Raw genomic sequence first — 54,568 nt, 5'->3', positions numbered from 1 at the left:
CACCAGCAGGGGGGCAAGGGCCACGCTGGACGCCACGATGCCCTTCATCCCCATGCCCGCCTCGGTGAGGCCGAGGTGCAGGGGGTAGTCACACTGAGAGACGAGCTGGCGGTACACCTGCCACAGCTCGGGGGCGGAGCTGACCTTGACGGAGATGATGATCCTGTCGTGCGGGAGGCCCAGCCCCTCGGCGTAGGCGGCGCTTTCCAAGGCCGAGACGACCATCGCGTCGATCATCACGTCGGTGCCGCTCTTGGGGCTGCCTCGCCGGGCGTTCTCGTCCATCAGGCGGGCGAGAACCTGCTGATCCAGGGAACCCCAGTTCACCCCGATACGGACGGGCTTGCCGAACTCCTTCGCCACCTCGATCATCGTGGCGAAGTTGGCGTCGTGGTGCTGCCCGGCGCCGACGTTGCCGGGGTTGATGCGGTACTTGGCGAGGAGGCGGGCCGTCTCGGGGAACTCGGCGAGGAGGATGTGGCCGTTGTAGTGGAAGTCGCCCACGATGGGCACGTCGATTCCGAGGTCATGCAGCCGGGCGACGATCTCGGGGACGGCGGCGGCGGCCTCGCGGGTGTTGACGGTCACGCGGACGATCTCGGACCCGGCGCGGGCGAGCTGGGCGACCTGGATCGCGGTGGCCTCGGCGTTCGCGGTGTCGGTGTTCGTCATGGACTGCACGACGATGGGGTGGGCGCCTCCCACGGGCACGTTCCCCACCCAGGCGGTGACGGTCTGGCGGCGGGCGGTCATGCCCCCAGTCTACCTGCGGGGGCCGGGACGTTTCAGGCGGGGACTACTGGACGGGCACCTTCACCACGCCGTTCACGATCATCCGCTGGACCTTCGTCAGCTTGGCCCTGAGGGCGGGCGGAACCAGAGCGGCGTTGAAGTCGCCCATGCTGAGTTCGATGCCGCCGTTCTCGACCCCGAAGGTGCGGTCCCCGGCCCGCCACGGCCTGCCCTTGGCGACCTCGTCCACGAGGGTGAAGACGGCGTTGTCCGCCCGCTTGAGGACGCTCGTCAGGGTGTGGTTGAGGGTCTTGCGGTCCACGTCGGTGTCGCCGGGGGCGTCGAGACTGCTCTCGGTGGCGATGGCGAAGACGGGGCGGGTGTTGCCGTGGCACTCGGCCCGGTAGGGGTCGCTGCGGGGCACGTTCCGGTAGGGGTCGGCGTGGAAGCGCACCCCGGCGGGCAGCCTGGACGCGCGCAGGCACTGGACGGCGGTCGCGGCGGTGACCACGCCCCGGTTGCCCGCCCCCACCGCCGCGAGGATGATGTCGGCGCCTCGCGCGTACTGCCCCCGGGCGAGCGAGGCGGCGCCCACCATGTTTCCCCCCCTGGGCAGGCTGGCGCGCAGGACCCGGCAGTCGGGGCAGGCGAGGGTCACGCCCGCCTCGAAGCCCGCGCGGTACTTGCGGGCGGTGGCGTCCTCCGCCCCGGTGATCACGCCCAGCACCCGCGTGCTCGTCACGTTGGCGGCGAGGAACCCGGCCAGGAAGCCGCCCTCCTGCTCGCGGAAGCGCAGGCCGACGGTGTTCGCGCCGCCCGGCAACGCGTCCACCCCCACGAAGCGGACCTTCGGGAACTCACCGGCGGCCTTGCTGAGGGCCCCGGCGCTCGCGCGACCGACCCCGATCACCAGGGTGCTGCCCGAGCGGGCGGCGGCGCGGGCCCGGCTCAGCATGTCGTTCTGATCGGCGGAGGTGACGGTGTCGTAGGGCATCCCGTGTTCGCGCACGGCACGCTCCAGCCCGCCCCCCGCCGACTCGTTGACGGCCTTGTCCCACGGGCCCGCCGGGTCGAAGATCAGGGTGACGCTGGTGGCGGGCGCGGCGGCGGGGGCGGTGCCCGTGAGGGCCGCGAGCGTCAGCAGGGACGCCCGAAGGAATCGGGAGCGGTTCGTCATCGTGCCCCAGTGTGGGGGCCGGTCCCTGTCGGGAACCTTGCAGGCGCCGGGTTCCACGGGCGAAAGTTCGCATCCCGCCCGGAGTCGGCCTGCCCCCTTGACCGGACGCGCCCGCCCCTTCAGACTTGCGGGACGGTTCGGGGTGCGCCCCGAGCGGACAACCCGAAGGCAACGCTTGCCCGCCCGGCACGACCTCCTGTGAAAGACCAGGAGGGAACGTGCCGGGTGGTGTTTTGGAGAGAACAGGAATGAACATGAACTGGGCGGCAGAGGCACAACACGATCACACGCCGGGCTACACCGAGCGGCTGGGCGCGGGAGTCGGCGAGACGGTGCGAATCCGGGTGCGGACGACGCTCCCGGTCACCGGGGTCAAACTCAAGCTCGTGCGGGTGGGCGAGATCGAACTCCTCCCGGCGGGGGAAGTCGAGGTTCCGGGCACCGAGGGCCGCTGGTTCGAGGCCGAGTTGCCGGTCCATGAGGGGCGGGTGCGCTACGCCTGGCTGCTCCTCTTCCCCGATGACCACCTCAACCTCACGGCGCTGGGGCTGCACCACTCGCGGCGAGGCTTTCGGAACTGGTTCCAGTACCTCGCCGGACACGTCGCGCCGGAGTGGGCGTGGCGCAGCGTCTTCTACCAGATCTTTCCCGACCGCTTCCGCAACGGCGACCCCGCGAACGACGTGCGGACGGGCGAGTACCTGTACGCCGGGCGGCCCGTCGAGCACGCCGAGTGGGGAACACCGATCACCAAATCGGGTGACATCCACGTGCACTACGGCGGCGATCTCCAGGGGGTCACGCAGGCCCTCCCGTACCTGCAAGACCTCGGCGTGAACGCCCTGTGGCTCACCCCGATTTTCGTCAGCCCGTCGAACCACCGCTACGACATCAGCGACTACCGCCATGTCGATCCGCACCTGGGGGGGGACGCGGCGTGGGAGGAGTTGTCGGCGGCGGCGGTGGGGGCAGGCATCCGCATCGTGCTCGACGGCGTGTTCAACCATATGGGGAACGAGAACGTGCTGTTCCGGGCGGCGCTGGCGAGCAAGGACGCCCCCGAGCGAGCCCTGTTCACCTGGCGGGACGAGCCGGGCAAGCCGCCTTACCACGCCTTTTTCGACGTGCCGACCCTGCCCAAGATCGACTACCGCAACGAGTTCGCGGTGCAGGAATTCTTCAGCGGCGAGGCGAGCGTGGTGCGCCACTGGCTGCGGCAGGGCGCGGCGGGCTGGCGGCTGGACGTGGCGCACATGATCGGATCGGGCGGCACGGACGAGGACAACCTGCCGCTGCACCGGGCGCTCAGGGCGGCGGCGCGCGAGGAGAGGCCCGACGCCTACGTCTTCGGCGAACGCTTCTACGACCCTGAACACGCCCTCGACGGGCGGGGCGAGGACGGGGCGATGAACTACCACGGCTTCGGCCTGCCCGTCATGCAGTGGCTGGGCGGCGAGACGCACCTGGGGGAGCCCAGCCGGATGGACGGCCTTGAACTCGCCGACATCCTCTGGGACGCCTACCACGCCCTGCCGCCCCAGGTGGCGCTGAGCATGTTCAACCTCTTGGAGTCGCACGACATCTCGCGGGCGCTGAGGCGGGTGGAGGGCGACCGCACCCGCTTCCTGGCCGCCTTCACCCTCCTGATGGGCTACGCGGGCGTGCCCTGCACGTACTACGGCTCGGAGATCGGCCTCTCGCAGCACACACGCGGCCAGATGCCCTGGTGCCGCGAGAGCATGCCCTGGGACGAGGCGAAATGGGATCAGGACTTGCGGGCGAGGGTCCGGGCCCTCATCCACCTTCGCCGTGAGACGCACGTCCTGCACGAGGGGAATCTCCGCTTCCTGCACGCAGAGAGGGACGCCCTCGCCTTCCTGCGCGAGTCCACGCACGCGGACGGGCGGGCGGAGCGGGCGGTCGTGGTCGCCAGCCGCCGGGCCGGGGCGCACGAGGTGACCCTCACCCTCCCGGCGGGCGAGTGGCGGGACGGGATCAGCGGCGAGGTGCTTGGGGGCGGCTCGGTCACCTTGGACGCGGCGGGGGGGCGGGTGCTGCTTCAGGGCTGAGGGAGGCGAGCCAGCAGTCGGCCTCACGCGGTGAGCGCAGCCGCACCACGCGCAGGTGGGGGAACTGGGCGATCAGCCCCGGCGTCTCCCGCCTGCGCCGCCCGTGGGTGCGGAAAAACCACGCGAGGGTGCCGTCCCGGGTCAGGAGGTTGACCCCCAGCCGCTCGCGGTTGCCGTTCCACAACACCTCACGCGTCAGGCCCCGCCGCACGGTTCGCCGCAGTAGCCTCCAGAACACGAGCGGGGCGGGGTAGTCCAGCCACACGAGCGTGTCGGCCCGCGTCCAGCCCAGGTCGCGGGCCTTGGCGTAATTGCCGTCCAGCACCCAGGCGGGCTGTGCCGTGAAGGCGTTCACCCGGGCGCGGAACTGCTCCAGCGGCGCCTCCTGCCAGTCCGGGAGGTGGTTCCAGGCGTCCTGCTCGCCGTGCGGGAGCTTCAACCGGACCGCGAGAGCCCGCGCCAGAGTCGTCTTGCCGCTGCCTGTCGTTCCGATCACGATGACGCGCCGCATGGGGGGAGGAAAGCACGCCGCGCCCGGGAAAGGCATCGGCAAAATGATTCACCCCTCCCCCGCCGCGCTTGTTACACTCGTTCCACATGGCACACGCATCCGACGGGCACCTGTACGCGCAGTGGGTCGAACTCCTGGGCTGGCTGGAGGCGGAGGCCGCAGCACGGGGTCTGGGCTTCCAGAAGGTCGCCGACTTCCCCGACTACATCTACCGCATGGAGCGCCCCTACGACCTGCCCACCACGGTGATGAGCGTGGCGCTCCTGGCGGGCGGTCACCCCCTCCTCGTCGCGGCGGTCAGTCCCCGGCACGTGGACCTGGGGGGGGTGAGCCTGCGGCTGATGGGCGGGAGCAAGCACTGGCACCTGCACGCGGGCGAGCGCGGCCTCTTGGAGGGCAAGCGGCCCTTCACCCGCGAGCGGCTGGGCCTGATCCTCGACGGGGCCATGAAGGGCGTGGCGTAAGCTCTACCGCGCGTCCAGCGGTTTCCTCGCGTCGAGAATCAGGGAGACGAAGCCGAGGCGCCCGTCGCGGTTGCGGTGGTCGAGGAGCAGGGAGCGGTAGATTGGACCCGTCGCCACGTCCCACCCGTGGGAGTGGAAACGCCCCTCGTCATCGCAGTATTCGAGGAGGTCGACCGTGAAGCCCGCGCTTCTGAATACGTCGGTAAAGAGGCGGTGGTCGTAGACGATCTTGTGGTCGGCGGCGGGGTGGTTCGCCGGGCCGGGGCCGCCCACCTGCACGACGCGCTGGTACTCGGGGTCGGGGAAGTTCGCGTCGGGCACGGCGCAGCGCAGGAAGCCGCCCGGTTTCAGGAACTCGAAGCACAACCGGGCGGCGGCGCGGCCCTCGTCCTCGGTCAGGTGCTCCCAGACGTGTTCGCACAGCAGGGCGTCGGCCCGCCGATCCCCGAACCACACCTCCCACGTCCGGCGGTCGAGGAGGTCGAGTTCTTCGCGCTGAGTCGGAATCCAGCCTTCCCACCTCTGTTCCCCGGCGCCGAGGATGACGCGCAACTTGTTCCTGTTCAGCTCGGTCGTCACGTCGCGCAGGGTACCAGACCTCGTCTCACAGCACCCGGAAGGACAGAAACGCCAGCCTGATTCCGAGGCGTAGGACCGACAGGAGAAGTTAAGAAGTGCCTGTTTTTCCTTCGCAACGCCCTAAAAACTGCCCAACGTCTTCAAAGGAGACGGGCCATTCGGAGATCGAGTAGCCTTCCTCATTCACCCTATTGCGCCTGTGGATGTGTGCCTGTGCGTCCGTGCTGGAGAGCCGTCCCCCAGCCACGGCAGCAAAAAGCACATGCTGTTGTATAAAGACAGTATCTCCCTCCCGGTACAGAATCCATCGGAAGACGAAATTCTGCGAGTCGGGATGTCGGATAGAAGTTACGAGAGCAACAGCGTTCTGCTCATACTCTATCAGTCTTCGGAGAGCTTCGCACCATTGCTCTACATAGTTGTGTTCATTCCAATAAGTCAGCGGGGTGTCAAACTCTTCCTCAAAACCATCAGCACGAAGGACGCCTCGGCAGACCCATTCGTCATAGAACAAGAATGGCTTGCCAAGTAGGCAAATATCGAACATAGTGGATCACAGCACCCGGAACGCCACGAAGCCCGCCCCTACCCCGATCAGCGTGCCCACCAGCACCTCCAGGTACGTGTGCCCGAGGAGCACCTTGAGGGGCAGCGGCGCGAAGCCCTCGCGGACGACGGCGCGCAATTCCTCGATGAGTTCGTTGAGGAGGCGGGCCTGCACGCCGCTGGAGTGCCGCACTCCGGTCGCGTCGTACATTACGATCAGGGCGAAGACGGCGCTGGCGGCAAACAGCGGGCTGCCGAGCCCCTGGGTGAGGGCCACGCCGGTAGAGAGGGCGGAGACCATCGCGGAGTGGCTGCTGGGCATTCCGCCCGTCTCCATCGCGGCGGCGGGGCGCCAGCGGCGTTCGACGAGCAGGATCAGGAGAACCTTGACGACCTGCGCGCCCGTCGAGGAGAGGACGGCGGTCCAGAGCCAGCGGTTCCCGAGAAGGTCGTCAAAGGAGGTGTTCACTCGCGGGAAGGAGTCTAGCGTGTGGGTTGCCGCTCGGCCGCCGTCACCGTGTTCGCCAGAAGCTGCGCAATCGTCATCGGGCCCACACCTCCGGGCACGGGCGTCAGCGCCCCCGCCACCCCGGCCACGTCCGGGTGAACGTCGCCCGTCAGGTGCGCCCTGCGGTCGGGGCCCAGAACGCGGTTGATCCCCACGTCGATGACCGTCGCCCCCGGCTTCACCATGTCCGGCGTGATCAGGTGCGGGCGGCCCACGGCGGCGACCAGCAGGTCGGCTTCCCGCGTCACCGCCGCGAGGTCAACCGTGCGGCTGTGGGCGACGGTGACGGTCGCGTCGGCGTTCAGCAGCAGCGCCGCCATCGGCCGCCCGACGATGTGGCTGCGGCCCACGATCACCGCGCGCTGCCGGGCGACGGGGAGGCCGTAGTGCGAAAGCAGGAACATGATTCCGGCGGGGGTGCAGGGGGTCAGGGTCGGACGCCCGGCCCACAGCTCTCCCACGTTGACCGGGTGAAAGCCGTCCACGTCCTTGCGCGGGTCGATGGCGTGGAGCACCGCCTCTTCGTTGACATGCGGCGGCAGCGGAAGCTGGACGAGGATGCCGTTGACCGACTCGTCCGCGTTCAGCTCCGCGATGAGGGCAAGCAGTTCGGCTTGGCTCGTCTCGGCGGGCAGGGCGTGGACGGTGCTTCGCAGGCCCACCTCGCGCGCCTTGCGGTCCTTGCCGCGCACGTAGCTCACGCTGGCGGGGTCGTCGCCCAGCCGCACCATCACGAGGGTCGGCGGTGTGGGCAGCCGGGCCGCACGGGCGGCGACACTGGCGAGCAAGGCCTCGGCGGCGGGCGGACCGGCGAGGACTCGGGCGGTCGTCGCCGTCACTCCCCCCCCTCCGCCTCGTCTCCCTGCACGGCCCTGGGCGCGGTGTTCAGGCTGCGGCTGAGCCCAGCCAGCACCCCGTTCACGAAGCGGCCCGAGTCCTCGCCGCCGAACTTGCGGGCGATGCGGACGGCGCTCTCGATGACGGGCGGGTGCGGCTCGGGCGTGTACATGAGCTCAAAGGTCGCCAGCCGCAGGATGTTGAGGTCGGTCTGGGCCATCTGCTCGAAGCTCCAGCCCCGGATGGTGCGGTGGAGCGTGTCGTCCACGGCGGCGCGGCGCGTCTTCAGGCCGTCCACGAGCTGCCGCGCGAAGCTCAAAGCCTCCTCGTTGAGCTTCGGGAAGGTGTCGTCCCCCTCGCGCATGGCACCCTCGGCGCGGGTGAAGACGGCCTCCAGCGGCGCGTTCCCCTGCTCGGCCTCGAAGAGCACCCGGAAGGCGAACTCGCGGGCGGCGCGGCGGGTGCCGACGGGCTGGGCGGCCCGCTCGCGTCGGCGGGTCAAGCGTTCCCCTTCGGCAGGGTCACGCCCAGCACCGTCACGTTCACGGCCCGCACCTTCAGGCCGGTCATCAGCTCCACGTTCTCGCACACCGCCTGCTGCGCCTGCCGCGCCACCCCGACGAGGTTGCGCCCGTACTCCACGTTCAGGCCCACGTCCACCGTCACGTTCTGCCCGTCGCGCGTCACCCGCAGCGCCCGGGGACGGCGCGGCCCGCCGCCCTGCTGGCGCAACGCCTCGCCCACCTCGCTGGGCCTGAGGCTCGCGGGCGCGACCTCGATGCCCTCGATGCCGTCGAGGGTCGTCTGCGCGATGTCCGTCAGGACACTCCTGCTGATCTCCACTTCCATGCTTCTCGCCTCCGGTGGGCCGCGAATGGGGAGCGGCCCGGCAACGGGAGACAGTGTAGCGGGGCAGGGCTGCGCCGTGAGTGGTCAGTGGAAAGTGGTGAGTGGATCGTGGCTCCCAGCGTCCCCACTGGGCAGGCGCGGGGCCCCGATGCTCCGGCAGGGCAAACACCACTGACCACTACCCACCCACCACTCCCCGCTCCTCCAGCAACGCCGAGAGCCCCGCCTCGTCCAGCACCTCCGTCCCCAGCTCGCGCGCCCGGTCGAGCTTGCCCCCGGCGTCCTCCCCGGCGATCAGGTAGTCGGTCTTCTTGGTCACGCTGCCTGTCACCCGGGCGCCCTCACGCTCCAGCAGGGCCTTGATCTCCTCGCGGGGGCGGGAGAGGGTGCCGGTGACGACGAAATTCAGCCCGGCGAGGGCGGCGCCGCGCTGGACGGTCTCCTCGACCGGATTGACCCCGTACTCGCGCAGACGGCGCAGGAGCCCCCGCATGTTCTCGTCGGCGAGGGCGGCCGTCACGCTCTGGGCGAGGGTGGCGCCCATCCCCGAGATCGCCTCGATCCGCTCGGGCGTGGCGGCGAGCAGCGCGTCGAGCGTCCCGAACTCGCGGGCAAGGGTCTGGGCCCCCCGCTCGCCGACGTGGCTGATGCCGAGCGCGTTGATCAGCCGCCACAGGGGCCGCGTCTTGCTCGCCTCCAGTTGGGCGAGGACGTTCGCCGCCTTCTTCTCGCCGCTGCGCTCCAGTTCGGCGAGTTGCTCGGCCGTCAGCGTATAGAGGTCGGCGGCGTCTTTCACCAGGCCGACGCTCAGGAGCTGCTCGATCATCTTGTCCCCGAGGCCGCGCACGTCCATCGCCCCCTTGCTCACGAAGTAGCGCAGCCGCTCGTACTGTTGGGCGGGGCAGGCGGGGTTGGGGCAGTAGGTGTTGGCGTCCCCCTCCGCCCGCACCGCCTCATGAGCACACTCGGGGCAGTGGGTGGGGAACTCGAAGGGCACGGCGCCCTCGGGCCGCTTGTCCACCACCACCCGCATGATCTGGGGAATCACGCCGCCCGACTTGCGGACGACCACCGTGTCCCCGATACGCAGGTCCATGTCGCGGATGTAGTCCTCGTTGTGCAGGGTCGCGCGGCTGACGGTGCTCCCCTCGATCAGGCGGGGCGAGAGGTGCGCCAGCGGCGCGAGCTTCCCGGTGCGGCCCACGTTGATGACGATCTGTTCGAGGACCGTCTCGACCTCCTCCACCGGGAATTTGTAGGCGATGGCCCATCTCGGCGCCCGGCTGGTGAAGCCCGCCTCGTCCTGAAGGCGCAGGGAGTCGAGCTTGAGCACCGTGCCGTCCGCGTCGAACTCGAACCCCGCCCGCCCCTCGGTCATGCGGCGGTGGTAGTCGGCGGCGGCTTTGATCCCCGTGAAGGTCTCCGAGTAGCGGCTGGTGGGGAAGCCGTGCCCGGCGAGCCAGGCGAGGAGTTCGGACTGCGAGCGCACGGGCACCCCGTCCCGCTTGCCCAGGCTGTAGAAGAGCGCCTTGAGGTTCCGGGAGCGGGTCACCTCCGGGTCCTTCTGCCGCAGCGCCCCGGCGGCCCCGTTGCGCGGATTCTTGAGGAGCGGCGTGCCCAACTCCTCCGCCCGCGCGTTGTAGGCGGCGAAGTCGGCCCGCGAGAGATAGACCTCGCCGCGCACCTCCAACTCGCCCTTGAGCCCCGGAATCTCGCGCGGGATGCCGGGGACGGTGAGGACCTGCTCGGTGACCATCTCGCCGGTCACGCCGTTCCCCCGCGTCGCCCCCCACTGCAAGACGCCGTCCACGTAGTAGAGATTGACGCTCAGGCCGTCGATCTTGAGTTCCCCGGTGTACGTGAAGCCGTCGTAGTCGGGGGGGAGGTTCAGGGCCCGCGCCAGCTTCTCCTGCCACTCGGCCAGTTCCTCGTCGTCGAACACGTTGTCGAGGCTGGTCATGGGCGTGGGGTGGTTGACGTGCTGGAAGGCCCCGCTGGGCGCCCCGCCGACCTGCCCGGTGGGAGTGGGGCCGACCGCCCACTCGGGGTGCAGTTCCTCGATAGCCCGCAGTTCCCGCACCATCCGGTCGTACACGTCGTCGGGGATCTCGGGGGCGTCCAGTTCGTAATACGCGCGGGCGTGGCGCTCGACCTCGGCGCGCAGGGCACGGTACTGTTCCTCGGTGGACTGGGCCCCCGTGACATCGGCGTGGACGGCGGCGGACGGGTCCGGGGCGGGCTGATCCATGTCCGGCAGCGTAGCACCGGGATTTGGCGTGGGCAGGTGCACTTTCCTCCAGTCTGCGTCGCCTGCCCTCACTTCCGGGAGTTGCGTGCAGGACGGGTCCCCAGGGACTCGAAGGGCCGCAGGACATAGCCGTCGGGGTCCAGCACCACGAACTGACGGTTCCCGGCCTCCCGGTCCCCTTGCCGATACCAGCGGTCTTCGAGGGGAAGGAGGACTCGGCTCCCCGCCTCAAGAACCCGCCCGTACATGCTCTCCACGTCCTCCACCTCGACCTGGAGGTGCAACCCACGGCCGAAGGGGTGCTCCAGTTCCCCGGCGATGAACGTCCGGGCCGGGTCGGTCGTCTGCTCCAGCATCAACTCGGCGCCGCCCAGGTCCAGATAGGCGAAGCGGTCCTCGGGGCGGGCATAGACGACGCGGAAGCCCAGGACCCGCGTATAGAAGTCCAGCGAGGCGGCGAAGTCGGAGGAATACAGTTCGGGGACGATCCGGGGAGCGGGCACCCGCCCACCTTGGCCCAGAGGCGGCGGCGGCGCAACGGGGGCGCGTTGTTTCCTCGGTGGAGAGGAGGAACGTCGACGCGCTCACCAAGTCTCTCATCCATCTCAGCCCCCCCTGAGGTCGGTAAAACCCAGGGGACGGCTCCATCCCGTATACTCTGGACTGGGTTCAAGCCAAACCAAGAGCACCCGATTCCCTTCCTCGGAGGACACCGAATGAAGAAATTTCTGACGCTGGCCCTGGCCCTGACCTCTTCTCTCGCGTTCGCGCAGGGCGCCCTGCGCGTGGGCATGGCCTACGACGCGGGCGGCAAGTTCGACCGCTCCTTCAACCAGAGCGCCTACGAGGGCGGCAAGCGCGCCGTCAAGAACCTCGGCGTGCAGCTCAAGGACTTCGAGCCGGGCGACCCCAGCCAGGTGATCCAGGGCATCCGCTCCTTCGCCAACGAGGGCTTCGACCTGACCGTCGGTGTGGGCTTCGCCAACAACGCCTCGATCACCCAGGTCGCCAAGGAGAACCCCGACCTCTACTTCGGCCTGGTGGACGACGTGAGCCCGCAGAAGAACGTGGCGAGCCTCGTCTTCGCCGAGCAGGAGGGCAGCTACCTCGTGGGCTACCTCGCCGGGCTGAACTCCTCCACGGGCGTGGTGGGCTTTGTCGGCGGCATGGACATCCCCCTGATCCACAAGTTCGAGGCCGGGTACACGGCGGGCGTGAAGGCCGCCAACCCTAATGCGCGCGTCATCGCCCAGTACGTCGGCACCACGCCCGAGGCGTGGAACAACCCCGGCAAGGCCAAGGAGATCGCGGCCTCCATGCGCGCCAAGGGGGCGGACATCATCTTCGCGGCGGCGGGCGCCAGCGGCAACGGCGTGATCGACTACGTCAAGCAGACCCAGTGCCTGAAGGCGGCGAATCTGCCCAGCGGCGTGAAGTTCACCTCCAACAACTTCGCCAAGGTGACCAAGAGCGCCAGCTACCGCCAGGCGTGCGCGGGCAACACCCGGCCCCTGTTCTTCATCGGCGTGGACTCGAACCAGAACTACCTGGGCGACTTCGACAAGAACCCCGCCACCCTCAACCACGGCCTGACCTCCATGCTCAAGCGGGTGGACAACGCCGTGTACTCGCTCATCAACGACGTGAAGAACGACCGCTTCAAGGGCGGCGAGCGCCGCTTCGGCCTGAAGGAAGGCGGCGTGGGCTACGCGGTCGACCAGTACAACCGCGCCCTGATCCCCAGCAGCCAGGTCGCCCGGGTCGAGGCCGCCAAGGCGCGCATCATCAGCGGCGCGATCAAGGTGCCCACGAAGTAAACCTCGGCTTTTTCCCGGGGAGGCGGCCCGCGCGGCTCGCCTCCTCTCTTTTCGGTCTTTCGGGGAGGGTACACTGCCCCCTGTGAAGCGCCAGCCCGAGGTCGCGCTCGCCCTGGTGCGGGCCGTGGTCGGCGTGGTCTTCGCCCTGCACGGGGCGGACAAGATTTTCGGGTCGGGGTTGGAGGCGGTCACCGCGAACTTCGGGGCGTGGCGGGTGCCCCTCCCCCTCCTCACCGCCCCGCTCGTCGCCGTGCTGGAACTGGCGGGCGGGGTGCTGCTCGTTCTGGGGCTCGGGGCCCGGCCCATCGCGGCGGCGCTGGCCGCCGAGATGCTGGCGGCGATCTGGTTCGTCCACCGGGGGGGTGGGTTCTTCGCCCCGCGCGGGGTGGAGTTGCCCCTGCTGCTGCTTGTCGGCTGCGCGGCGGTGGCGCTGGGGGGACCGGGCAGACCCGCCTTCGAGCGGTCGGAAGCGCCTCCTCCCCCTGTCCAGCGCACCCAGGCGAAGCGGGGACGCAAGGGCCACGGTTAAGGTCCACCCACCCCCGTTCCCCGGCGCTCAGACCTGCGCTCTGCCCTTCCGAGGTGTTAGAATGGCCCGTTTCAGAGCGAAGGGCCCGGGGGTCCTTACGCGGCGAACAGAACCCCTCTGCGGCGTGCGCGCGTGCGGGACGCCGTTTCCAAAGGAGCCTGAGTTTGCAGAACCAGAACCTAGTGGTGCGCGGGGCGCGGGAACACAACCTCAAGAACGTGACGGTCGAGCTGCCGCGCGACAAGTTCGTGGTGATCACGGGCGTGTCGGGCAGCGGCAAGAGTACCCTGGCCTTCGACACGATCTATGCGGAAGGACAGCGCCGCTACGTCGAGAGCTTAAGCGCCTACGCCCGGCAGTTCCTCGGCCTGATGGAGAAGCCCGACGTGGAGGCCATCGAAGGGCTCTCCCCCGCCATTTCCATCGACCAGAAGACGACGAGCCACAACCCCAGAAGCACGGTCGGCACCGTCACCGAGATTCACGACTACCTGCGTCTGCTGTACGCGCGGGTGGGGACGCCGTACTGCCCCATCTGCGGGCGCAAGATCGAGAAGCAGTCGCCGAGCGAGATCACCGACCGATTGCTGAGTCAGTTCAAGGACGCGCGGGCCATCCTCCTCGCCCCGGTCGTGCGCGGGCGCAAGGGCGAGTACCGCAAGCTGCTGGGCGACCTGCGGCGGGAGGGCTTCGCCCGCGTGCGGGTGGACGGCACCCTCTACGAGCTGGAGGAGGCCGAGAAGCTCAAGCTGGAGAAGTTCGAGAAGCACGACGTGGACGTGGTGGTGGACCGCGTGACCCTGCGCGAGTCCGACCGCAGCCGCATCGCGGAGAGCGTGGAACTCGGGCTGCGGCGGGGCGAGGGCCTGCTGCGCGTCCTGATGCCCGACGCGGGCGAGGGCGGCACGCCGCTCGAAGAACTCTTCTCCGAGAAGTTCGCCTGCCCGGAGCACGGCAGCGTCCTCGAAGAACTCGAACCGCGCTCCTTCTCCTTCAACTCCCCTTACGGCGCGTGCGGCGACTGCGCGGGGCTGGGCAGCAAGCAGGAGTTCTCGCCCGAACTCGTGGTCGACGAGAACCTGAGCATCGCCGAGGGCGCCATTCTGCCCTGGAGCAAGAAGGGCACCGGGGGCGGCGTGTACTACTGGGACAAGCTCAAGGCGCTCGCCGAGCACCTGGAGTTCGACCTTAAAACGCCCTGGCGTGGCCTCCCCGAGAAGGCGAAGCGGGCGATCCTGCACGGGCCGGGCGAGCCCTTCGAGGTGATCTACCGCCGGGGCGGCAAGGAAACCATGCGCTTCACGACCGAGTTCGAGGGCGTGATTCCCAACCTGGAGCGGCGTTTTGCCGACACCGAGTCGGAGTTCATGCGCGAGAAGCTTGAGGAGATGATGGAACTCCGCCCCTGCCCGACCTGCGGGGGGACGCGGTACAAGCCCGAGATTCTGGCGGTGCGGGTGGGCGGCCTGAACATCTCCCAGGCGAGCGGGATGAGCGTGCTGGAGTCGGACGCCTTCTTCCACAGTTTGCAGGAGGGTGGCCTGGACCACGAGACCATCGAGCCCCATCTGGGGGGGCACCTCGGTGGCACCGCGAAAGCACATCCGCCCCGGCGCTACGAGTACGGCCTGAACGAGTTCGGGGCGGCGGTCGGCGCGCCGATCCTGCGGGCGATCCGCACCCGGCTGAGGTTCCTGGTGGACGTGGGGCTCGACTACCTTTCTCTCGACCGCACCGCGAACACCCTCAGCGGCGGGGAGGCCCAGCGCATCCGCCTCGCCACGCAGGTCGGCTCGGGGCTGACGGGCGTGCTGTACGTCCTGGACGAGCCGAGCATCGGCCTGCACCCCAAGGACAACGGGCGGCTGATCGGGACCCTCAAGAACCTGCGCGACCTCGGGAACACCCTGATCGTCGTCGAACACGACGAGGACACCATGCTGGAGGCGGACTACCTCGTGGACATGGGGCCGGGCGCCGGCGTCCACGGCGGCGAGATCGTGGCGGTGGGGACGCCGGAGGAGGTGCGCGAGAACGAGGGCAGCCTGACGGGCAAGTACCTGCGCGGCGAACTGAAGATCGAGGTGCCCGCCAGCCGCAGGCGCGGCAACGGCAAGCGGCTGAAGGTCATCGGCGCCCGCGAGCACAACCTGAGGGACGTGAGCATCGACATTCCGCTGGGGACGATGACGGTGGTGACCGGCCCCTCGGGCTCGGGCAAGTCCACCCTGATTCACGACATCCTGCACGCGACGCTCGCGCGCGAGCTGAACGGGGCGAAGACGACGCCGGGCCGCTACGACCGCATTGAGGGGATGGAACACCTCGACAAGGTGATCGAGATCGACCAGAGCCCCATCGGGCGGACGCCGAGGAGCAACCCGGCGACGTACACGGGCGTCTTCACCGAGATCCGGGACCTCTTCACCCGGACGCCGGAGGCCCGGCGGCGCGGCTACCAGGCCGGTCGCTTCTCCTTCAACGTGAAGGGCGGGCGCTGCGAGCACTGCAAGGGCGACGGGGTGATGAAGATCGAGATGAACTTCCTCCCCGACATCTACGTGCCGTGCGAGGTCTGCAAGGGGGCCCGCTACAACCGCGAGACGCTGGAGGTCAAGTACAACGGCAAGACGATCTCCGAGGTGCTCGACCTGACCGTGGAGGACGCCCGCGCCTTCTTCGAGAACATCCCCGGCATCGAGCGCAAGATGCAACTGCTGTGCGACGTGGGATTGGGCTACATGCGGATCGGGCAGCCCTCGACCACCCTCTCCGGCGGCGAGGCCCAGCGCATCAAGCTCGCCACGGAGCTGAGCAAGCGGGCGACCGGAAAGACGATCTACATCCTCGACGAGCCGACGACCGGGCTGCACTTCGAGGACGTGCGCAAGCTGATGGAGGTGCTGCAACGGCTGGTGGAGGGCGGGAACACCCTGCTCGTCATCGAGCACAACCTCGACGTGATGAAGTGCGCCGACCACATCATCGACCTGGGGCCCGAGGGCGGCGTGCGGGGCGGCACGGTGGTGGCGACGGGGACACCCGAGCAGATGGCCGCCCACCCCACGAGCTACACGGGCGAGTACCTGCGCCGGGTGCCGGGCATCGTGCCCGCCGGGGAGAACGCAGAACTCGTGGGCGCGGCGCCCGAGAGGAAGACCCGTGCGAAGAAGGCGGTGGGCGCGTGACGGGGACGGCCTCCCCGACCCGGCCGAAGCGTCGGGCCCGCCTCAACCCGGGGCCCGCGCGGGTGTCCCCCGTCTGGACCGTGCTGCGGCTTCTCGGCGGCTGGGTGACGGTGGCGGCGCTGGCGTACCTTCTGTGGACGTGGCCGCCCGCCGACTGGTCGATGCGGCTCCTCTTCTGGGTGGGCCTGACGATCCTGGCAGACGAGTTCGGCGGGTGGTTCGGGTACCTGGGAGCGGTGCTGGGGGGGCTGCCCTTCTTCGTTCCCGAACTGCTCACCCCCCAGTGGACGGTGATCGTGCCGCTGGTGGGGGGCGCCCTGCTCGCGCTGCTGCTCGTGAAGCACTCGGGGGGTGCCTTCGTACTCCCCTTCGCCGCCGCCGTCTTCGCGCTGCCGCTCCTGGCCGTGGGGAGATACGGCACCAAGCTCGACCCGGAACTGACCCTGCCCGGCAACGCCACCTTTCAGCGCACAGCCCTGACCGCGATGCTCGCTGCTCTGGCCTTCAGCTTCGTGCGGCAACTCGTCGGGGTGGCGTGGCGGTACGCGGCACGCCGCCGGGCGAGGCGAGCGGCGCTGGCCGCCGCCCCCGCTCCCGTGCTCCCGGTGGCCGCCGCCCCGGCTCCCGCTCCCACCGCGCCGACGGCGGCCACCCAGGTCATCACGGCGACCGCCGCGCCCGAGGAGGGACAGGTCGGCCTGCCCAGCAGCCACCGGGAATCGGGGCGCCACGGCTGAGCACGTCATCAGTCGCGTGGGGGTCGGGGTGAGGACGCTCCGGCCCCCTTCCCATTGCTCTCGCGGCCAGTGCGTTTGACGAAAGAAGAGTTGTCACCTTGAGTGAAGCGAAGGGTCCTCTGCCTGGAAGACGAGATGCCTCGCTGCGCTCAACATGACCTCGTTTTTGGATCAACCGCTCTAGGGAGCGAGCGGACCCTCCCGCCAGCCCTCGCTCTCCAGCAGGTCGAGGATGGGGAAGCCCGTGCGGGGGGCGTCGCGTACCTCCAGCAGGGGGAAGCGGCTGCGGGGCGGCAGGGGGCGACGCTCGCGGGGCTCGGCGGTCTGCCCCAGGGGGACCTGACCCGGCGCGGCAACCGCGCTCGTCACGGGCAGCGGGGCGGCGGCCCGCAGGAGATCGGGGCCCTCCTCGGCGGCCCGCGCTCCGGCCACCACGTCGTCCAGCGCCGCGTCCCGCTGGTAGCCCATCCGGGCGGTCGCCGTCTGCACGTCCAGCACCCGCATGAGGACGGAGGTCATCGTCGGCGCGTCGTCGTCGAAGCAGCCGTGGGCCGTCGCGTCGGAGCGCGCGTCGTCCGGCTCGCTCGACGGGGAGGCGACGTACGCCCCGCCGCGAGACTCGATCTCCTCCAGGAGGGTGGGGCCCCCCCCGGAGGGCTCCATCTCCGCGAAACGCTGCATCCCCAGCAGCGGGACTTCTCCCCGGTCGCCCCGCCCGGGACGCTCCAGGGCGCGGGAGACGAGGTAGAGCAGCGACTTGTGGTAGCCGGTGAGACCCCCGTACGAGCAGGTGTCGTCGAGTTCGCGCTCGTCACTCATGGCGAAGGTGGCGAAGCGGCGGACTTCCGATGGCTCGCCCAGGTGGGGCAGCACCCGGCGGCGGAACTCGTCCACCCGCAGGGCCGGGGCCAGGAAGGTCAGCGACTCGACGGGGATGCCCGCCCCGAGCAGCCGCTCCAGCAGCGCCGCGTGGAAGATCGAGCCCGCGCTGTGGCCCACGAGATGCACGGCGACGTTCTCGGGCCCGTGCTCCTCGCGGTAGAGCCGCAGGCGGTCCACGACGAGGCTCGCCCCGGGCAGCGCGGCCATCCCGTCGTTCGAGGCCGAGGACGCGGGCGGCCAGGTCACGGCCCGGCGCAGGGGCGCGCTCGCCGCCCCGGCATTCTCCTTCATCTCGTCCCACATCCAGGCCAGGGTGGTCCGCGCCACCCCCTCCACGAGGCGGTCGAACTGCTCCACGAGGTCGAACCCCAGGCCCCCCACCGGGAGGCGGCCCTGCACCTGGTCGGTGAGGTGGTCCACGAGCGTCTCGACCGGGCCGCTCTGCCACGCGAAGTAGACCGGGTACACGCCGTTGTTCAGCCACCAGTTCAGGTGCTTCTGGGCGAGGTCGAGGCCGTCCGCCTCGCTCACCAGCCCGCCGTGGGCGTACAGCAGGACGTGGCGTTGCTGGGCCCGGCCGTGCGCGAGCCAGTGGTCGTGGCGCTCCCCCATGTGCTCGAAGAGGCGCTCCACCTGCGCGGGCGAACTCACGAACCGCCCGGAGGCGGAGAGCCGCCCCTCGTTGCCCAGGCTGACGACGTGGGCGGCGAGGCGCTTGAGGTCAGGCCCCGGCGCGCTCACGAGGCGACCCCGGGTACCCAGCGCGTCCACCCGCCGACCCGAGGAGAAGGGCGTGCTGGGCACCCCGGGCCGCGCGACCCAGGCGTCGTAGGCCGTCTCCAGCCAGTCCTCGTACGGGAGGGTGGCGAAGCCCCCGGCGCCCCAGCGCCCGCCCCACGAGTTCTGCACGAGGAAGCCCACCTCGTTGTAGCCCACCAGGGCGTAGGCGTGGCCCCCGAGCGCCCGGGCATTCACCGGGCGGGTAATGAGGTGGAGTTCGCGCTCCCCGTGCCTCAGCACACGCGGGCTCAGCCAGCCCTCGTGGATGACCCCCGAGACGGCGACGGCGTTCAGTTCGCTGATCGCCGACTGCATGTCGTCGAGGCGGTAGGGGTTGACCCGGTAGAAGGCCCCCAGGGGCCGCTCCCGGCACATGCGGGAGAACTCCCGCTCCCCCGGGTCGGGCTCGGGCCGCATCCGCAGCCGGGGCCACGCCCCCTCCAGCGCGACCCCGTGGTGGAACCAGCCCTTGAAGCAGCCGCGCAGCGACGAGCCCGCGTCCTCCTCCCCGGCGAACTCGTCGTAGCGGCGGGCGAGGCGGTAGAGCATGTAGGGGCTCACGCGCGGCGGCGCGGCGTCCCCCGAGGTGCGGGCGAGCACGGTGTTCACCACGGCGGCGACGGCGTGCCCGGTGCAGGAGTTGCCCTCCTGCCGCATCACGTACCGCTCGCCCTTCGCGTCCCGCTGGTCGAGCACGGCCGGGAGGGGCTCCAGCCTCGGGCGGTACTCCAGGTCACGCCCGTCGAAGGCGTCGGGCACGGCGTTCAGGTGGACGGCCCCCACCTGCGGAACGGTGACGGTGCGCGGCGCGACGGTCTTGGGCATCTCGAACGACCTCCCCTCCAGTGGGTCAACGGCTCGGATGGTCAACGCGGCGGCGGACGCTCTCTTTCCCCTGGGTCACGGCGGGCGGGGCTCTCCTGCCCCGGGCGACCACGGGGGCTCGAAAGCCTCCGACCTCCTGATTGTTCTCCTCCGGGGCGGGGAAGTCCATCCCGCCCCTCGTGCCTGTCAGGAGGAGGCGGGCCGGGGCATCCGCCCGTTTCCCCCTCAGGAACGGGCGGTAGACTGCCTGCGTGACCAGACTCAAGGGCAACGACTCCAATCGCACGGTCCTCGTGATCGGCACCCTGATCGCCGCCGTGCTCATCGCGCTCGCGCTGTTCGCGGTGCGCGGCAGGCCCGCCGCCGGGGACGGGCAGACGGTGAGCTTCGACCTGAGCAATCAACCCGTGCTGGGGCAGGAGGACGCGCCCGTCACCCTCGTGGTGTTCGAGGACTTCAAGTGCCCCAACTGCAAGCGGTTCGAGGAGGAGTTCCTGCCCGAGATCCGCTCGAAGTACATCGACACCGGCAAGGCGAAGCTCGTGTCGCTCAACTTCCCCTTCCTCGCCCAGAACGCCCGGCTTCCCGTGGACGACAGCAAGCTCGCCGCGCAGGCGGCCGAGTGCGCCTTCGTCCAGGGGGGCAGCCAGGCGTACGAGCGCATGAAGCAGATCCTCTTCCGCGCCCAGGGTTCCGAGAGCGAGGTCTGGGCCTCGGCCTCTCGCCTCAAGGAACTCGCGGGCAGCGTGGACGGCCTCGACCAGGCCCGCTTCAACTCCTGCCTCGACGGCAACGAGACCGCCGCCGCCGTGGATGCCGACGAGCGGCAGGCCCAGGACGCCCGCGCGACCGGCACCCCGGCGATCTACGTGAATGGCAGGCTCCTCCCCAGCTACGACGCGGCGACGGTCGGGGCCGCCATCGACGCCGCCCTCCAGTAAGGGACCGGGCGTGACCCGCGATAACCGCCTTTACCTCGCCTGGGTCGTGGCGCTGGCCGCCACCCTCGGTAGCCTGTACTTCAGCGAGGTGCGGGGCTTCGCGCCGTGCGTCCTGTGCTGGTTCCAGCGCGTCGCCATGTACCCCCTTGCCCTGCTCCTCGGCATCGCGGCCCTGCGCGGTGACCTGAGTATCCGGGCCTACGCACTCCCGCTCGCCCTGCTCGGCTGGCTCGTCGCCCTCGTGCACAACCTGGAGGACTGGGGCGTGATCGAAACACTGCGGGTGTGCAGTGCCGCGAACGCCGTGCCCTGCAACGTCCACTGGCCGGTGTGGGGTGGTCCCCTCGCCAACCTCAACTCGGTGCTGACCATTCCCGCCCTCGCCCTGATCGCCTTCACGCTGGTCATCGGGCTCCTGGGCTGGGGGCGGGAGCGGAGGCTGTAGGGGAAGGCTTTATACTCCTTACGTGGAGAGGCCTAGAGTTTTCATAGGATCATCAAAAGAGTCACTTCGAGTTGCTGAAGCCTTTGCAGACGGGATAGTACATTTTGCTGAACATGTATTATGGTCAGAAGGAGTTTTTGAGCCTGGTCAGTACAATCTACCCTCATTGATTGGAATAGCGCGTAGCATTAAGTATGCGGTCATAGTACTCAACCACGATGATTTAGTTAATTCAAGAAACCAAGAGAGCTGGGCTCCTCGTGACAATGTGATTTTTGAACTTGGTTTATTTATGGGTATAATATCGCCAACAAATGTGTTTTTTCTGGTCCCAATAGACAGACGAAACCTAAAAATTCCTTCAGATCTGATGGGTATTACCCCACTTGAGTACGATAGCAACAGAAGTGACAATAATATGGAAAGTGCTACGGGTGTAGCAGTGCGACAATTAAGAAGAATTCTAGGAGCACGGTCCACCCAACCTTATGTTACAACTCAAGATAGCGGTTACACGAACTTCACTGAAGGTAATAATGATGGAAATTTAAAAGTAAATAGTGCTGTGGTGGATGAGTACATTAGACTAGTTACTAGTCCTAATGCCGACATTTCGGGACTCAATAATGTCAGCTTTTTATTAAAACAAGCCCATTACTACAATCTAACAGCGAGTCAACTTATTGAAGCGTTGGTTAGACTACGCATAGACAGCGAAATGCGCACCAGCATCATCATGAGTTACACAAGTAAAAGAGATTGAAGATGTGGGGGTTAGGTGTGATACACGCACTTGTATCGATCTTGACAAAGCACAAACATTTGAATCATGACTTAGCAGTGACCATCACAACCGGGAACGTCCAAATTTTACTACACTGGCCTCCCCGCCATCATGAAGCTCGCCGTCATGCCGCCGTCTACCGGCAGGATGGCGCCCGTCAGGAAGCTGGCCTCGGGGCCGCCCAAGAAGTAGATGACCTGGGCGACCTCGCGCGGCTCGCCGAGGCGGCGCAGGGCGTGGAGGTCCTCGTAGTCGCGGCGGGTCTGCCCCGGGTCGGGGCTGGTGGCGATGGCCTGCAAGACGCCCTCGGTAGCGATGGCGCCGGGGGCGACGGCGTTCACCCGCACGCCGCGCGGGGCGAGGTCGAGGGCCATCGAGCGGGTGAGGTTGACGAGGCCGCCCTTGCTCGCGTTGTAGGCGGCGTTGTTCTGCTCGGCGAAGAGTCCCTGCACCGAGGCGACGTTCACCACGGCGCTGCCCGGACCCATCAGGTCGAACAGGGTGCGCGTGAGCAGGAGGGGCGCGGTGAGATTGACGCCGAGAGCGCGCATCCAGCCGCGCTCGCTGACCTCCAGCACGCTGCCGTGCGCGCCCTGATACGCGGCGTTGTTCACCAGGACCCCAATGGTCCCCAGGGGCCGCGCGGCCCGCAGGATGCGCTCGCGCCCGGCGGCGGTGCTCACGTCCGCCCGCACGCGCGGCTGCCCTCGCAGCACGGGGGGCATGGTCAGGTCCACGCTCAGGACCCGGTGCCCCCGCTCGGCGTACAGCTCCGCCACCGCCCGCCCGATGCCCCGCGTCGCGCCCGTCACGACCACCGTGCCGGGGTCCCCCGGCGGCACATCGTCCCTGATGACCCTGCCCTTGCCCGTCATGTCCGTAGTGTGCAGGGTCGTGAGGCGGGGCGGAGAGTGGGTTAAGGTGGACTTAAGGTTAGGCACATAGGCGAGTCAGCGTTTCAATAGGGGAACGGGTCATGTCGTGGGCCACGCTACACATCGCACGTCCGGCCGGGACCGGCTCATGTCTCCGTGGGGCAACTCATCCCCCCCCGTGCTCTCCTGGCTCCATGCGACAAGTTGGGGTGCGCGCCGTGCTGGGCGCTCTGGTCCTGGGTTCATCCGCCTTCGCCTCCATCGAGAACGACTTCTCCACCGTCCTGAAATTCGGCCCCCGGGTGACGGGCACCCCCGCCAACGAACAGGCCCGCACGTACCTGGAGGGGCAGCTCCGCACCCTGGGGTACACCACCCGCCGGGAGGCCTTCTCCTACCCCCGCTTCGACGACCTCGGCTCGGACGTGCGGGTGGGGGAACGGACCCTCCGGGGCGTCGCCCTCCAGGGCAGCGCGGGCGGGGAGGTCAGCGCGCCCGTGGCCCTCGTGCCCGGCGTCGGCACGCCCGAGGACTTCCGGGGGGTGGACGTGCGGGGCAAGGTCGCCGTGGTGCGGCGCGGGCAGATTCCCTTCGCCCAGAAGGCCAGAAACGCCCTCGCGGCGGGGGCGCGGGGCCTCATCGTCGTGAACAACGAGGCCGGGGAATTGCGCGGGGGCACCCTCGGCGAACGGGTGGAGCTGCCCGTGCTGGGGGTCTCGTCCGCCACGGGCGCGGGCCTGCGCGAGGGGCAGCGCGTGGCCCTGAGCGTGCGGGTGCGCCAGGGCGACGTGCGCGGCGTGAACGTGGTCGCCTTCAAGGCGGGGGTCACCAAGCCGCAGATGCTCTTCGGCGCCCACATGGACTCGGTGGCCGGGGCGCCGGGGGCGAACGACAACCTCTCGGGCACGCTGGCGGTGCTCGACCTCGCGCGGCGGGCGGCGAATACCCCGCTGGCGGCGCGGAGCTTCTTCGTCCTCTTCGACGGCGAGGAGGACGGGCTGCGCGGCTCGCGGGCCTTCGTGAAGGACAACGCGGCCCTGGTGGGGGGCCTGAGGGCCATGTTCAACTTCGACATGGTGGGCGTGAACGTCGATCCCCTGGGGGTGAGCGGGGACGCCGCGCTCGTGAACGCCGCCCGCGAGGCGAACCCGGCCCTGGGGTCGTTCTCGGGCGGGGGCGGCGGGAGCGACCACGCCTCGTTCGCCCAGGCAGGGGTGCCGACGCTCTTCTTCCACACGGGAATCGACCCCAACTACCACCAGCCGGGCGACACCGTGGCCGACCCCGCGCTCATCCGGCAGACGGTGGACGTGGCCCTGAAGACGGTGGACGCCGTGCTGAGCGCCGCGCCTGCCCGCAGATAACGGGAAACGGCAAGGGGAAGGGGGAGGGGTGGATTCACCTCTCCCCCTCTTGCCGACCTGCCCTCAGTTCAGGCGGGTGATGCGGTTCGTGGGCGGCGGGGTCACTTCCTTGCCGCGCAGGTAGTTCTGGAAGGCGTCGAGGTCCAGGTCGCCACCCAGACGGTTCGTGCCCTGGGTGAAGACGGTGAAGTTGTCGCCGCCGTCCGCCAGGAAGTTGTTGACGGTGACCCGGTAGCTCGCCGCCGGGTCGAGGGGCTGGCCGTTCAGGGTGACGGTCACGACCTTGTCACCCTTGGGCCGGGCGTTGTCCCAGGTGTAGGCGAAGCCCTCGCTGACCTGGAGGATGCGGTTTTGCCCGGCGGAGGGGTTGTCGAACTGCTGCTCCAGCGCGGCCTTGATCTGGGCGCCCGTCAGGGTGATCACGGTCAGGATGTTCCCAAAGGGCTGCACCGCGAAGGTATCGCCGTAGGTCACCCGGCGGGTGGGGTTGGGCACGTTGGCGGGCAGGTCGGCGCGGATGCCGCCGGGGTTCATGAGGGCGATCACGGCGCCGCCCTTCTCGGGGGCGCGGGTGGCCGCGAGCTGCGAGTCGGCGATCACGTCACCGAGGGCGCTCTCCCCCGCCTTGTTCTGCGCGCGGGTGATCTGCTCGACGCCGAGGGTGGCGATGGGCTGCTGGGCCACCGGGTCGGTGATCGCCTTCGCCTTCTGCACGATGGCGGTCATCGCGGCGTCCTTGGGCCCGTTCGTCGCGTCCACGAGGACGTTTCTCGCCTCGACGGACACCACCTCGTTCCGGCGGGTGTCGATGCTCAGGTCGAGGCGCTGGAGGAGGTGGCCGAAGGCGTCGCCCTGAATGACGACGCGCTCCTTGCCGTCTGGGCCGGGCACGCGGCAGTTGTAGCCCCGGTGGGTGTGGCCCGTCATGATCGCGCTGACGGCGGGGTCGAGCCCCTTGGCGATGTCCACGATGGGGCCGCTCAAGGTCTTGCAGTCCACCACGTCGAAGGCGTCCGTGCTCGCGCCGCCCTGGTGCACGAGGGCGATGATCGCGTCCACGTTCCCACGCTTGAGCTGCGGGATGACCCGGTTGATCGCCGCCACCTCGTCCTCGAACCGGAGTCCCGCCACGCCCGAGGGGGTGACGACGGTGGGGGTGTCCTTGAGGACTGCACCGACGAAGGCGATCCGCGCCGGGCCGACCGTCACGATCTTGTAGGCGGGGAGGGCGAGGGCGCCCGTCTTCTCGTCGATGACGTTCGAGGCGATGTAGGTATATTTGGCCCCCGGGAAGGGGTTCTCGTACTTGCAGGCGCGGGTGGGATCGTTCGAGTTGCAGCCGCCCTTCTGGAAGCGTTGCAACTCGGCGAAGCCGTAGTCGAACTCGTGGTTGCCCACCACGTTGACCTTCATGTCCAGCTTGCTCAGCGCGTCGATGGTGGGCTCGTCGCGCAGCAGGCCGCTGATCAGGGGCGAGGCGCCCGTCATGTCGCCCACACCCACGAAGACGGTGTTGGGATTGGCCTTGCGCGCATCGGCGAGAATGCCACCGATGGTCTCGATGCCGCCCGCCTGCACCGTCACCGTCTTCGTGCGGTCGTTCGGGTCGGGCACCCGGAAGCTCGTGGGCAGCAGATTGCCGTGGAAGTCGTTTACGCCGATGACCGTCACCGTCACGTCGGGCTGGGCCGGACCGAGGACCTGGGAGCACCCGCTCAGGCTGAGCGCCGCCCCCACCAGCATCAGGTTTCTTTTCATGCGTGACGATTTTCGCACGGCGAACGTCATGCGCGTGTGAGGGCGAACAGGGCCTCCCTCACCGCCCCCACGAACTCCCCGGGCCGCCCCGTCGTTCCCTGGGCGAGCGTGGGCCGACCTCCCCCCCTGCCGCCGGTCACCTCCAGGGCGCGGCCCAGCAGGGTCCCGGCGGGCACGTCCTCGCGGGCGCTGCCGACCCCGCAGCGTCCGCCGGGGGCAAGGGCGGCCACCACCTCGCCCCGGGGCACGTCGGTCAGGGCCAGGGGGAGGAGGGTCACGTCGTCGAGCGTCACCTCGCGCAAAAGGACGCCGCCGACATCGTGAGCGGGGGCTTGGCGCACGAGCGTGTGGGCGAGGCGCTGGCGCAGCATGGTGGCCTCCCCCCTGAGCGTGCCGCGTTCCTCCGTCAGGGCCGCCACCCGCTCGGGCAGCCGCTCCACGGGGACGCTGAATTCCTGCGCGAGCGTCCGGCTCCCGGCGTACACCCCGCCCAGGAACTCGCCCGCCTCCTCCCCCGCCATGAAGAAGACGCGGGTGAGCCCGCCCCGGACGCGCTCGGTGCGCAGCACGACCACCGGCGCCGCCATCGAGGCGTGGGGAACGTGGGTGCCGCCGCACGCGCTCACGTCGAAGGGCACCCCGTCCGGGTCCCGGAAGATCACCAGCCGCACGTCACCGCTCACCTTCGCCTCCCGCCGCAGGGGGTAGCGGTGCAGCTCCGTGTCGGGCACGGTCGGCGTGTCGAGCGTCAGGGGGGTGCGGGCGAGCGTTTCACGGAGCAGGGCTTCTGCCGCGCGTACGTCAGCCTCGGTGGGGTCGCCGTGCAGGTCGAGGGTGGATTCGGCGTTGCGCATACTCACCGCCGCCACCCCGAAGGTGGGGCTCACCCGGTGGAAGGCCTGCGCGAGGAGGTGTTCGCCGCTGTGCCGCTGCGAGTTCCGCCAGCGCCGCGCCGGGTCCACCTCGCCCGTGACGGACGCGCCGACCTCCGGCACCGGCCCCTCCAGCTCGTGCCAGACCACGCTGCCCTCCCCCTTGCGGGTATCCCGCACGCGCGCCTCTCTCCCCTCCCAGCGCAGCCGCCCCGCGTCGCCGTTCTGGCCGCCGCCCTCCGGGTAGAAGGCGGTGGCGCCAAGGGCGACCGCGCCCGCCCGCGTCTCCGTGACGGTCGCGGTGAAGGTGAGGCGGGCCGGTTCTTCGCGGTAGAGGGGACGGGTCATGGGGTCAGGGTAGAGCGTGGGGCAAAGGGAAGGGAGGGCGTGAACTCACGTCCACGTCCTCCCCTTCCTTCAATCCCTGCTCAGACCTCGACGTGCGCCGCCGGGGCCCGTTCTCCCCGCCTGCGGGTGGGCATGGAGAGGTTGGGCATCATCAGGGTGGCGAGGAAGGCGAGCAGGGCGACGGCGATGCTCCAGCGGTAGATGTTGGCGATGGCACCCGCGAAGGAGACCTTCACGACCCGCGCAACCTGCCGCCCGGCGGCCTCGAAGGCGGCGTACTGCTCGTTCAGTTGCGCCAGCACGCCCGCGCGGCCCTGCTCGGTGGCGAGCGCCTGCCCGGGGATGCGGCCCAGCCCCTCGCGCAGGCCCTGGGGAAGCGCCGGGTTCTGGGCGATCTGGCCTAGGGCGGCGGCGTTGCCGCTCTGTACAGCGGTCTCCACCTGACGGCGCACCGCCGCGAGCCCCGTCGCCTGGTCGGTGCCGCTCGCCTGGGGACCTGCGCCGAAGCCGCCCCCGCCCGAGTTGCGCGCGGCGGCCTGCTGGCTCTGGGTCAGGATCGCCTGGACGGCGGGGGGCTGGCCTACCTTGGCCTGCTCGAAGTTGCGGGTGAACTGGGTCGAGAGCCCGGCGGTCAGGAGCGCCCCGAAGATCGCGGTGCCGATGGTGCTGCCCATCTGCTGGAAGAACTGCCCGGCGCTCGTCGCCACGCCGATCTCCCAGGGCTTGACCGCGAGTTGCAGGGCGGTGGTGAACAGGGGCAGCGCGGGCCCCAGGCCCAGGCCGAGCAGCACCATCCGCAGCACCACCCCGCTGTAGGGCGTGTCGGCGGTCAGGGTGCTCAGGCTGAAAAAGCCGATAGCGGCGGTGAATAGGCCGATCAGGATGAGCGGCTTGTACCGCCCGATGCGGCTGGCGATCTGCCCCGACCCGATGGAGCCGATGATCAGCCCGACGGTGAGGGGGATGGTGGCGGTCCCGGCGGCGGTGGCGCTCACGCCCTGCACGTTCACGAGGTACAGGCTCAGGAAGAGGATCGCCCCCAGGAACCCCGCGCCGATCAGGAAGCGGGCCACCGCCCCCCAGGCGAAGGTGGGGTTACGGAACAGGGCGAGCGGCAGGATCGGGCTCTCGTGGCGGCTCTCCACGAACAGGAAGGCGAGGAGGGAGGCGGCGGAGAGGCCGAACAGACCGAGGATGAGGGGGCTCGTCCAGGCGTAGTTGCCGTCCGCCCCCCACGTCAGCGCGAGGAGCAGCGGCACCGTGAAGACCAGGATCAGGAACGCGCCCAGCCAGTCCACCTTCGCCTCCAGACCGCTGGCGAGCCGGGGCATCCGGCTGGCGATGAAGGAGAGGGCGATCAGCCCGAGGGGCAGGTTGACGTAAAAGACCCAACGCCACGAGATCTGGTCGGTGAGAAAGCCGCCGAGCAGGGGCCCGATCACGCTGCTCAGGCCGAACACGGCCCCGAAGAGGCCCTGGTAGCGCGGCCGGTCCACCGGCTCGAAGAGGTCGGCGATGATGGCGAAGGCCACCGAGCCCAGCGCCGCCGCCCCGACGCCCTGAAGGCCACGGAACACGACGAGCTGCATCATGCCGCCACCGAAGAGGTTCCCCAGGAACGGCTCACCCGAGAGGCCGCACAGCGCCGATCCGAGCAGGAAGATGGCGATGCCGATCATCAGGATGGGTTTGCGCCCGTACAGGTCGGAGAGCTTGCCGTAGATAGGCACGAGCGCCGTGTTCGTCAGGAGGTAGGCGGTGGTGACCCACGAGTACAGGCTCAGCCCGTTGAGGTCGGCCGCGATGCGGGGCATGGCGGTCGCCACGATGGTCTGGTCGAGCGCACTCAGAAAGAGCCCGAGGAGCACGCCGAACAGAATGACGCGCTTGGTGCGCATATCGAGCGTCTGCGCGTAGTTGATCCGGTTGGCGGGTGCGCCGGAAGGGGTGGGGGTGGTCATGAATTCTCCTGGGAAGGGGGGGCACAGTCGGGGCCGGGGCTGACCTCGGCCACCAGGGCGCGCACGGCGTCGGCGGCGGCGCGGATCGTCTCGGGCCGCACCCCGCGAAAGGCGGCCTCGTACGCCCCGGTGAACTGGGCGTCCATGCGGGTCACGATGTCGTGTCCCCGCCCGGTGAGCACGACGAGTTTCTCGCGGCGGTTGTCCGGGTTTTCCCGCCGCTCGGCGAGCCCCCGGCGCACCAGCCGCTCGACGAGGTGGCTCATCGCGGGTAGGCTCAGCCGGGCGCGTTCCGCCAGCGCCGTCACGGTCAGTGGCGCCTGGGCCCGGAGCTGGTGCATCACCGTCATCTGGGTGAAGCTCAGTTCGTGGTCCTGCAACTCGTCTTGCATGTTCAGCAGCACCCGGCCGCTGATCAAGCGGTGCAGCCGCCGCATCTCCCCGGCGAGGCGGGCGGCGTCGGCGCTGGAGGGGAGGCCTCCGTTCGGGGCGTTGGCCTGGGCCGAGAGGTCGATCATGGTTGCAAGCTTGAAAGGGTTTTATCCATAAGACCGTATCGTGCTCCACATTAAATGGAGAGTCAATGCCGAGGGACAGCTAGGCCAGAGCGCCTAGCCCGACGCGCCCTCGGGCCGCTCAACGGGAACGTCGACGGGAAAACCCGGTGAACGCGATGGCCGCAAGCACCTCCTCCCTGACCTCCTCGTCGAGTGCCAGCGCGTAGGCGAGGGGGTTGTGGCTGGCGCGGCAGGGGGTGGTGCCCCGGCAGGCGGCGAGGTCCCGCGCCGCCAGATCGAGGACACGGGGCATCAGGCGTTCCTGGTGTTCGAGGACGAAGGGGACGGGATACTGAACCAGCATCGGGGCGGATTGCGAGGCGTCATGGCGTTTATGGGCAAAGGGCAGCGAGTGCAGCAGGGCATCCGCCTCCACCTCCGTCACCGCGTGCGGTCCGGGGTGGATGAGCCACCACGTCGGCACGCCCTCCACGTCCCGGCCCTTCACGATGATGTAACGGTTGTTGATCGTCAGCGGCAGGAAATATCTGCTCCCCGTCGTCGGGTTGAAGTGGAAGCGGCGGTCGTCACCCGTGAGATGGAGCCGGGAGAGGAGGTCGCCGACGAGGCCAAGGTAAGCGGCGGCCTCCTCTCGACTGGAGAACCGCCGCAGATCGGAGATGAGCCGGGGGTCGAACATGCCTCAGCTTGCCACCTAGCCGAGCAGGCCGAGGGCGTATTCGCCCATCAGGCGGGGAATGTCCACGCCCGTCGTGGTCACCGAGTTCTTGAATTCCATCGTGTGGTTGATCTCGATGACGAGGAGACCGCCCCACTCGTTGCGACGCCCCGGGTCCTCCACGAGGTCGATGGCGACGATCTCCCCCTGCACGGCGGCGGCAGCCCGGGTGGCGAGGTCGGCGATTTCGGGCGTGACCGGGCAGTTGCTCGCCTTGGCCCCGCGCGCCGTGTTCGTGATCCAGTGTTCCGACGTGCGGTAGATCGCCCCAATCGTCTGACCGCCCACGACGAAGGCGCGGATGTCCCGCCCCGGCTTGGCGACGAGTTCCTGCACGTAGAAGATGCCGTGCTGGGGCCCGCCCAGCACCTCCTTGTGCTCGATGATCGCCTCGGCGGCGTCGCGGTCGTTGATGCGGCTGACCATGCGGCCCCACGAGCCCACGGTGGGCTTGAGGACGACCGGGTAACCCAGCTCCTCGATGAGTTGCAGCGCCGCCTCCCCGTCGAAGGCGACCCCGGTGCGCGGCGTGGGCAACCCGGCCCGGGCCAGCGCGGCGTTCGTGGCGAGCTTGTCCCCGCACACTTCAATGACGTGGGAGGGGTTCACGACCCGCACACCCAGCCCTTCCAGCGCCCGCGTGACCCCGTGCCCGCGCGACTGGCTCACGCAGCGTTCCAGAGCGACGCGCCACGGCACCCCGGCCCGCCCGGCGTCGTCGAAGGTCACCTTGAGTTGCGGCGCGTACACCTTGTCGTAGGGCACGCCGAGGTCGTCGAGCGCCGCGAAGAGCATCCTCTCGTCGGGGCGGACGCGGTCGTAGATGATGGCGAGATCGGCCATAAGGTTCTGAGGGAGCAGTCAGCTTTCAGCGGTCAGCCGTCAGCAACAACGCTGAAAGCTGACCGCTGACGGCTAAAGGCTTCTTACTCCCCCCAGTCCTCCGCTTCCTGCGGGGCCTGTTCCAGGCGCGGGGGGTCGAGGGACACCACCTCGTACTCCACACCCGTCTCGTCGTCGATAACGAGTTCGCCGAGTTCGGGGTCGGTGAGTTCGATGGTCGCGCCTGTCTCCGGGTTTTCAAATTGAATGGTGGACACAAGTTCTCCTTACAGTCGACAGGTTAGCTCAGGCCGCACGTCCCGGAGAGGGTTGCCTAGCCTGCCCGGGAGCCTTCCTCGTCCTCAAACTCCAGCTCGATGCGGGCGCGGCAGTGGGGGCAGGTGACGATGCTGACCGCCTTCCCGTCGGCACCCTCCACCGTGGGGGCTTCAGAGAGCATGTCGTCGGTCACGTCGAATTCCTCGCCGCAGCTCGGGCAGACCGTGAGGATGCCGAGGAGTTCGAGTTCGAAGTCCTCGCCCCCCTCGTTGCGGGTGACCTCCATCTCCGCGTTGCAGGAGTCGCACACGATCACGTCGCCAACCTGTAATTCGGCGCGGTCCTCGTCGGTGAGTTCGAGAACCTCGGCGCACACGGGGCAATCGATTTCCAGGGTTGTCATGCCCAGAGTGTAGTGACGGGGGATGGGGGATGAGTGATGCGGGAGTTACTCGGCCGTCGCGTTCGGGTCCGGCTCGCCCGGCTGCTCCCCCGGAAATCGCCCGTACTTCTTGAAGAAGGCCAGGATGCTCCCCTCCCGCAGCGCCTCGGTCAGGAAGGCAGGGGGCGGCGGGAGCTGGAAGGTGTCGCCCCCACGCGTGAGCACGCCTGAAGCTACGTCCAGCGTCACCTCGTCACCGTCTTCCAGCACGTCCGTCAGGTCGGCCTCGAAGGCGGGGATGCCCAGGTTGAGGAGGTTGCGGTAGTGGATGCGGGCGAAACTGGGCGCGATGATGCCGCCCACCTGGAGCTTCTTGAGGGCCTGCGGGGCGTACTCGCGGCTGGAGCCCAGGCCCCAGTTACGCCCACCGACAAGCACGTCGCCGGGCCGCACCTGCGAGGCGAACTCCGGGCGGATGTAGTGGAAGGCGAAGGTCTGAAACACCTCCTCGCCCGCCATGAAGGGGGCGAACTTGCCGGGGAGGATGTCGTCAGTGTTCACGCTGTCGCCGAATTTCCAGATGCGGGGCATCAGGGGCCCTCCTGAAAGGAGACGAGTTCGAGGCCGCTCAGCCCGGCATAGTCGGCGGCATTGTTCGTGACCAGCGGGACGCCGACCTCCAGCGCGGTGGCGGCGATCCAGGCGTCGGCGGCGAGCATCCGCCGTCCGGCCCGCCGGGCCTCGTGCATGACGGCGGCCCAGCGTCCGGAGATGTCCGGGTCATGGCCGATCAGCGTGTAGGGCTCCAGAAACGTCTCCAGTTGCTGCCTGCGCCGCACACCCCAGCCCCGCTCCAGCGCCCAGAACCGCAACTCAGCGTCCGTCTGGAAGCTGTAGAGCACGTTTCTAGACTCCAGGTAGGCGTCGAAGGGCCGGGCGCGGGGATCGCGTTTGAAGCTGTAACTGATCACGTCGGTGTCCACCAGCACCGCACTCACCCCTTCACCCGCCGCTCCCGCTCCTCCTGCAAGGCGAGCTGCTCCTCACGGTACTCCCGCCAGTACCGCTCGTCCTCGGCGAGTTCCCCGGCACTCCAGGCCGGGGCCGTCCGCTCGGCATGTCCGGGTGGCAGGGGTCGGGCATTCTTCAGCAGGTGGGCGTACTTGGGATTGACGCCCTCCTCAGTTCGCTCCACGAGGTCGAGCAAACTGACGGTCTGGCCCGTCAGGCTCTCTAAAGCGTCGATGACGGCGCCCACGCTGTCGAGGTCGATCCGCTGAAGCGGCCTGCGGGCCATGCCGTACACCGTCGCCTCCGACAGGCGCCCCCGCGTGGCCCGCGCCAACTGATAGGCGCTGATCTGGTGGCGCTCCAGAAAGGGTTTGAGGTGCAACCTCATCATACTGATAACTTATCACAGTACGAGAACACGGCAATGCTCCGGGGATTGCGAGTGTGGAGGCAGCGCATCATCCCATCAGGCGACACCAACCGGCCGCTTCACATCCTCCGGCAACGCGATCCGCCCCATCACCGCCGTCGCCGCCGCCACCGCTGGGGAGGCGAGGTAGATTTTCGCGTCCTTGTCGCCCATGCGCCCGATGAAGTTGCGGTTGGAGGTCGAGACGCAGACCTCCCCTGGGGCCAGGACGCCCTGATGACGGCCCATGCACGGCCCACAGCCCGGCGTGCCGAGCACCGCCCCCGCCTGCATCAGCGTGAGCAGGGTGCCGTCGCCCATCGCCGCCTCCATCACCTCGCTGCTGGCGGGGATGACGAGGAGGCGGGTGGAGGGGTCGACCCGCTGGCCCCTCAACACCTCGGCGACGGCGTGCAGGTCTTCCAGCCGCCCGTTCGTGCAGGTGCCGATAAAGACCTGATCGACCTTCAGGCCGCGCAGTTCCGAAACGTCGTGAACGTTGTCCACCTCGGAGGGGGCGCTCATGCGGGGGCGCAGGGCGAAGAGGTCGATGGTCACTTCCTGGACGTAAGTGGCGCCGGAGTCCGGGTACACCCACTCGGGGATGTCGTAGCCGTAACCCGTCAGAATCTCGCCGCCCGGCACGACGAGGCCCGCCTTCGCGCCCGCCTCCACGCACAGGTTCGCCAGCGTCATCCGCTCGCCGCGCGTGAAGCGGTCCCCGGCGTGAATCTCGACGCTCTGGTAGGTGGCGCCGTCCGCCCCCAGGACGCGGATCATCTCCAGGGCGGCGTCCTTGGCCCCCACGCCGGGCCGCAACTCGCCCACGAAGGTGACCTTGACGCTCTCAGGCACCTTCAGCCACGTCTTGCCGCTCGCGGCGGCGAGGGCGATGTCGGTCGCGCCCATCCCCGTGCCGAAGGCGGCGACGGCCCCGTAGGTCGTCGAGTGGCTGTCCGAGCCCAGGACGATCCAGCCGGGCTGCGCGAGGCGTTCCTCGATGAGCACCTGGTGGCAGATGCCGCGCCCCACATCGAAGAGGCGCACGCCCGTCGCGGCGGCGTACTCGCGCGCCTCCTTCTGCGCCTGGGCGACGCTGACGGTGGACGCGGGGGCCACGTGGTCGATCACGATGGAGACGCGCCCGGGATACTTCGGCCGGGCGGCGAGGTCCTGCTCCATCCGCCCGATGAAGCTCTGCGCGATGGAGTCCACGACCATGACCTGATCGACCTCCACGACGGCGAGGTCCCCGGCGTAGACGGCTCGGTCGCCGCGCTGCGAGAGGATTTTTTCCGCCATGGTCTGCGGGCGGGGGGAGGGAACGTTCATGGGCTCTATTTTCGCGCCTCCCGAGAATCAGAGCGTGACCTTGACTGTCCAGGGCGGGGGAACACCTGGCAGATGAAAAGCCGTCATCCGGTCTCTCCTGTCCCGTCCTATCCTGCCCCTATGGTCAAGCTGGAGGAGACGCCCCTGCCCGGCGTGGGCGTGCGGCACGATTTCGACGGAAGGTTCGGCAAACGGGTGGGGGTGATCACGCACCGGGACGGGCGGCGCGAGATTTTCGTCTCCCGGCGGGACGACCCGGACGCGACCGCGCAGAGCATCGTCCTGAGCGACGAGGAGGCCGAGGCGATGGCCGACCTGCTGGGCGGCAGCACGATCACCCGGCACATGAACACGCTGACCCAGGACATCGAGGGGCTGGCGATGGACTGGGTGCCCGTGGCCGAGGGCACACCTTTCGCCGGGCATCCGCTGGGCGACACGAAGATGCGGACCCGGACGGGCACGAGCATCGTGGCGATCATGCGGGACGGCCACGCGATTCCCGCGCCCGGGCCGGAGTTCGGGCTGGAGGCGGGCGACACCGTGGTCGTGGTGGGCACGCCCGGCGGAGTGGTGCGGGCGGCGCGGCTGCTGAGCGGCGAGGACTGAGCCCTCCTCCCTCACCCATTCACCCTCCTCCCCCACGCCCACCGGAGGCCCCCCGACGTGTCCCTCGGTCAACTGTTTCTGGAAATCGGCGGAGTCATCCTCGCCCTCGCCTTCGTGGGCCGGGCCGCCGGGCGGCTGGGAATCACGCCCATTCCGCTGTACCTGCTCGCGGGGATCGCCCTGGGGGCCGTCATGCGCCTGGGAGACGCGCCCGGCGAATTCATCCACGTCGGGGCGGAGATCGGCGCGGTGCTGCTGCTCTTCACGCTGGGGCTGGAGTACACCAGTCAGGAACTGCGCGACAACCTGCGGGCAAACCGTCAGGTCGGGCTGCTCGACCTCGCCCTGAACTTCACGCCGGGGGCGCTCGCGGGGTTGCTGCTGGACCTCCCGCCCCTCGCCGCCGTGCTGCTCGGGGGCGTGACCTACCTGACCTCCAGCGGCATCGCCAGCAAGGTGCTGTCGGACCTGGGGAGGCTGGGGAACCGCGAGACGCCCGTCGTGCTCGCCGTGTGCGTGCTGGAGGACGTGGCGATGGCCGTCTACCTGCCGGTCGTGGCGGCCCTCCTGATCGGCGGGACCCTCGCCGCCGTGGGCGTGAACCTGCTGGTCGCGCTGGCGGCCTTCGGGCTGGCCTTTTTCCTCGCCCTGCGGTACGGCCACGTCCTCAGCCGACTCGTGAACGTGCGGAGCGACGAGGCCCTGCTCCTGAGCGTACTCGGGCTGGTCCTCGTCGTGGCGGGGGTCGCCGACCACCTCAAGGTGAGCGCCGCCATCGGGGCCTTCCTCGTCGGCATCGCCCTCTCCGGCGAGGTGGCCGACCGCGCCCGGGAGTTGATTCGCCCGCTGCGGGACCTCTTCGCCGCCGTGTTCTTCGTGTTTTTCGGGCTGCAACTCGACCTGGGAAGCGTGCCGGGCGTGCTCCTCCCCGCCGTGGGGCTCGCTGTCGTGACGGCCCTCACCAAATTTGCGACCGGCTGGTGGGGCGCGGCGCGGACGGGCGTGCAGACGCGGGGCCGCTACCGGGCCGGAACCACCCTCATTCCACGCGGCGAGTTCAGCATCCTGATCGCCGGGCTGGGCTTGGACCTCGAGCCGACGCTGGGCCCCCTCGCCGCCGTATACGTGCTGCTGACGGCAATCTTAGGGCCACTCCTGGCACGCTTCGACGGGCAACTGGCACCGCTTCTGGACCGGCGGCTGCGGGAGGCGCGGGCGGGGTAGGGGAAGTGAATGGCAGAAAGCAGAAGGCAGATGGCGGGGATTCAAGCCATCTGCCTTCTGCCCGGAGCCTTCGGCCTTCCTACACCGCCAGCCCCTGCGCGTGCGCGCTCACCTCGCGCGGCTCGTACTGTCCGGGCGGCAGACCGATGGCGGGCGTGTTCGCCTCGAATTCGTCACGCCAGCCCACCTCGTCGAGCGCCTTTTTCCACGCGCCGATGCTCTCCTGGCGGTAGATCGAGTAGGCGGCCATGCCGACCTCGGGGCCGCCGCGCGCGATCACCGACTCGACCCAGGCCCACTTGGCAGACACGTTGCGGAGTTCCGCCGTCGTCCGCAGCTCCTTCTGAATACGCTTGAGGCGCTTCTCGATGGTCTGCACCCCCGCGAAGGGGTCGGCGAAGTGCGGCGTGTGGCGCTTGGGCACGAAGGGGCTGATGCCCAGGGCGACCCGGTTGACCTTGGCGAGGTCCTTCGTGAACTCGATCAGCTCGGTGATGTCGTCGTCGTTCTCGGGCCCCAGCCCGATCATCATGTAGACCTTGATGCCCGAGAAGCCCAGGTCACGGCTGATCTGCGCCGTCTTGATCAGGTCCTCGGTGGTAATCCCCTTCTTCAGCCAACGGCGCAGGCGTTCGGAGGGAGCATCGGAGGCGACGGTGAAGGTCCGCAGGCCGCCCGCCTTCAGAATCTCGGCGAGTTCGGCGTCCACGGTGTCGGCGCGGATGCTGGAGACGCCCAGCTTGATGCCCCGGTCGGTCAGCACACGCCCCACGTACTTCGTGTGGGGGAAGTCGGACAGCGCCGCGCCCACCAGCCCGACCTTCTCCACCCAGTCGGGGATGGTGTCGAGCAGTTCCTGCGCCTGGTTGTTGCGGTTGGGGCCGTACATCGTCCGCGCGAGGCAGAAGGTGCAGGGACGCGGGCAACCGCGCTGCGCCTCCACCAGGAACATGTTGCTGAGTTCCGAGTTCGGCGTGACGATCTGGCTGTAGGCGGGCAGCAGTTCCTTGGGCGCCGTCGCCCACGTCGGCTCGTGGACGTGCCGGGCGGGGAGGAAGATGCCGGGCATCCCGTCGATCAGGTCGTAGAAGTCCTCGCGGGTCTGAGACTCCCGCAGGGCTTCCGACACCACGGGCACGATCTGCTCGCCGTCACCGATCACGATGATGTCGGCGAAGGGCGTCAGCGGATAGGGGTTGGAGGAGGTGAAAGGTCCCCCGATCATCACGATAGGGTCGTTGTCGTCACGCTCGGCGCGGAGGGGGTGCATTCCCGCCACGTCAAGGGTGCGGATGATGTTGGTGAGGTCCAGCTCGAAGGACACGCTCAGGGCGAAGAGTTCGCAGTCGCCCGCGTCGCGCCCGCTCTCGACGGTCGGGAGCGCCTGGCTCGTGCGCTCGAAGGCGTCCACGTCGTCGGGGAGGAAGGCCCGCTCGCAGGCGACACCCTCCTCCTGGTTGAACATGCGGTAGATGACCTGATAACCCAGCGAGGCCATCCCCACGGAATAGCGGTTGGGAAACGCCAGCGTGACGCGGATCGGGGCCTGCTTGAACAGGGTCCCCGTCTCCGCGTCCAGCAGCGGTTTGATCTGGTTGCGCCAGTAACTCAAGAAGCCTCCATTTGCCCCGGACTGGGGCGGCGCTGGGAGCTGAGGTGTGCTCAGGAGTCAGCGCGCGTCACAATCGAATAGTTTAAAGGATTTTGTTTCCCCAAATGAAGCGGGAATCACCGGGTAGAGGCATCCACCCCGCCCAGGAAGGCGTGCGTGCGGTACATCAGGGTGACGGTGCCGTCTTGCTGGTGCGCGCTGAACACTGCGTCGAGGGCCCGCGTCATCTCCGGGTACGCCGCATCACTCGGCGACGGCAGGTAACTCACGCTTCCAGCGAGAGCGTGCAGCCGCTCGCGGGTGAGGGTCAGGGGATTCTCGAAGGTGACGCGCTCGAAGCCGCCGGGGAGGAACTGGGGAAGCTCGTCCTCGGGCACGCGGGTGGCGAGGTCGGGGGTGCCGGGGGCGAGAAAGTTTTTGACCACGGCTCCGTAGGCGCGGTTGAAGGTCGCCTCCTCGCCCCGCCAGTCGTTCCAGACGAGGAGGACCTTGCCGACTGGAGTCAGGATGCGGCGGAACTCCTCCACCGTTGGGGCGGGCGTGAACCAGTGGGCGGCCTGCGCGGCGGTGACGAGGGAAACGGAGGCGTCGGGCAGGCCGGTCCCCTCGGACGAGCCCGGCTGCACGGTCAGGCGACCCGCCTCGACCTCCCCGGCGAGTCCCGCCGCAAGCTGGGCGCGCATCTCGGGGTTGGGTTCGACGGCGACCACTCGCGCGCCGTGGGCGAGGAGCAGGCGGGTGAAGAGGCCTGTGCCCGCGCCCACGTCCGCGACCGTGCCACCCAGCAGCCCCCGTTCCGCTAACCATGCGGCGAGCGAGGCCGGGTAAGAGGGCCGTCCCTGGGCATAGGCGTCCGCGCGTCCCAGGAAACGGTCGGCGGCGGTCAAGAACGCGTCCCCTTCGTCGGTCGCCACGCGCTCGCCAGGAAGTAGGCCAGCCCCGCAAGCAGGCCCGTTCCCAACAGGTAGCCCAGGAGTCGCCCGAGGATGCCCGCCGTCCCCACGACGAACGAGCCCAGGCCCACGAGCAGTTGCCCGGCGAGCCAGACCAGCGTGAGCGCGACGACGGCGAGCAGGAGGACACCCGCGAGGGCGAGGAGGAGGCGGGTCATGGGGGAAGGATAGAGCGATCAGCGGGCAGGGGTCAGCCCTCAGCAAAAAACAGGGGGCAGAGGCCAACGCTGACCTCTGCCCTCCACGTCCCGAACTTCAGGCGTTCCGCATGTTCTCGATGATCTTGTCCGCGAACTGGCTGGTCTTGACCTCGGTCGCGCCTTCCATGTTGCGGGCGAAGTCGTAGGTGACGACCTTCTGCTGGATGGTCTGGTCGAGACCCCTGAGGATCAGGTCGGCGGCCTCCGTCCAGCCCATGTAGCGCAGCATCATCTCGCCGGAGAGGATCACCGAGGAGGGGTTGATCACGTCCTTGCCCGCGTACTTGGGCGCCGTGCCGTGGGTCGCCTCGAAGACGGCGTGGCCCGTCACGTAGTTGATGTTCGCGCCGGGGGCGATACCGATGCCGCCCACCTCGGCGGCGAGGGCGTCCGAGATGTAGTCGCCGTTGAGATTCAGGGTGGCGATCACGTCGTACTCGGTGGGGCGCAGGAGAATCTGCTGGAGGAAGTTGTCGGCGATCACGTCCTTGATGACGATGCCGTTGGGGAGCTTGAGCCACGGCCCGCCGTCGAGTTCCACCGCGCCGAATTCACGCTTGGCGAGTTCATAGCCCCAGTCGCGGAAGGCACCTTCCGTGAACTTCATGATGTTGCCCTTGTGGACCAGCGACACGTTCTTGCGCCCGTTGTCGACAGCGTACTGGATGGCGGCGCGCACCAGACGCTCGGTGCCCTCCCTGGACACGGGCTTGACCCCGAAGGCGGAGGTCTCGGGGAAGCGAATCTTGGTCACCCCCATCTCGTTCATCAGGAAGTCCCGCACCTTGGCCGCCTCGGGGGTGCCCGCCCGGTACTCGATTCCGGCGTAGATGTCCTCCGTGTTCTCGCGGAAGATCACCATGTTCACGTCACCTGGCCGCTTGAGGGGGCTGGGCACGCCCTCGAAGTACTGCACCGGGCGCACGCAGGCGTAGAGGTCGAGTTCCTGCCGCAGGGCCACGTTGATCGAGCGGATGCCGCCGCCGACGGGCGTGGTGAGGGGGCCCTTGATGCCGACGAGGTACTCGTCGAAGGCGTCCACGGTCTCCTGCGGGAGCCACTCGCCCTCGCCGTAGACCTGCACGCTCTTCTCGCCCGCGTAGACCTCCAGCCACTCGATCCTGCGCTCGCCGCCGTAGGCCGCCTCCACCGCCGCGTCGAGCACCCGCACGGACGCACGCCAGATGTCGGGCCCGGTGCCGTCCCCCTCCACGAACGGGATGATGGGATGAGCGGGCACCTGGAGTTTCCCCTCCTGCATGGTGATCTTCTCGCCCTGGGTGGGCACCTTGACGTGCTGCTGGGTGTTCGTCATGACGGCCCAACTCTACTCCCCCACCCCCGACGGGGGGAATGTCCGTTCTGTCACCCGGGGTGGGTACACACGGTCCAAGTTTTCGCAGAGGATTGAGACCCCCGGAGCATCAAGGAGCCGCCTGGAAAGGGTGACGCGACCCCCAAGGCCGACCTCACCCACGGTCGCGCTTGGCGGCGCATCCTCCGAGTACCCAACCTGGGAATCCACGCACAGGAGGTCAACGCATGAGTGATGACAAGAGCACGCTGGGCAACCTGGCCGACGCCGCCAAGGCCAAGCTGAACGAGGGGGCCGACCGTGCCCGCGCCGCCGCGCACGATGTCGCCAGCAACTTCGGGGGCACCGCCGACAACATGATGGACAAGGCCCAGGCGACCGAGGACCGCGCCAAGGCCGAGGTCCACAACGCCGAGGCGCACGCGAATTACAACGAGGGCAAGCGCGAGGCGCAGGACGGCGACGGCCGCTGAGCCCCAGCCTCACCACGACCGGCTCTCTGTGAAGGGCCGATTTTTCATTCCTTCATGGGCTCCCGCCCCGTAGACTGCCGGGCATGACCACCACTAAGGGGCGGGAGTCGCGGCGGGCACAGCATGTCCGGGGCGCGCAGGGGGCGCGTGTCACCGTGCGCAGTACCCTGATCGCCTACGCCTTCATGCTGCCCTTCCTGATCCTGCTCGTCCTGTACCACACCTGGCCGGTGTTCTTCGGCACGTACCTGGCCTTCACCAAGTACAACATCATCAGCCCGCCCGAGTGGGTGGGGCTGGAGAACTTCCGCACCCTCGCCGCCGACTCGCAGTTCTGGGCAGGGCTCAGAAACAGCCTGAAGTACATCCTGGTCGTGCCGGTCATCCAGTTCCTGAGCATCGCGGTCGCCATGCTCGTCAACCGGCCCCTCAGAGGCATTGGCTTTTTCCGCACGGCGTACTACGTGCCGGTCGTGACGAGTTTCGCGGTGGTGGGACTGATCTGGACGTGGATGTACCAGCAGGACGGGCCCGTGAGCGCCGTGCTGAGGTTCCTGGGCCTGGAGGCGCGCGGCAGCCTGCTCAACAATCCCGCCACGGCCCTCTACGCGGTGATGTTCGTGACCCTGTGGAAGGGCATCGGGTACTACATGGTGCTGTACCTGGCGGGCTTGCAGGCGATTAGCCGGGAGCTGGAGGAGGCCGCCGTGATCGACGGGGCGACCCGCTGGCAGGTCTTTACCAACGTGACGCTGCCGGGGCTCAGGCCGACCATCCTGGTGTGCAGCCTGCTCTCGACGATCAGCGCGATCAAGGTCTTCGAGGAGATCTACGTGATGACGCAGGGCGGTCCCGCCGGAAGCACGTACACGGCGCTCTTTTTCACCTACTCGCGGGCCTTCGTGGACTTCCAGTACGGGCTCGCCGCCGCTGCCGGGCTGATCATCGCGGTGATCAGCATCCTGTTCGGCTTCATCAACTTCAAGCTGACGCGGGGGGGGAAGGCCGATGCTTAAGGAAGCGGTCAGCCGTCAGCCGTCGGCCGTCAGTCCGACCCTCAGCGAGATCAAGGCCAGGAGGCGGCGCAAGGACCTGCTGTGGAACACGCTCGCCTACGCGGTGCTCGTCGTGATCGCCTTGATCCTGCTCTACCCCTTCTACTGGACCCTCATCACCAGCCTGGAGCCAAGCGGGAGCATCTACGAGGCGAAGCTGCTGCCCAGGGGGCTCAGCCTGCGCAACTACATCGAGGTCTTCCGGGGGACGACGGTGCCGTTCTGGCGCCTGATCGTCAACAGCCTGATCATCTGCACGTTGGGGGTCACGCTGACGGTCACGTTGGCCTCGCTCGCCGCGTACCCGCTTGCCAAAATGCGGTTTCCGGGGCGGGACCTGATCTTCTACGCGATCCTGGTCCTCATGGTGCTGCCCAACGAGGCGGGGCTGATCGTCAACTACATCACGACGATCAAGCTGGGGCTCCTCCAGCAGACGAACCCGGTGCTGGACGCGGCGCGGCAGTACGCAGCGGTCGTGCTGCCAGGAGTGGCGAGCATCGTGGGCCTCTTCCTGCTGCGGCAGGCGTACCTGGGTGTCCCCACCGAACTCATCGAGGCCGCGCGCATCGACGGTGCGAGGGAGCTGACGATCTGGCGGAGGATCATGCTGCCGCTCGCGCTGCCGACCATCGTGGCCTTCTCGATTCTGGAGTTCGTCGCGTACTGGAACTCGTTCCTGTGGGCGAGAATCATGCTGCCCGACAAGAACCTGATGCCGCTCTCGGCGGGCCTGCTGGAACTCTCGGGCACCTTCAGCACGAACTCTCGCGCCGTGATGGCGGGGGCGGTCATCACCGTCCTCCCCATCCTGGTGATCTTCGCCTTCGGGCAGCGGTACTTCATGAAGGGGATCGAGGGAGCGGTGAAGGGGTGAGGCAAATGCGGCTGTGGGACAGGGCCGGGGATGGCAGGATGGGCGAATGAGGAAAATGGGATTGGCCGCCGTGCTGCTTCTCGCGCTGCCCCTCGGTGGGTGCGGACTTCTGGGGATACCTCGCCCCGTCACCCTGGGCGTCGTCAACGTCACTCTTCCTGCCACCGTTTCCCCGACGGCGCCTATGCAGGTGGATGTGCGGGTTGGTATGGGATCGTGCGAGGACACGAACCACCGCCTGACCCTGGTGTCCCGGACGGCTCAAACCCTCACCCTGAAGGCCGAGGCGACCAAGACCAACTATGGGGCAGTGTGCCCCGCCGTCTACACCGAGAGCACCCTGTCCTACACCGACCCCGGCACCCCCACCCGCACCAGCCCCTTCGAGGTCATCGTCAATGGGAAGTCGTGGGGCAAGGTCGAGGTCCGGTGATCGGATGATTGCGGGGGGAGCAAGAGCGTTGGCACGCCCGGACGTTCGACAGCGGGGAGAGTGGCAGGATAAGGGCGTGAGAAAAATGCTCGTCGCCACAGCCCTCGCTCTGCCACTAAGCGCCTGCGGACTTATCAGGGCCCCGAACAGCCCGGGGGTCGCGGACGTGCAGTTCCCGGCGAGCGTAAGGGCGACCGAGGCCATGAACGTCACGGTGACGGTCGGGCTGGGGTGCGGGACGTTCGACGGCTTCAGCGCGCAGCGAACGGCCAGCCGCCTGACGTTGACCACGCGCGGCAGCGTTCTGGTCGGTGTGGCCTGTTCTGCAACCGTGAAGAACGAGACGAAGGTCTACGCCGATCCCGGTACGCCCGCCCGCGTCGGCCCCTTCGAGGTCATCGTCAACGGCAAGTTATGGGGCAAGGTCAACGTCCAGTGACTCTCCCCTACCACACCGAACCCCGCACCTGGGATGTCCTCGTCGCCGGGGGCGGCACCGCTGGCGCCATCGCGGGCATCGCCGCCGCGCGGGCCGGGGCGCGCGTGCTCGTCGTGGAGGCGCAGGGCAGCCTGGGCGGCACGGGGACGAACGCGTGGGTGACGCCGCTGATGCGCAACGTCTCGGCGGGGCGGAACCTCAACCGGGGGCTGACGGACGAACTCAAGGCGAGACTGCACGCGCGGGGCGACGGGGCGACCGACCCCGGCGGCAACGACAACTGGTTCAACCCCGAGGGCATGAAGTTCGTGCTGGAGGAGATGCTGCTGGAGTCGGGCGGTGAGGTGCTGTACCACACGCATGTCGTCCAGCCGCTCGTGGAGGTGGGGCGGATCACCGCGCTCGTCGTCCACAACAAGGGGGGATTGCAGGCCCTTCACGCGGGCGTGTTCATCGACTCCACAGGGGACGCGGACGTGGCCGTGGGGGCGGACGTTCCCTTCCACGCGGGCGACGAGGAGGGCATCCACCAGGCGATGAGCCTGCGCTTCACGCTCGCGGGGGTGGACACGGGGCGGCTGTGCGCCTTCCTGAACGCCCACGGGCAGGGGCAGACGGGCCCCAGCTTCCTGCACTTCTGGATGGTGTGGGGCAAGAAGTCCACCCTCGAACCCCTCTTCCGGGAGGCGGTGGACTCCGGCGTGCTGCTGGAGCGCGACGGCGACTACTTCCAGGGGTTCAGCGTGCCGGGGCGGCCCGGCGAGATCAGCTTCAACTGCCCGCGCATCCGGGCGGACCTCAACGACGGGGCGGACCCCTGGCACCTCAGCGCGGCGCAGACGGACGGGCGGGCGGCGATAGACCGGCTGACCGCGTTCTGCCGCCGTTACCTGAAGGGGTGCGAGTCGGCCTACATCGGCACCGTCGCCCCGATGGTGGGGGTGCGCGAGACACGGCGCATCGTTGGGGAATACACGCTGACCCTGGAGGACATCCTCGACTGCCGCCGCTTCGAGGACTCGATCTGCCGCAACCACTACCCGGTGGACATCCACTCGGTGAAGGCGGGGGCCCACCTCCTGCACGAGCGGGAGGGAAAGGCGCCGTACTTCGCCCCTGACGCCTACCACGAGATTCCCTACCGCTCCATCGTGCCGCAGGGGATCACCAACCTCCTCGTGCCGGGCCGCTCGGCGTCGAGCACCTTCGAGGCGCAGTCGGCGATCCGGGTGCAGCAGAACTGTCACACGATGGGCGAGGCGGCGGGGATCGCGGCGGCGTGGTCGGCGCGGGAGCACGGGGGCCGGGTGCGCTGCGTGGACGTGGCGGCCCTGCAAGCGGAGATGCGGCGGCTGGGGGGGAACGTGTGAGGGGGGCGGTCAGCGATCAGCCGAAGATCGCGGCGGGAACGCTGCTCCTCATCCGCCACGCGAAGGCGACGGGGCAAGCACCGGACGCACCGCTGACTTCCGAGGGCGAGGCTCAGGCGGCTCGGCTCGCGGAAACGCTGGCCGATCTGGGCATCACCCGCATCGTGAGCAGTCCGTGGAGGCGGGCGGTGGACACGGTGGGTCCCCTGGCGGAGCGGCTGGGGCTGACGGTCGAGACGGACGGGCGGTTGACGGAGCGGGTGCTGAGCGGCGCCGACCTGCCCGACTGGATGACCCACCTGCGGGCCAGTTTCGCGGATGCCGAACTCATGCTCGCCGGGGGTGAGTCGGGCACGCTGGCACGGACGCGCGTCCTGACCGCCCTCGCCGATGCCCGTGATCCGTACGGCCTCACCGCCGTCGTCACCCACGGCAATCTGCTCGCCCTCGCGCTGGGGCTCGACTTCGAGGGGTGGGCGAACCTCCGCAATCCCGACGTTTGGGCGCTGGACAGGGACGGACGGGCGGCGCGACTGGAGCCCGCATGACCGAGCGAACCTTCAACCCCGCCGACCCACACGCCACGCCGACGCACGAGGGTACGCCGTACCTGGTCGAGCGGCGGGTGCTGGCGGGCGTCCCCGTCCTGATCGAACGACCTGCGGAACTGGCCGACGTGCGGGCCGTGTGCCTCACCTATCACGGCGCCTGGGCGGCGAAGGAGGGGAAGCTGGGCGTGTATTCCGCCCTGACGACGCACGGCTGGGCCGTCGTCATCCCGGACGCGGCGCTCCACGGTGAGCGGCTGGGGGACACGCCCCCTGAACTCAACGCCCGCGAGTACGTCTGGGAGAGCGTGCGGCGCACGGTCGCGGAGGCCCCGTCCCTGCTGGACGCCCTGGCAGAGTTGTTCGGCCCGGTCCCTGTCTCCGTCACCGGGTCGAGCATGGGCGGGTACGTGACGCAGACCCTCGCCCGTACCCAGAAACGGGTGAGACGGGCGGCGGCCTTGATCTCCTCTGGCATCTGGCACGAGCCGGAGGTGCGGAGGCCGGAACTGCGCGCCTTCCTGGACGCCCACCGCCCGCTCGATCACGCGGGGGACGCCCCGCCCACGCCCCTCCTGCTGGCGAGTGGGGACGTGGACCCGGCCTTTCCCCTCGCCGCCCACCACGTTCCGACCGCCGCCGCCTACCGCGAGGCGTACGCGCGGGCGGGTTGCCCCGAAACCTTCCGCGAGGCCGTATTTCCAGGAGTGGGCCACTACACGAGCCAGAAGATGCGGGACGAGACCGTCCGGTTCCTCCTGGCGCCGTGAAGCATGGTCTCGCCCCCGCTTACCCCGGCGGCGGCACCCGCACGATGGTCAGCATGTAGCGGCCGAGGGCCTGGATCGCCTCGTAGAAGCGGCCGAAGTCGATGGGTTTGACGACGTAGCTCGCGGCGTGGGCCTGGTACGACCGCAGGATGTCCTCCTCGGCCTGGCTGGTCGTGAGGATGATGACCGGGATGGTCATGAGGGTAGGATCGCGCTTGAGGACGGCGAGGAGTTCGAGGCCGTTCATGCGCGGCATGTTGATGTCGAGGAGGATCACGTCGGGGCGGGGGGCGCCTGCGTACCTGCCCTCCTGGCGCAGGAAGGCGAGGGCCTCGACCCCGTCGCGGACGACGTGCAGGCGGTTGGCGATGCCCGCCGCCGCGAAGGCCTCCTCGGTCAGGAGGATGTCGGCCTCGGTGTCCTCGACGAGCAGAATCTCGATGGGCGTGGTGTCGGAACTGAACATCGGCGTCTCCCGTCCTCTGCCCCGTAGTGTCGGCCCCCGCCCCGACAGAAATACCCGAAAGACGGCCCGCCCCCTTTACGCTCCCGAAACGCGGCCTTGGGGGTCCCTTGAGACGCGGGGGCAGGCTAGGCTGGGGCCCATGAACCTGTTGCAAGCCTCCCTGGCAGGCGGGGCCGCCTTCCGCGAGCCGTCCCGTCTGCTCGAAGGGCTCACCCTGGAGGCCGCCTCCCGAACCGTGCCCGGCGTGCCGTACACCCTCGCCGCCGTGCTCGCCCACCTCGCCGTCACCGGACGCGCCAGCCTCGACCTCGCCTCGGGCCGCACCCAGGCGTGGCCGGAAGGGCTCGACGTGTGGCCGGGCGCACCCATCACCGGGGCGGCGTGGCGGCACCTGCTGGACGAACTCACCCTCGAACTCGCCGAGGCGCAGGCGCTGGCGGGGGACCCCTCCGAGCGGGCGCGGGACGTGCTCACCGACCTCGCCGCGCACAACGCCTACCACTGGGGGCAGGTGGCCCTGCTGCGCAGAGTCCTCGGGGACTGGCCGGTGGACGCGGAATGAGGGTGCGGGTGGGCAGCCTGAACCCCGCGAAGGTGCGGCCGGTGCGCGAGGTGTTCGGCGCGTGGTGGCCGGACGCCGAGGTGGAGGGGGTGGACGTGCCCAGCGGCGTGCCGGGGCAACCCGTCGGGGAGGCGCAGACGCGCGAGGGGGCGGTCAACCGGGCGCGGGCGGCCCTCGTCGGCGCAGACTGGGGCGTCGGGCTGGAGGGCGGCGTGACCTTCGAGAGAGAGGAGGCCCGGCTCTTCGGCTTCGTCGCGGTGGCGCGCGGGGATCGGGTGGAGGTCGCGCGCACGGCGGAGATGCGGCTGCCCCCCGGGGTCGCGGCGCGGGTGCGGGCGGGCGAGGAGCTGGGCCGGGTCATGGACGAGCTGCTGGGCACGGTGGACGTGAACCGGGGCGTGGGGAGTTTCGGCGCGCTCAGCCGGGGGCTGGTGACGCGGGCGGACGTGTGGCGGCAGGGGGTGGCGTTCGCCGCCGTCCCCTTTCTGGACCCGGGGCTGTACCCTGAGCCATGAGCGACGACACGCAGGTGACCAACAACGAGGCCGAACGTCGTTACGAACTCCGCCTGGACGGCAACGTCGTGGGGATCGCCGAGTACCGCCCGGCAGGGCCCGCGCTGATGTTCACGCACACCGAGATCGAGGAGGGACACGAGGGGCAGGGGCTGGGAAGCACCCTCGTCCGCGCGGCGCTCGACGACGCCCGCGCCCAGGGGCGACAGGTCGTGCCCATGTGCCCCTTCGTGGCGGCCTTTATCCGTGAACACCGCGAGTACGTGGACCTCGTGCAGCCGGGGCAGCGGGGCGTCTTTGGGCTGTAGGTGTAAGCGCTTCTGTTCCTGGGGAGGAAACGCACGTTTGCGCCCGCACGTTGGGCGCAACCTCGGGGCATGACGGTCTCCTCCCCCCTTTCCCCGCCCGTGCCCCTGGTCACTCGGCTGACGCTGCTCTTCACCGCCACCCTCACCATCATGAGCGGGGCGACCATCGCGCCCTCGCTGCCCGCCATGCAGGCGCATTTCGCGGGCTTGCCGAACGCCGACGTCCTCGTGCGCCTGACCGTGACGGTGGTGGGTCTCGCCATCGCCGTAAGTGCACCCATCAGCGGGTACGTCACGGACCGGATCGGGCGGCGTCCGGTCCTCGTCGTGGCGATGCTGCTCTACGCCCTCGCCGGGTCGAGCGGGCTCTACGCGCCGGACCTGACCACCCTCATGCTCGGTCGGGTCTTCCTAGGTCTGGCGGTAGGGGCGACGACGACGGCGGGGTCGGCGCTCGTGGCGGACCTCTTCGCGGGGGAGGCGCGGGCGCGCTTCCTGGGGTTGCAGAGTGCCTTCACCAGCCTCGGCGGGGTGATTTTCCTGCCGCTGGGCGGGCTGCTGGCGGGCGTGGGGTGGCGCGCCCCCTTCGCGGTGTACCTCGCCGCCCTGCTCATCGTGCCGCTGGCCCTGCGGCTGCCGCGCGGGGAGACGACGGGGGCGAGGAGCGCCGAGGCCGCCGCCGAGCGGGTGCCGTGGCGCTGGGTCCTCCCGGCCTACGCGGTGGCGCTGGGGTACATGGTGGTCTTCTACCTGATGCCCACGCAGCTTCCCTACCGACTGGAAGGACTGGGGGTGGCCCCGGCACAGGTCGGTTTCGTCATGGGCATCAGCACCCTGTCGGGGGCGCTTGCGGCGCTGTGGTTCTCACGGCGGGGCGGCACCCGCACCCCGACCCTGACGGCGGGCCTGAGCATCCTGGCGATGGCGACCGGGTGGACGGTGGTGAGCCTCGCCCCCGGGGCCGGGTGGGTCGTCCCCGGTCTGATGATCGGCGGGGCGGGCGCGGGCCTGGTCACCCCGAACCTCACGACCTTCCTGGCGGGCCTGGCCCCGGCCCACGCTCGCGGGCGGGTGATGAGCGGGCTGTCGGCGAGCATCTTCCTGGGGCAGTTCCTCTCGCCGCTGCTCGCGCGGCCCTTTGTGCGCGGCGACGACGTGAGTCACGCCTTCACGGCGGGGGCGGTCTTCGCGGCGCTCGTCGGGGCGGCGCTGCTCGTCGCCGGCTTGAGGCTGGCCGTGCGCCGGGCGGCGACGGCGGGGTGAGGGTGTTCAGACCACCTGCCGGAGGCACGTTCTGACCGCGTGCTACCTTCCCGGGCATGATCGTCGTCAAGGTGGGTGGAAGCGCCGGAATCGACTACGACGCCGTGTGCGCCGACCTCGCCGTCCGGTGGAAGGAGGGCGAGCGCCTCGTCCTCGTCCACGGGGGCAGCGGGGAGACGAACCGGATCGCCGAGGCGCTGGGACACCCGCCGCGCTTCGTGACGAGCCCGAGCGGCTACACCTCGCGCTTCACCGACCGCGCGACCCTCGAAATCTTCGAGATGGTGTACTGCGGCAAGATGAACAAAGGCATCGTCGAGCGGCTCCAGCGCCTCGAGGTGAACGCGGTGGGGCTCTCGGGACTCGACGGGCGCATCTTCGAGGGCCGCCATAAGGACTCCGTGCGGGCGGTCGAGAACGGCAAGGTCCGGGTGCTGCGCGGCGACCACACGGGCACGGTCGAGCGGGTGAACGTGGACCTCGTGAATCTGCTGCTGGGCGCGGGCTACCTCCCCGTCCTGACCCCCCCCGCCGCGAGCTACGAGGGCGTGGCGATCAACGTGGACGGCGACCGCGCCGCCGCCGCGCTGGCCGTCGCCCTGAAAGCCGACGCGCTGCTTCTGCTCTCCAACGTGCCCGGCCTGCTGCGGAGCTACCCGGACGAGAGCAGCCTGATCCACGAGATTGCGGCGAACGATGTGGAGAGCTATCTGGAATTCGCCCAGGACCGCATGAAGAAGAAGGTGCTGGGGGCTGCCGAGGCCGTCCAGGGCGGCGTGAAGCGGGTGATCTTCGGGGACGCGCGGGCGGGGCAGCCGGTGAGCGCTGCGCTGGGCGGGGCGGGGACGGTGGTGAGTTAGAGGCACCTCTTGAGACCGACGCTATCCTGCCCCCCATGCGGGGAGCGGTGCTTGTGTGGCGTGTGGCAACGGCCCGCCTCTGGCACAATCTCCCGCGATTGATCGTGGTGAACGTGCTGTGGCTCGTCGCCTCTTGGCCGCTGCTGACGCTGGGGGCTACCACTCTGACCGCCTACGCCTGGCTGCGGCGGGCGGTGCTGGAGGTCGAGGACGAGCGGCAGGAGGGCGCGTCGGTTCCCGAGGAGCCGTACACCTCGCTTCCCCGCTTCGGGCGGCGGCTGTGGTGGCCGGGGACCGGGTGGGCGGCGCTGAACGCGCTGCTGCTCTTCGTCCTGTACGCCGATGTGGAGCTTTGGAAAGCACGGCCCGGCACCCTGACCGGCACCCTCACGGCGGTCCTGGGTGTCTATCTGGCCTGGTTCTGGTTGGCTCTGCAACCCTTTTTCCTCGACGCGCTTGCCGAGGGCGTGCCGCTTCGCCGGGCCCTGACCGAGGCAGTGAGCATCGTGCTGGCTTACCCCGCCTACAGCCACCTGTGCGCGCTGCCGCCCCTTTTCCTCGCGGGGCTGGGGTGGTGGTTCACGTCATTGTGGCCGGTGGTGGGGGTCGGTGCACTGCTGCTGTACTGGGCCTGTGTGGCGACCGGGGAACCTGCGCCGCGCCGTAGGCCCTCGTTACGGGACGTGTTGTAAAGAATGAGCGCGTAGCGGGACTGTGGCGCCCTCCGCTACCATACTCGGGTCAGACGAGGCGCGGGCGGTGAGTGGTCGGCCGGAAAGAGGCGGGGCCGCTCCTTCCGACGCCCGAACTTGCTGACTCCGACGAGGTTCGACATGAAAAACATTCTGCTTCTGACTACGGCCGCCCTGCTCGGCCAGGCGGGCGCGCAGGCGGTGACCCTCGACCTGTGGGCCCACTGGGGCTCCGAGCAGCGCCGCCCCACCATCAACCGGATCATCGACACCTGGAACAAGAAGAACCCGAATATCCAGGTGAAGTACACCTTCGTGCCCTTCGACCAGCTCCCGACGAAGACGCTGGCCGCTATCGCCGCGAAGAACCCGCCGGACGTGGTGGTGATCGACATCCGCACGACGCCGCTGCGGGCCGCGAAGAACCAGGCGACCAACCTCAGCCCGCTGGGGGCGGAGAAGCTGAAGAGTCAGTTCTACCCGAACCTCTGGGCCACGGCGACCTACAAGGGCGCCCAGTACGGCCTGCCCTTCGTGACGGACACCCGCTTCCTGTACTACAACAAGGACCTCTTCAAGGAGGCTGGCCTCAACCCGAACAAGCCGCCGGCGACCTGGGACGAGCTGGAGGCGTACGCGAAGCGGCTCGACAAGAAGACCGGGCCGGTCTACAGCCGCATCGGCTTCCATCCCCTCTACGGCAGCTTCGGGCTGGAGAGCTGGGTGGCGAACGCGGGCGGCAGCATGTGGGACGAGGAGATGGTGAACCCGCGCTTCACCAACCCGGCGGCCGTGAAGACGCTGACCTGGATCAAGGACTGGACCGACCGCCTGGGGGCCCGCAACGTGCAGGCGTTCAAGAGTTCCTTCGGCAGCGGGGCCCAGGACCCCTTCATCTCGGGCAAGCTGGGCATGATCATCGACATCGGCGGGTACGCGGCGACGCTGAAGAAGTACGCGCCGAACCTGAACTACGGCATGGTCCGCATCCCCACCCCGACGGGCCAGCCGGGGCCGGGCACGTCCTCGGGCGGCGGCTTCAATCTCGAAATCCCGGTCGGCTCGAAGCACCCCAGGGAGGCGTTCGCCTTCGCCCGCTGGATGGCGACCGAGGGGGCGCGCATCTGGGCGCAGGAGCAGAACGACTTCCCCGGGGCGAAGAACGCCTCTCTGAGCGTGACCACCCCTGCCTTCCGCCTGATGTCGGCGAACATGAAGTACACGGTGGTCAGCTCGGCCCCGCCCTACGCCCCCAGCTACGGTAGCCTGCTCGACAAGGCCGTCGAGGACGCCGTGTATCGGGGCCAGGACCCGAGGCAGGCGCTGGAGGGGGCGCAGGGGCAGGTCCAGCGGCTCGTCAACAGCAACAAGTAAGTCCGCTTCCGGCCGGGTGAGGCGGGTGGCCCCGCTTCGCCCGGTTGCCGCTGAGGAGGTCTCTGGATGACGCACTCCCCGACGAGGGACGCCCGGCCATGAGCCGCGCCGCCCCCGCCCCCATCTTCCGCCCCCGCCGCCGGGGCCTCAACGGTCGCCAGCGGGAGGCGCTGTGGGGGTATCTCTTTATCGCCCCGTGGCTGATCGGCTTCCTCGCCTTCGTGCTGGGGCCGATGCTCTTCTCGCTCTACACCAGCTTCACCAACTACGACATCACCTCGCGCTTCGACTGGGTGGGGGTGCGGAATTACGTGGGGCTCTTCACCCAGGACTCCCGCTTCTGGAAGGCGCTGGGCAACACCGCCTATTACGCCACCTTCGCCGTGCCGCTGGGAATCGCCACCGGGCTCCTGATCGCCACGCTGCTCAATCAGCAGGTGCCGGGCCAGCGCCTCTTCCGCACCATCTTCTTCCTGCCCAAGGTGCTGACGGGCGTGGCGGTGCTGCTGCTGTGGCTGTGGGTGTTCAACCCGCAGGTGGGGCTGATCAACACGGCCCTGTACCGCCTGGGAGTGAACGAGAACAACCTGCCACTGTGGTTCGGCGATCCGGTGTGGTCCAAGCCCGCCCTCATCATCATGAGCATGTGGACTGCGGCGGGAAGCTTCATGTTCTACCTGGCCGCCTTGAAAGGCGTGCCGCGCGACCTGTACGAGTCGGCGCAGATCGACGGGGCCTCCCCCGTGCGGCAGTTCTGGGCGGTGACGGTGCCGCTGATCTCGCCGGTGATCTTCTTCAAGCTCATCACAGGCATCTCGGCCGCCATGCAGTTCTGGTCGGAGTCGCTGGTGCTTACCAAGGGTGGGCCGAGCGACAGCACGCTCTTTTATGGGCTCTACATCTGGCAGACGGCCTTCACCGACCTGAGGATGGGCTACGCCTCGGCGATGGCGTGGATTCTGCTGCTGATCACGCTGGCGATCACGGGCGTGCAACTATGGCTCTCGAAACGCTGGGTCCACTACGAGGGGGAGGTGCGCTGAGGTGGCGCTGACCCGTCCCCAGGTGCAGGTGCGCCCGCTCAGGACGGGAGGGCCCCGCCCTCGACTGGGAGGTGCGCTGCTCGGCCGCCTGCTCGCCCTCGCCGCCCTGATCGGGCTGTCCCTGCTGATCCTCTATCCGGCACTGTGGATGGTCTCGACCTCGCTCAAGCAGGACGCACAGGTGCTCGAATACCCGCCGCGCTGGATTCCCAACCCGGTCGTGTGGGGGAACTACGCGAAGGCGTGGGCGAGTGCGCCCTTCACCCGCTACGCCATCAACAGCCTGCTCTACGCCCTCAGCGTCTCCTTCGGCACCGTGCTCTCCTGTTCTCTGGCGGCGTACGGGTTCGCCAAGCTGCGCTTCCCGGGGCGCGACTTCCTCTTCCTGGTGCTGCTCTCGACGATGATGATTCCCGGGCTGGTGACGATGGTGCCCCAGTACGTGCTGTTCAGCAAGCTGGGCTGGATCAACACCTACCTGCCCCTGATCGTGCCGAGCTTCTTCGCGGGCGCTTTCTTCACCTTCCTGCTTCGGCAGTACTTTCTGGGCATCCCGAATGAACTGCTGGAGGCCGCGCGGGTGGACGGGGCGAACGAGCTGTGGATCTGGGCGCGGGTGGTGCTGCCGCTGGCGACCCCGGCCCTCGCCACGGTCGCCATCTTCACCTTCGACGGCACCTGGAACGACTACGTGAACCCCCTGCTCTACCTCAACGACGAGCGGCTCTACCCCCTCCAGGTGGGGCTGGCGACCTTCCGCTCGGCCAACGACACCCAGTGGCAACTCCTGATGGCCGCCTCGGTCCTCGTGCTGCTGCCGGTCGTGGTGATCTTCTTCGTGTTCCAGAAGTACTTCATCGAGGGCGCGTCGCTGACGGGCAGCGTGAAGGGCTGAGGGAGCAAGTCGAACCGGCCCCGGATACGGTGCGCGTGCCGTCCGGGGCCGGTCGTGTCTTTGTTACTGCTGCTGCGCGCCCGGGATGTCGAACGCCTGGAGGTTCACCGTGACCTCGCGGGTCTGCCCGTCGCGCTGGACGGTCAGGCGCACGGGGTCGCCGATGCGCTTGGCGATGATCGCCCGGCGCAGGTCGTCGCCCTCGCTCACCGGCTGGCCGTCCACGGCGGTGATGATGTCGCCGCCGCCGGCACTCTGGGGCTCACCCTGGCCGCCCTGCCCCTGGAAATCCTGAGTCTGATCGTTCGCGGTGGGCTGGGCGCTGCCCCTCAGCCCTGCCTCCGCCGCCGGGCTGCCGGGATAGACCTGCTGCACCAGGGCGCCCGTCGCCGGGAGGTTCAGCCGCTGGCGCTCGTCGGGCGAGAGGGCGCTGAGGTCGGTGAACTGGATGCCGAGGGTGGGGGTGCGCAATTCACCGCCCGCCCGGAGTTGGGGGAGCATGCGTTTGACGGTGTTCACGGGGATGGCGAAGCCCACGCCCGCGCTCTGGCCGCTGCCGCCCGTGAGAATCTGGGTGTTCACGCCGATGACCTGCCCGGCGCTGTTCAGCAGGGG

At 69.0% G+C, this 54,568-nt stretch carries 60 protein-coding genes (2 of these 60 running past the window's edge); 29 read left to right on the top strand and 31 right to left on the bottom strand.

Annotation, left to right across the window (positions count from 1 at the left end; genetic code table 11):
• On the bottom strand, positions 1–753 hold the 5' portion of the coding sequence (gene ispG, locus DAETH_RS07540; protein ID WP_264777298.1) for a flavodoxin-dependent (E)-4-hydroxy-3-methylbut-2-enyl-diphosphate synthase. It extends 474 nt beyond the left edge of the window; 753 of the gene's 1,227 nt are visible here — the first part of the coding sequence; it begins with the start codon at positions 751–753; its stop codon lies off the left edge, out of view.
• Between the two features lie 43 nt (positions 754–796).
• Positions 797–1,909 carry a BMP family lipoprotein gene (locus DAETH_RS07535; protein ID WP_264777297.1) on the bottom strand — a complete coding sequence of 371 codons (1,113 nt, stop codon included), beginning with the start codon at positions 1,907–1,909 and terminating at the stop codon, positions 797–799.
• Positions 1,910–2,163: 254 nt separating this feature from the next.
• Between DAETH_RS07535 and DAETH_RS07530 the strand changes: the two genes are divergently transcribed.
• Complete coding sequence (locus DAETH_RS07530; protein ID WP_406585106.1) at positions 2,164–3,978, top strand: alpha-amylase family glycosyl hydrolase; 1,815 nt, start codon at positions 2,164–2,166, stop codon at positions 3,976–3,978.
• On the opposite strand, the gene DAETH_RS07525 is transcribed toward DAETH_RS07530, so the two are convergent.
• Complete coding sequence (locus DAETH_RS07525) at positions 3,935–4,489, bottom strand: P-loop NTPase family protein (protein ID WP_264777295.1); 555 nt, start codon at positions 4,487–4,489, stop codon at positions 3,935–3,937. The two genes, DAETH_RS07530 and DAETH_RS07525, sit on opposite strands and share 44 nt — an antisense overlap.
• An 86-nt stretch (positions 4,490–4,575) precedes the next feature.
• On the opposite strand from DAETH_RS07525, the gene DAETH_RS07520 reads away from it, so the two are divergent.
• Complete coding sequence (locus DAETH_RS07520; RefSeq protein ID WP_264777294.1) at positions 4,576–4,953, top strand: NADH-quinone oxidoreductase subunit 15; 378 nt, start codon at positions 4,576–4,578, stop codon at positions 4,951–4,953.
• Positions 4,954–4,956: 3 nt separating this feature from the next.
• On the opposite strand, the gene DAETH_RS07515 is transcribed toward DAETH_RS07520, so the two are convergent.
• The 8 genes from DAETH_RS07515 to DAETH_RS07485 form a co-directional block, all read right to left on the bottom strand.
• Entirely contained in the window at positions 4,957–5,532 is a 576-nt protein-coding gene (locus DAETH_RS07515; protein WP_264777293.1) for a class I SAM-dependent methyltransferase, read from the bottom strand.
• Positions 5,533–5,620: 88 nt separating this feature from the next.
• Positions 5,621–6,079, bottom strand: a complete 459-nt coding sequence (locus tag DAETH_RS24640) for a hypothetical protein (RefSeq protein WP_406585098.1) — start codon at positions 6,077–6,079, stop codon at positions 5,621–5,623.
• Between the two features lie 6 nt (positions 6,080–6,085).
• Positions 6,086–6,547 carry a divergent PAP2 family protein gene (locus DAETH_RS07510; RefSeq protein ID WP_264777292.1) on the bottom strand — a complete coding sequence of 154 codons (462 nt, stop codon included), beginning with the start codon at positions 6,545–6,547 and terminating at the stop codon, positions 6,086–6,088.
• Between the two features lie 14 nt (positions 6,548–6,561).
• Positions 6,562–7,425 carry a bifunctional methylenetetrahydrofolate dehydrogenase/methenyltetrahydrofolate cyclohydrolase FolD gene (folD, locus tag DAETH_RS07505; RefSeq protein WP_264777291.1) on the bottom strand — a complete coding sequence of 288 codons (864 nt, stop codon included), beginning with the start codon at positions 7,423–7,425 and terminating at the stop codon, positions 6,562–6,564.
• The gene (gene nusB, locus DAETH_RS07500; RefSeq protein ID WP_264777290.1) at positions 7,422–7,925 is read right to left on the bottom strand and encodes a transcription antitermination factor NusB; all 504 of its coding nucleotides are present in this window, start codon (positions 7,923–7,925) and stop codon (positions 7,422–7,424) included. Before nusB ends, folD begins: the two co-directional genes overlap by 4 nt.
• Entirely contained in the window at positions 7,922–8,272 is a 351-nt protein-coding gene (locus DAETH_RS07495; RefSeq protein ID WP_264777289.1) for an Asp23/Gls24 family envelope stress response protein, read from the bottom strand. Before DAETH_RS07495 ends, nusB begins: the two co-directional genes overlap by 4 nt.
• Positions 8,273–8,450: 178 nt before the next feature.
• On the bottom strand, positions 8,451–10,520 hold the full coding sequence (ligA, locus tag DAETH_RS07490; RefSeq protein ID WP_264777288.1) for an NAD-dependent DNA ligase LigA: 2,070 nt from the start codon (positions 10,518–10,520) through the stop codon (positions 8,451–8,453).
• A gap of 68 nt (positions 10,521–10,588) precedes the next feature.
• Complete coding sequence (locus DAETH_RS07485; RefSeq protein WP_264777287.1) at positions 10,589–11,023, bottom strand: bleomycin resistance protein; 435 nt, start codon at positions 11,021–11,023, stop codon at positions 10,589–10,591.
• 213 nt (positions 11,024–11,236) lie between these two features.
• Here DAETH_RS07485 and DAETH_RS07480 point away from each other — a divergent pair, with 213 nt between their 5' ends.
• The 4 genes from DAETH_RS07480 to DAETH_RS07465 all read left to right on the top strand — a co-directional run bounded on the left by DAETH_RS07480 (position 11,237) and on the right by DAETH_RS07465 (position 16,791).
• Positions 11,237–12,337 carry a BMP family lipoprotein gene (locus tag DAETH_RS07480; protein WP_264777286.1) on the top strand — a complete coding sequence of 367 codons (1,101 nt, stop codon included), beginning with the start codon at positions 11,237–11,239 and terminating at the stop codon, positions 12,335–12,337.
• Positions 12,338–12,419: 82 nt separating this feature from the next.
• The gene (locus DAETH_RS07475) at positions 12,420–12,866 is read left to right on the top strand and encodes a DoxX family protein (protein ID WP_264777285.1); all 447 of its coding nucleotides are present in this window, start codon (positions 12,420–12,422) and stop codon (positions 12,864–12,866) included.
• Between the two features lie 164 nt (positions 12,867–13,030).
• Positions 13,031–16,054, top strand: a complete 3,024-nt coding sequence (gene uvrA, locus DAETH_RS07470) for an excinuclease ABC subunit UvrA (RefSeq protein WP_264777284.1) — start codon at positions 13,031–13,033, stop codon at positions 16,052–16,054.
• Entirely contained in the window at positions 16,051–16,791 is a 741-nt protein-coding gene (locus DAETH_RS07465) for a hypothetical protein (RefSeq protein ID WP_264777283.1), read from the top strand. The genes uvrA and DAETH_RS07465 overlap by 4 nt, the downstream gene beginning before the upstream one ends.
• A 180-nt stretch (positions 16,792–16,971) precedes the next feature.
• Here the strand turns inward: DAETH_RS07465 and DAETH_RS07460 are convergent, their stop codons facing one another.
• The gene (locus DAETH_RS07460; protein ID WP_264777282.1) at positions 16,972–19,278 is read right to left on the bottom strand and encodes a C1 family peptidase; all 2,307 of its coding nucleotides are present in this window, start codon (positions 19,276–19,278) and stop codon (positions 16,972–16,974) included.
• Positions 19,279–19,529: 251 nt separating this feature from the next.
• Between DAETH_RS07460 and DAETH_RS07455 the strand changes: the two genes are divergently transcribed.
• From DAETH_RS07455 to DAETH_RS07445, 3 genes are read left to right on the top strand one after another with little or no spacing between them, the layout of a single operon-like run.
• Positions 19,530–20,219 carry a DsbA family protein gene (locus DAETH_RS07455; protein ID WP_264777281.1) on the top strand — a complete coding sequence of 230 codons (690 nt, stop codon included), beginning with the start codon at positions 19,530–19,532 and terminating at the stop codon, positions 20,217–20,219.
• Positions 20,220–20,229: 10 nt separating this feature from the next.
• Complete coding sequence (locus tag DAETH_RS07450; protein ID WP_264777280.1) at positions 20,230–20,664, top strand: disulfide bond formation protein B; 435 nt, start codon at positions 20,230–20,232, stop codon at positions 20,662–20,664.
• 22 nt (positions 20,665–20,686) lie between these two features.
• Positions 20,687–21,427: a nucleotide-binding protein gene (locus tag DAETH_RS07445; protein ID WP_264777279.1), complete on the top strand. Its 741-nt coding sequence runs from the start codon at positions 20,687–20,689 to the stop codon at positions 21,425–21,427.
• A 110-nt stretch (positions 21,428–21,537) separates the two neighbouring features.
• Here DAETH_RS07445 and DAETH_RS07440 read toward each other — a convergent pair whose 3' ends face one another.
• The gene (locus DAETH_RS07440) at positions 21,538–22,323 is read right to left on the bottom strand and encodes an SDR family NAD(P)-dependent oxidoreductase (RefSeq protein WP_264777278.1); all 786 of its coding nucleotides are present in this window, start codon (positions 22,321–22,323) and stop codon (positions 21,538–21,540) included.
• Between the two features lie 194 nt (positions 22,324–22,517).
• On the opposite strand from DAETH_RS07440, the gene DAETH_RS07435 reads away from it, so the two are divergent.
• Entirely contained in the window at positions 22,518–23,687 is a 1,170-nt protein-coding gene (locus DAETH_RS07435) for a M20/M25/M40 family metallo-hydrolase (protein WP_264777277.1), read from the top strand.
• 63 nt (positions 23,688–23,750) lie between these two features.
• On the opposite strand, the gene DAETH_RS07430 is transcribed toward DAETH_RS07435, so the two are convergent.
• From DAETH_RS07430 to DAETH_RS07375, 12 genes are all read right to left on the bottom strand, one after another.
• Entirely contained in the window at positions 23,751–25,445 is a 1,695-nt protein-coding gene (locus DAETH_RS07430) for a bifunctional metallophosphatase/5'-nucleotidase (RefSeq protein WP_264777276.1), read from the bottom strand.
• Positions 25,446–25,471: 26 nt separating this feature from the next.
• Positions 25,472–26,665 (bottom strand): alanyl-tRNA editing protein, encoded by a 1,194-nt coding sequence (locus tag DAETH_RS07425; protein ID WP_264777275.1) that lies wholly within the window; start codon positions 26,663–26,665, stop codon positions 25,472–25,474.
• An 80-nt stretch (positions 26,666–26,745) separates the two neighbouring features.
• Entirely contained in the window at positions 26,746–28,626 is a 1,881-nt protein-coding gene (locus tag DAETH_RS07420; RefSeq protein ID WP_264777274.1) for an MDR family MFS transporter, read from the bottom strand.
• Positions 28,623–29,144 (bottom strand): MarR family winged helix-turn-helix transcriptional regulator, encoded by a 522-nt coding sequence (locus tag DAETH_RS07415; RefSeq protein WP_264777273.1) that lies wholly within the window; start codon positions 29,142–29,144, stop codon positions 28,623–28,625. The genes DAETH_RS07420 and DAETH_RS07415 overlap by 4 nt, the downstream gene beginning before the upstream one ends.
• A gap of 118 nt (positions 29,145–29,262) precedes the next feature.
• Positions 29,263–29,823, bottom strand: a complete 561-nt coding sequence (locus DAETH_RS07410; RefSeq protein ID WP_264777272.1) for a hypothetical protein — start codon at positions 29,821–29,823, stop codon at positions 29,263–29,265.
• 15 nt (positions 29,824–29,838) lie between these two features.
• Positions 29,839–30,705 carry a lysine biosynthesis protein LysX gene (gene lysX, locus DAETH_RS07405; protein WP_264777271.1) on the bottom strand — a complete coding sequence of 289 codons (867 nt, stop codon included), beginning with the start codon at positions 30,703–30,705 and terminating at the stop codon, positions 29,839–29,841.
• Between the two features lie 83 nt (positions 30,706–30,788).
• A complete protein-coding gene (gene lysW / locus DAETH_RS07400) occupies positions 30,789–30,962 on the bottom strand; it encodes a lysine biosynthesis protein LysW (protein WP_264777270.1) in 174 nt (57 codons plus the stop codon).
• Positions 30,963–31,018: 56 nt separating this feature from the next.
• The gene (locus DAETH_RS07395; protein WP_264777269.1) at positions 31,019–31,366 is read right to left on the bottom strand and encodes a hypothetical protein; all 348 of its coding nucleotides are present in this window, start codon (positions 31,364–31,366) and stop codon (positions 31,019–31,021) included.
• A gap of 45 nt (positions 31,367–31,411) precedes the next feature.
• Positions 31,412–31,936: a LeuD/DmdB family oxidoreductase small subunit gene (locus DAETH_RS07390; protein ID WP_264777268.1), complete on the bottom strand. Its 525-nt coding sequence runs from the start codon at positions 31,934–31,936 to the stop codon at positions 31,412–31,414.
• Positions 31,936–32,343, bottom strand: a complete 408-nt coding sequence (locus DAETH_RS07385) for a PIN domain-containing protein (RefSeq protein WP_264777267.1) — start codon at positions 32,341–32,343, stop codon at positions 31,936–31,938. Before DAETH_RS07385 ends, DAETH_RS07390 begins: the two co-directional genes overlap by 1 nt.
• Entirely contained in the window at positions 32,340–32,747 is a 408-nt protein-coding gene (locus DAETH_RS07380; protein ID WP_264777266.1) for a helix-turn-helix transcriptional regulator, read from the bottom strand. Before DAETH_RS07380 ends, DAETH_RS07385 begins: the two co-directional genes overlap by 4 nt.
• A 75-nt stretch (positions 32,748–32,822) precedes the next feature.
• Positions 32,823–34,097, bottom strand: coding sequence for a 3-isopropylmalate dehydratase large subunit (locus tag DAETH_RS07375; RefSeq protein ID WP_264777265.1), 1,275 nt, complete (start codon positions 34,095–34,097; stop codon positions 32,823–32,825).
• A 120-nt stretch (positions 34,098–34,217) separates the two neighbouring features.
• Between DAETH_RS07375 and DAETH_RS07370 the strand changes: the two genes are divergently transcribed.
• Together DAETH_RS07370 and DAETH_RS07365 are read left to right on the top strand one after the other, a co-directional pair.
• Positions 34,218–34,706 (top strand): cation:proton antiporter regulatory subunit, encoded by a 489-nt coding sequence (locus DAETH_RS07370; RefSeq protein ID WP_264777264.1) that lies wholly within the window; start codon positions 34,218–34,220, stop codon positions 34,704–34,706.
• Between the two features lie 57 nt (positions 34,707–34,763).
• Positions 34,764–35,930: a cation:proton antiporter gene (locus DAETH_RS07365; RefSeq protein WP_264777263.1), complete on the top strand. Its 1,167-nt coding sequence runs from the start codon at positions 34,764–34,766 to the stop codon at positions 35,928–35,930.
• A 79-nt stretch (positions 35,931–36,009) separates the two neighbouring features.
• Here DAETH_RS07365 and DAETH_RS07360 read toward each other — a convergent pair whose 3' ends face one another.
• The 4 genes from DAETH_RS07360 to icd all read right to left on the bottom strand — a co-directional run bounded on the left by DAETH_RS07360 (position 36,010) and on the right by icd (position 40,010).
• Positions 36,010–37,542 carry a B12-binding domain-containing radical SAM protein gene (locus tag DAETH_RS07360; protein WP_264777262.1) on the bottom strand — a complete coding sequence of 511 codons (1,533 nt, stop codon included), beginning with the start codon at positions 37,540–37,542 and terminating at the stop codon, positions 36,010–36,012.
• 116 nt (positions 37,543–37,658) lie between these two features.
• Positions 37,659–38,456, bottom strand: coding sequence for a class I SAM-dependent methyltransferase (locus DAETH_RS07355; RefSeq protein WP_264777261.1), 798 nt, complete (start codon positions 38,454–38,456; stop codon positions 37,659–37,661).
• A complete protein-coding gene (locus DAETH_RS07350; protein WP_264777260.1) occupies positions 38,426–38,653 on the bottom strand; it encodes a hypothetical protein in 228 nt (75 codons plus the stop codon). Before DAETH_RS07350 ends, DAETH_RS07355 begins: the two co-directional genes overlap by 31 nt.
• 97 nt (positions 38,654–38,750) lie before the next feature.
• Complete coding sequence (gene icd, locus DAETH_RS07345) at positions 38,751–40,010, bottom strand: NADP-dependent isocitrate dehydrogenase (RefSeq protein WP_264777259.1); 1,260 nt, start codon at positions 40,008–40,010, stop codon at positions 38,751–38,753.
• A gap of 227 nt (positions 40,011–40,237) precedes the next feature.
• Here icd and DAETH_RS07340 point away from each other — a divergent pair, with 227 nt between their 5' ends.
• From DAETH_RS07340 to DAETH_RS07305, 8 genes are all read left to right on the top strand, one after another.
• Positions 40,238–40,483, top strand: a complete 246-nt coding sequence (locus tag DAETH_RS07340; protein WP_264777258.1) for a hypothetical protein — start codon at positions 40,238–40,240, stop codon at positions 40,481–40,483.
• An 83-nt stretch (positions 40,484–40,566) separates the two neighbouring features.
• Complete coding sequence (locus tag DAETH_RS07335; RefSeq protein ID WP_264777257.1) at positions 40,567–41,499, top strand: carbohydrate ABC transporter permease; 933 nt, start codon at positions 40,567–40,569, stop codon at positions 41,497–41,499.
• The gene (locus DAETH_RS07330; RefSeq protein WP_264777256.1) at positions 41,492–42,415 is read left to right on the top strand and encodes a carbohydrate ABC transporter permease; all 924 of its coding nucleotides are present in this window, start codon (positions 41,492–41,494) and stop codon (positions 42,413–42,415) included. The genes DAETH_RS07335 and DAETH_RS07330 overlap by 8 nt, the downstream gene beginning before the upstream one ends.
• A gap of 46 nt (positions 42,416–42,461) precedes the next feature.
• A complete protein-coding gene (locus DAETH_RS07325; RefSeq protein ID WP_264777255.1) occupies positions 42,462–42,848 on the top strand; it encodes a hypothetical protein in 387 nt (128 codons plus the stop codon).
• A gap of 76 nt (positions 42,849–42,924) precedes the next feature.
• Entirely contained in the window at positions 42,925–43,287 is a 363-nt protein-coding gene (locus DAETH_RS07320) for a hypothetical protein (protein ID WP_264777254.1), read from the top strand.
• Positions 43,284–44,657 carry an FAD-dependent oxidoreductase gene (locus tag DAETH_RS07315; protein WP_264777253.1) on the top strand — a complete coding sequence of 458 codons (1,374 nt, stop codon included), beginning with the start codon at positions 43,284–43,286 and terminating at the stop codon, positions 44,655–44,657. Before DAETH_RS07320 ends, DAETH_RS07315 begins: the two co-directional genes overlap by 4 nt.
• On the top strand, positions 44,654–45,205 hold the full coding sequence (locus DAETH_RS07310) for a histidine phosphatase family protein (RefSeq protein WP_264777252.1): 552 nt from the start codon (positions 44,654–44,656) through the stop codon (positions 45,203–45,205). Before DAETH_RS07315 ends, DAETH_RS07310 begins: the two co-directional genes overlap by 4 nt.
• Positions 45,202–45,975 carry an alpha/beta hydrolase family protein gene (locus DAETH_RS07305; protein WP_264777251.1) on the top strand — a complete coding sequence of 258 codons (774 nt, stop codon included), beginning with the start codon at positions 45,202–45,204 and terminating at the stop codon, positions 45,973–45,975. The genes DAETH_RS07310 and DAETH_RS07305 overlap by 4 nt, the downstream gene beginning before the upstream one ends.
• 19 nt (positions 45,976–45,994) lie before the next feature.
• On the opposite strand, the gene DAETH_RS07300 is transcribed toward DAETH_RS07305, so the two are convergent.
• A complete protein-coding gene (locus DAETH_RS07300) occupies positions 45,995–46,441 on the bottom strand; it encodes a response regulator (RefSeq protein WP_264777250.1) in 447 nt (148 codons plus the stop codon).
• A gap of 139 nt (positions 46,442–46,580) precedes the next feature.
• Here DAETH_RS07300 and DAETH_RS07295 point away from each other — a divergent pair, with 139 nt between their 5' ends.
• The 9 genes from DAETH_RS07295 (at position 46,581) to DAETH_RS07255 (ending at position 53,953) form a co-directional block, all read left to right on the top strand.
• Positions 46,581–47,003 (top strand): DinB family protein, encoded by a 423-nt coding sequence (locus DAETH_RS07295; RefSeq protein WP_264777249.1) that lies wholly within the window; start codon positions 46,581–46,583, stop codon positions 47,001–47,003.
• Complete coding sequence (yjjX, locus tag DAETH_RS07290; RefSeq protein WP_264777248.1) at positions 47,000–47,518, top strand: inosine/xanthosine triphosphatase; 519 nt, start codon at positions 47,000–47,002, stop codon at positions 47,516–47,518. Before DAETH_RS07295 ends, yjjX begins: the two co-directional genes overlap by 4 nt.
• Complete coding sequence (locus tag DAETH_RS07285; protein ID WP_264777247.1) at positions 47,515–47,826, top strand: GNAT family N-acetyltransferase; 312 nt, start codon at positions 47,515–47,517, stop codon at positions 47,824–47,826. The genes yjjX and DAETH_RS07285 overlap by 4 nt, the downstream gene beginning before the upstream one ends.
• 69 nt (positions 47,827–47,895) lie before the next feature.
• The gene (locus DAETH_RS07280) at positions 47,896–49,089 is read left to right on the top strand and encodes an MFS transporter (RefSeq protein WP_264777246.1); all 1,194 of its coding nucleotides are present in this window, start codon (positions 47,896–47,898) and stop codon (positions 49,087–49,089) included.
• 56 nt (positions 49,090–49,145) lie between these two features.
• Positions 49,146–49,949 (top strand): [LysW]-aminoadipate kinase, encoded by an 804-nt coding sequence (locus DAETH_RS07275; protein ID WP_264777245.1) that lies wholly within the window; start codon positions 49,146–49,148, stop codon positions 49,947–49,949.
• 35 nt (positions 49,950–49,984) lie between these two features.
• Positions 49,985–50,641: a hypothetical protein gene (locus DAETH_RS07270; protein WP_264777244.1), complete on the top strand. Its 657-nt coding sequence runs from the start codon at positions 49,985–49,987 to the stop codon at positions 50,639–50,641.
• A gap of 141 nt (positions 50,642–50,782) precedes the next feature.
• Complete coding sequence (locus tag DAETH_RS07265) at positions 50,783–52,015, top strand: ABC transporter substrate-binding protein (protein ID WP_264777243.1); 1,233 nt, start codon at positions 50,783–50,785, stop codon at positions 52,013–52,015.
• 98 nt (positions 52,016–52,113) lie between these two features.
• Positions 52,114–53,058, top strand: coding sequence for a carbohydrate ABC transporter permease (locus DAETH_RS07260; protein ID WP_264777242.1), 945 nt, complete (start codon positions 52,114–52,116; stop codon positions 53,056–53,058).
• Between the two features lies 1 nt (position 53,059).
• Positions 53,060–53,953 carry a carbohydrate ABC transporter permease gene (locus tag DAETH_RS07255; RefSeq protein WP_264777241.1) on the top strand — a complete coding sequence of 298 codons (894 nt, stop codon included), beginning with the start codon at positions 53,060–53,062 and terminating at the stop codon, positions 53,951–53,953.
• Between the two features lie 63 nt (positions 53,954–54,016).
• On the opposite strand, the gene DAETH_RS07250 is transcribed toward DAETH_RS07255, so the two are convergent.
• Positions 54,017–54,568, bottom strand: partial view of a S1C family serine protease gene (locus tag DAETH_RS07250; RefSeq protein WP_264777240.1) — the end only. Its footprint extends 765 nt past the window's final position; 552 of the gene's 1,317 nt are visible here — the last part of the coding sequence; its start codon lies beyond the right edge, outside the window; its stop codon occupies positions 54,017–54,019.

It is taken from the genome of Deinococcus aetherius, assembly GCF_025997855.1.
Lineage (GTDB): Bacteria > Deinococcota > Deinococci > Deinococcales > Deinococcaceae > Deinococcus > Deinococcus aetherius.
The sequence above is the reverse complement of the archived record's forward strand: the minus strand, read 5'-3'. Positions and strand labels throughout refer to the sequence as shown.

Excerpts from the sequence above, each read along its gene's own strand:
- DAETH_RS07535 (WP_264777297.1), bottom strand. The coding sequence starts at position 1,909 with ATGACGAACCGCTCCCGATTCCTTCGGGCGTCCCTGCTGACGCTCGCG.
- DAETH_RS07530 (WP_406585106.1), top strand. The coding sequence starts at position 2,164 with ATGAACTGGGCGGCAGAGGCACAACACGATCACACGCCGGGCTACACC.
- DAETH_RS07525 (WP_264777295.1), bottom strand. The coding sequence starts at position 4,489 with ATGCGGCGCGTCATCGTGATCGGAACGACAGGCAGCGGCAAGACGACT.
- DAETH_RS07520 (WP_264777294.1), top strand. The coding sequence starts at position 4,576 with ATGGCACACGCATCCGACGGGCACCTGTACGCGCAGTGGGTCGAACTC.
- DAETH_RS24640 (WP_406585098.1), bottom strand. The coding sequence starts at position 6,079 with ATGTTCGATATTTGCCTACTTGGCAAGCCATTCTTGTTCTATGACGAA.
- DAETH_RS07495 (WP_264777289.1), bottom strand. The coding sequence starts at position 8,272 with ATGGAAGTGGAGATCAGCAGGAGTGTCCTGACGGACATCGCGCAGACG.
- ligA (WP_264777288.1), bottom strand. The coding sequence starts at position 10,520 with ATGGATCAGCCCGCCCCGGACCCGTCCGCCGCCGTCCACGCCGATGTC.
- DAETH_RS07480 (WP_264777286.1), top strand. The coding sequence starts at position 11,237 with ATGAAGAAATTTCTGACGCTGGCCCTGGCCCTGACCTCTTCTCTCGCG.
- DAETH_RS07460 (WP_264777282.1), bottom strand. The coding sequence starts at position 19,278 with ATGCCCAAGACCGTCGCGCCGCGCACCGTCACCGTTCCGCAGGTGGGG.
- DAETH_RS07440 (WP_264777278.1), bottom strand. The coding sequence starts at position 22,323 with ATGACGGGCAAGGGCAGGGTCATCAGGGACGATGTGCCGCCGGGGGAC.
- DAETH_RS07435 (WP_264777277.1), top strand. The coding sequence starts at position 22,518 with ATGCGACAAGTTGGGGTGCGCGCCGTGCTGGGCGCTCTGGTCCTGGGT.
- DAETH_RS07430 (WP_264777276.1), bottom strand. The coding sequence starts at position 25,445 with ATGAAAAGAAACCTGATGCTGGTGGGGGCGGCGCTCAGCCTGAGCGGG.
- DAETH_RS07425 (WP_264777275.1), bottom strand. The coding sequence starts at position 26,665 with ATGACCCGTCCCCTCTACCGCGAAGAACCGGCCCGCCTCACCTTCACC.
- DAETH_RS07420 (WP_264777274.1), bottom strand. The coding sequence starts at position 28,626 with ATGACCACCCCCACCCCTTCCGGCGCACCCGCCAACCGGATCAACTAC.
- DAETH_RS07415 (WP_264777273.1), bottom strand. The coding sequence starts at position 29,144 with ATGATCGACCTCTCGGCCCAGGCCAACGCCCCGAACGGAGGCCTCCCC.
- DAETH_RS07410 (WP_264777272.1), bottom strand. The coding sequence starts at position 29,823 with ATGTTCGACCCCCGGCTCATCTCCGATCTGCGGCGGTTCTCCAGTCGA.
- lysX (WP_264777271.1), bottom strand. The coding sequence starts at position 30,705 with ATGGCCGATCTCGCCATCATCTACGACCGCGTCCGCCCCGACGAGAGG.
- DAETH_RS07395 (WP_264777269.1), bottom strand. The coding sequence starts at position 31,366 with ATGACAACCCTGGAAATCGATTGCCCCGTGTGCGCCGAGGTTCTCGAA.
- DAETH_RS07390 (WP_264777268.1), bottom strand. The coding sequence starts at position 31,936 with ATGCCCCGCATCTGGAAATTCGGCGACAGCGTGAACACTGACGACATC.
- DAETH_RS07380 (WP_264777266.1), bottom strand. The coding sequence starts at position 32,747 with ATGATGAGGTTGCACCTCAAACCCTTTCTGGAGCGCCACCAGATCAGC.
- DAETH_RS07375 (WP_264777265.1), bottom strand. The coding sequence starts at position 34,097 with ATGAACGTTCCCTCCCCCCGCCCGCAGACCATGGCGGAAAAAATCCTC.
- DAETH_RS07370 (WP_264777264.1), top strand. The coding sequence starts at position 34,218 with ATGGTCAAGCTGGAGGAGACGCCCCTGCCCGGCGTGGGCGTGCGGCAC.
- DAETH_RS07350 (WP_264777260.1), bottom strand. The coding sequence starts at position 38,653 with ATGACCCGCCTCCTCCTCGCCCTCGCGGGTGTCCTCCTGCTCGCCGTC.
- icd (WP_264777259.1), bottom strand. The coding sequence starts at position 40,010 with ATGACGAACACCCAGCAGCACGTCAAGGTGCCCACCCAGGGCGAGAAG.
- DAETH_RS07340 (WP_264777258.1), top strand. The coding sequence starts at position 40,238 with ATGAGTGATGACAAGAGCACGCTGGGCAACCTGGCCGACGCCGCCAAG.
- DAETH_RS07335 (WP_264777257.1), top strand. The coding sequence starts at position 40,567 with ATGACCACCACTAAGGGGCGGGAGTCGCGGCGGGCACAGCATGTCCGG.
- DAETH_RS07330 (WP_264777256.1), top strand. The coding sequence starts at position 41,492 with ATGCTTAAGGAAGCGGTCAGCCGTCAGCCGTCGGCCGTCAGTCCGACC.
- DAETH_RS07325 (WP_264777255.1), top strand. The coding sequence starts at position 42,462 with ATGAGGAAAATGGGATTGGCCGCCGTGCTGCTTCTCGCGCTGCCCCTC.
- DAETH_RS07305 (WP_264777251.1), top strand. The coding sequence starts at position 45,202 with ATGACCGAGCGAACCTTCAACCCCGCCGACCCACACGCCACGCCGACG.
- DAETH_RS07300 (WP_264777250.1), bottom strand. The coding sequence starts at position 46,441 with ATGTTCAGTTCCGACACCACGCCCATCGAGATTCTGCTCGTCGAGGAC.
- DAETH_RS07295 (WP_264777249.1), top strand. The coding sequence starts at position 46,581 with ATGAACCTGTTGCAAGCCTCCCTGGCAGGCGGGGCCGCCTTCCGCGAG.
- yjjX (WP_264777248.1), top strand. The coding sequence starts at position 47,000 with ATGAGGGTGCGGGTGGGCAGCCTGAACCCCGCGAAGGTGCGGCCGGTG.
- DAETH_RS07285 (WP_264777247.1), top strand. The coding sequence starts at position 47,515 with ATGAGCGACGACACGCAGGTGACCAACAACGAGGCCGAACGTCGTTAC.
- DAETH_RS07280 (WP_264777246.1), top strand. The coding sequence starts at position 47,896 with ATGACGGTCTCCTCCCCCCTTTCCCCGCCCGTGCCCCTGGTCACTCGG.
- DAETH_RS07275 (WP_264777245.1), top strand. The coding sequence starts at position 49,146 with ATGATCGTCGTCAAGGTGGGTGGAAGCGCCGGAATCGACTACGACGCC.
- DAETH_RS07270 (WP_264777244.1), top strand. The coding sequence starts at position 49,985 with ATGCGGGGAGCGGTGCTTGTGTGGCGTGTGGCAACGGCCCGCCTCTGG.
- DAETH_RS07265 (WP_264777243.1), top strand. The coding sequence starts at position 50,783 with ATGAAAAACATTCTGCTTCTGACTACGGCCGCCCTGCTCGGCCAGGCG.
- DAETH_RS07260 (WP_264777242.1), top strand. The coding sequence starts at position 52,114 with ATGAGCCGCGCCGCCCCCGCCCCCATCTTCCGCCCCCGCCGCCGGGGC.